Consider the following 56,574-nt stretch of genomic DNA (forward strand, 5'->3'; position numbering starts at 1 on the left):
TCGGTGCGCAGCCGGTCGTCGACCTGCACCCCCCGGTCGACGGTCAGCCCGGCGGCGGTGGCCAGGCCGGTGTCGGGGCGCACCCCGCAGGAGAGCACCAGCAGGTCGGCGTGCAGGGCGGTGCCGTCGGCCAGGTCGAGCCGGACCCCGTCGGGGTCGGCGGCCAGCCCGGTCGCCGGGACGCCCAGCCGGGTGGCGACGCCGAGCCCGGCCAACGTGCCGGCGAGCACCGCGCCGGCGGCCGGGTCGAGCTGCCGTTCCATCAGGTACGGGTGGGGGTGGACCACGGTCACCGCGAGCCCCCGGGCGGCGAGGCCACGGGCCGCCTCCAGGCCGAGCAGCCCCCCGCCGAGCACCAGCGCGGTGCGCGCCGACCGGGCGGTGGCCAGGATCCGGCGGCAGTCGGCCAGGGTACGGAAGACGGCCACCCGGGGCGGCAGGGCGGCCGGGTCGAGGCCGGCCAGCGGGGGCACCACCGCCCGGCTGCCGGTGGCCAGGACCAGGTGGTCGTAGTCGAGGTCGCCGTCGGGGGTGCGCACCGTGCGGGCGGCCCGGTCGATGGCGGTGACGGTCGCGCCGGTCCGCACGTCGGTGCCCTGCCCGGCGACCTCGGCCAGCTCCACGTCGGGCTCGTCGACCTTGCCGGCGAGCAGCGTGGACAGCATGATCCGGTTGTACGCCCGGTGCGGTTCCGCCCCGAGCACGGTGACCTTGCGGTCCCCGTTGCGGGCGTGCAGTTCGGTGGCGAGCCGGGCGCCGGCCATGCCGTACCCGACGATCACGATGTGGCCGGTCATGCCCGCTCCACCCGGACCGCGCAGATCTTGAACTCGGGCATTCCGGAGACCGGGTCGAGGGCGTCGTTGGTGACCGAGTTGGCGCGGGCCGCACCGGGCCAGTGGAACGGGGCGAAGACGGTGTCCGGCCGGATGGTCGGGCTGAGCCGGGCCGGTGCCCGCAGCTCACCGCGGCGGGAGGCGACCCGTACCTCGTCGCCGTCGTCGACGCCGAGCCGGGCGGCCAGGTCGGGGTGCAGCTCGACGAAGCCGTGCGGGGCGGCCCGGCGCAGCGCGTCGACCCGTCGGGTCTGGGTGCCGGACTGGTACTGGGCGAGCACCCGCCCGGTGGTGAAGTGCAGCGGATAGTCGGCGCAGACCGGCTCGGCCGCCGGCCGGTGCCGGACCGCGTGGAACCGGGCCCGGCCGGTCGGGGTGGGGAACGTGTCGGCGAAGAGCCGGGGGGAGTCGGGTCCGTCCGGGTCGGGGCACGGCCAGAAGACCCCGTCGGCGGATTCGATCCGTTCCCAGCTCACCCCGGCGTAGTCGGCGACGCCACCGGCGGAGGCCCGGCGCAGCTCGGCGAAGACCACCCTCGGGTCGGTGGGGAAGCGCTCCGGCGTGGTCACCGGGGCCGGACCGTCCGCCGCCCCGGCCGGACCGGTCCCCGGGCCGGCCGGCACCGGGTCGGTGTCGTCGAGGCGGGCGGCGAGGTCGGCGAGGACCGCCAGGTCGGTACGGACGCCGGGGGGTGGTTCGCGCAGCGCCCGGCGGCGCAGCACCCGACCCTCCAGATTGGTCATCGTGCCGTCCTCCTCGGCCCATTGGGCCACCGGGAGCACCACATCGGCGAGCTCGGCCGTCTCGGAGCGCAGGAAGTCGGCCACCACCAGCAGGTCGAGCCCGCGCAGCCGGGACTCGACCCGGGCGGCGCGGGGGGCGGAGACCACCGGGTTGGAGCCGAAGACCAGCAGCGCGCGGGGGCCGTCGGGGGTGCCGAGCGAATCGAGCAGCTGGTAGGCGGGCACTCCGGGGCCGGGCAGCTCGGCCGGGTCGACGCCCCAGACCCCGGCGACGTGCGCGCGGGCGGCCGGATCGTCGATCTTGCGGTAGCCGGGGAGCTGGTCGGCCTTCTGGCCGTGCTCGCGTCCGCCCTGGCCGTTGCCCTGGCCGGTGAGGCAGCCGTACCCGGAGTGTGGGCGGCCGGGCAGGCCGAGGGCGAGGGCGAGGTTGACGTAGGCGCTGACCGTGTCGACGCCCTTGGCGTGCTGTTCGGCGCCCCGTGCGGTGAGGATGATCGCCGAGGCGGCGGTGCCGAGCGCGCGGGCGGTCGCCTCCAGGTCGGCCACCGGAATCCCGGAGAGCCGTTCCACCTCGGCCGGCCAGTACTCGGCGACGGTACGGCGGACCGCGTCGAAGCCCTCGGTGCGGGCGGCGACGTAGTCCCTGTCGATCAGTCCCTCGGTGAGCGCGATGTGCAGCAGCGCGTTGGCGACCGCGAGGTCGGTGCCGGGCAGCGGTTGCAGGTGCAGGTCGGCCTGGCGGGCGGTGGCGGTGAGCCGGGGGTCGACGACGATCAGCCGGCCGCCCCGGGCCCGCTGGTCGGTCACGTGCCGCATCAGTGGCGGCATGGTCTCGGCCGGGTTCGCCCCGACCAGCAGCAGGGTGTCGGTGCGGCCCAGGTCGGTCAGCGGGAACGGCAGCCCCCGGTCGACGCCGAAGGCGCGCAGCCCGGCCGCCGCGGCGGAGGACATGCACCACCGGCCGTTGTAGTCGATGTACCGGGTGCGCAGCGCCACCCGAGCGAACTTGCCGAGGGCGTACGCCTTCTCGTTGGTGAGCCCGCCGCCGCCGAAGACGGCGACCGCGTCCCGCCCGTGGGTCCGCTGGACGGTGCGCAGCCCGTCGGCGATCCGGTCCAGCGCGACCTGCCAGCTGGCCGGCCGCAGCTCGCCCGACGGGTCACGGACCAGCGGGGTGGTCAACCGGTCGGGGTGGTCGAGCAGGTCGGCGGCGGTCCAGCCCTTCTGGCACAACCCGCCCCGGTTGGTGGGGAACTGTCGGGGCTGGACCTCGGTCCGGCCGTCGTCGGTGTCCCGCAGGACCATGCCGCACTGGAGTGCGCAGTACGGGCAGTGCGTCCCCACTTCCCGGGGTGGGGGCCCCGTTCGTGTCGCGGCGCGTGCACCGTCTGTCATGTCCGCAAAGCGTGCCGCCGGGCGGTTTCCGACTGGGGTCCCTTCTGTTTCGGTCCTGTCAAGAGCGGTTCACACCGCACGGGTGCATCGGACCGGTCGGTGGGGTCTATAATATGAGACAGATTTCCTAATATTTGGGAGGACGGATCATGGACGTGACGGCGGCCTTCGATGCGGTGGCGGGCTCCTACGATCAGGCCCGCCGTCGGCTCGTCCCCTGCTTCGACGACTTCTACGGCACTGCCGTCGAGGTTGCCGCCCCACCGCTGCGGGCCGCGTCCGCCGCCGGCCGTACCCCCGAGGTGCTCGACCTGGGCGCCGGCACCGGGCTGCTCTCGCTGCTGCTCACCGCGGCGCTGCCCGGGGTGCGGGTGACCCTGGTCGACGGGGCCGCCCGGATGCTCGCGGTGGCCGGCGACGGGCTGACCGCCCGGGGGGTGGCGCACCGCACCGTCGTGGCCGACCTGGCCGACCCGCTGCCCGCCGGCCGGTACGACGCGGTGGTCTCCGCGCTGGCCGTGCACCACCTCGACGACGACGGCAAGCGCGCCCTCTACCGGCGGGCGGCCGACGCGCTCGTCCCCGGCGGGGTGTTCGTCAACGCCGAGCAGGTGGCCGGCCCCACCCCGACGCTGGACCGCCGCTACGACGACGTCTGGCTGGCGCAGACCGCCGCCCGCGGGTCGGACGCCGACGAGATCGCCGCCGCCCGGCAGCGGATGCGGCACGACCGCCCGGCGTCGGTGACCGACCAGTGCCGGTGGCTTGTCGACGCCGGCCTGGTCGACGTGGACTGCTTCTACAAGGCGTGGCGGTTCGCCGTCTTCGGCGGACGCCGGCCGGCCTGACCCGACCGTCGGTGCGACGGTCGGGTCATGGGGATGACCTGTGGTCATACCAGGGGTAGGATCGACGGCATGACTGCCAAGGTGACCCTCTCGTTCTCGGACGAGACGATCGAGGAGGCCCGCCGGTTCGCCAAACGGGAGGGCCTGTCCCTCTCCGCCTGGATGGACCAGGCCGCCCGGGAGAAGGCCCTGCGGGAGGTGTTCACCGCGCACGCCGAGGCGGTCGGTCGGGCCGGGCTCGACCTGGAATCCGCCGCCCTCGCCGACGCCCGTGAGGTGGGGATGGTCGCCGACGTGCTCTTCGGTGGTCGCCCGCGTGCTGCGTAGGGGAGAGGTCTGGCGCATCGAGGGCGCCCGGGAACGGCTCGGCCTGGTGATCAGCTCCGACGTCTACAACTCCACCGACGTGCCGATCGTGATCGTCGCCGAGGTGGTCGAGACCGCGCTGCTGCGCGACTCCCCGCTCGCCGTGCCGATGGGTGGCAACGTGGTCATGCCCGACCGGCTGTCCGCGCCGATGAAGAAGTGGTTCACCGAGTGCGTGGACGTCGCCGACACCGAGACCATGCAGCGGGTGACCCGCGCGTTGCGCATCCTCCAGGAGCTCTGACCACCTCACCGCAGGTTTCCGGGCGACGTGCGATTCCCGTTTCCGGAACGACCCAGCCGGGCCACCGCCGGGAAACCGGCACTGCCTACCATCCTCCTCACATCGATGAGGAGGAATCGCCGTGAGCGCGCTCGCCAGCAGCAGCAACCCCGCCGCCGACCCGCCGGGCGTCACCGACGCGCCGCCGGAGGTCGACCCGTCGACAGCCGCCGGCCCGCCGGCCGACCGGGGGGCCGGACGCCGCCACCGGCTCGACGACTGGCGTCCCGAGGACCCCACCTTCTGGCGGACGACCGGAGCTCCGATCGCCCGCCGTAACCTCTGGGTGTCGATCTTCGCCGAGCACGTCGGCTTCTCGGTGTGGAGCCTCTGGTCGGTCACCGTGCTCTTCCTCGGCCCGGCCTACGGCATCGACCCGGCGGGCAAGTTCCTGCTCACCGCCGTACCGGCCGCGCTGGGTGCGGTGCTGCGGCTGCCGTACACCCTGGCCGTGGCCCGCTTCGGCGGGCGGAACTGGACCATCGTCAGCGCGCTGCTGCTGCTCCTGCCGGCGGTGCCGATGACGGTGCTGCTGGAGCCGGGGGTGTCCTATACCACGCTGATGGTGCTGGCCTGCCTCACCGGGGTGGGCGGGGGCAACTTCGCCTCGTCGATGGCGAACATCAACCTGTTCTTCCCCGACCGGCTCAAGGGCCGCGCGCTCGGGCTCAACGCCGGCGGCGGCAACCTCGGCGTACCGGCGGTGCAACTGGTCGGGCTGGCGGTGCTGGCCACCGCCGGGGCCGCGTACCCCCGGCTGGTGCCGGCGGTCTACCTGCCGCTGATCGTGCTGGCCGCGCTCGCCGCCGCCCGCTGGCTGGACAACATCCCGGACGCCCACAACGAGCCCGGCGCGCTGCGCGAGGCCGCCCGCGACCGGCACACCTGGGTGATGTCCCTGCTGTACGTGGGCACCTTCGGCTCGTTCATCGGCTTCGGTTTCGCCTTCGGTCAGGTGCTCCAGCTCCAGTTCGCCGAGCGGTTCCCCACCCCGGTCGACGCGGCCTGGCTGACCTTCCTCGGACCACTGATCGGTTCGCTGATCCGGCCCGTCGGCGGGCAGCTCGCCGACCGGCTCGGCGGGGCCCGGGTGACCTTCTGGAACTTCGTGGCGATGGCCGTCGGCGCCAGCCTGGTGCTCTTCGCCGCCCGGGAGCGGTCGTTCCCGCTCTACCTGACCGGGTTCCTGTCGCTGTTCGTCTTCTCCGGCATCGGCAACGGGTCGACGTACAAGATGATCCCGGCGATCTTCCGGGCCCGCGCGACGGCCGAGGCGGAGCTGACCGGCGACCCGGTCGCCGCCCAGCGTCGGGCCCGGCGGCTCTCCGGGGCCCTGATCGGCATCGCCGGGGCGGTCGGCGCCTCGGGTGGGGTGCTGGTGAACGTGGCCTTCCGGCAGTCCTTCCTCGCCTCGGGCAACGCCGACGCCGCCTATCTGGCCTTCATCGGGTGGTACGCGCTCTGTTTCGTGGTGACCTGGACGGTCTACCTGCGGCCCGGCCCGGGTAGGCTCACCGGGGTGTGACCCTGGTCATGCGGGAAAACCGCAGGCCACGCCGGTCGACCCCCCGTTTTGACCAGCTGACGGGGCGGCGGGTATCGTTGCCTGCTGTTGTACGACATCCAGAGGCGTGCCGCTCAGGTACGCTTGGTCGTTCGTGCGCGCTGGTCCGGCCGGGAAGCCTCTGGTCACCTCGGCGCGCGACCCCAGACCGACGACGAGACAAGGTAGACCTGTGCGTACGTACAGCCCGAAGCCGGGTGAGATCGAGCGTCAGTGGCACGTTATCGACGCCTCTGATGTCGTGCTGGGCCGCCTGGCCACCCACGCCGCCACGCTGCTGCGCGGCAAGCACAAGCCGACTTTCGCGCCGCACGTCGACACGGGCGACTTCGTCGTCATCGTGAACGCGGGCAAGGTGGCGCTGACCGGCAACAAGCGGCAGACCAAGGTCGCCTACCGGCACTCCGGTTACCCGGGCGGCCTCAAGCAGGTCGGCTACGAGGAGCTGCTGACCAAGCGGCCCGAGCGGGCGATCGAGCTGGCCGTGAAGGGCATGCTCCCGCACAACAAGCTGGGCCGTCAGCTGATCAAGAAGCTGAAGGTCTACGCCGGCGCCGAGCACCCGCACCTGGCGCAGCAGCCGGTGCCGTTCGAGATCAAGCAGATCGCGCAGTGAGCGAGGGCGAAGGAAACAGCATGACCGACATCACCGAGACCGAGGTTGCCGCGGAAGCCCCCGAGGCCACCGAGGCGCCCGCGCCCGTCGCCCGCGCGCCGCGTGGTGACCGCCCGATCCAGACCGTCGGCCGCCGCAAGGAGGCCATCGTCCGGGTCCGCATCGTCCCCGGCAGCGGCAAGATCACCTGCAACGGCCGCGACCTTGAGGCCTACTTCCCGAGCAAGGTGCACCAGCAGCTCATCAAGGACCCGCTGGTCACCGCCGAGAAGCCCGAGGCGTTCGACGTCATCGCCAACCTGCGTGGCGGCGGCACCACCGGCCAGGCCGGTGCGCTGCGGCTGGCCATCGCCCGCGCGCTGATCGTCAGCGAGCCGGACGACCGTCCGGCGCTGAAGAAGGCCGGTTTCCTCACCCGGGACGCCCGGGTCAAGGAGAGCAAGAAGTACGGTCTCAAGAAGGCCCGTAAGGCACCCCAGTACTCGAAGCGCTGATCATCGACAGCGCGTTGTACTTCTGACGGACGGCCGGGTCCGCCTCCCCCAGCGGGGAGGTGGCCCGGCCGTTCCGTTTGCTCCACTCATCGCAGTCGCACCGGAGGTTGGCGGGTATGGGTCGGTTGTTCGGCACGGACGGCGTACGCGGGCGGGCGAACGTCGACCTCACCCCGGAACTGGCGCTCGCGGTGGCCGTGGCCGCCGCGCACACGCTGGCCGAGTCGGACCGCAGCCACCCGCCGCTGGCGGTGGTCGGCCGGGACACCCGGGCCAGCGGCGAGATGCTGGAGGCCGCCGTGGTCGCCGGCCTCACCAGCGCCGGGGCCAGCGTGGTCCGGGTCGGCGTGCTGCCCACCCCCGCCGTGGCGTTCCTGACCGCCGAGGCCAAGGCCGACCTGGGCGTGATGCTCTCCGCCTCGCACAACCCGATGCCGGACAACGGGATCAAACTGTTCGCCGCCGGCGGGCACAAACTGCCCGACGAGATCGAGCTGCGGATCGAGGCCGCCGTCGAGGCGAACGCCACCACCGCCTGGGACCGCCCGGTCGGTGCCGGCGTCGGCCGGGTGCACGACCTGCTCGACGGTGCCGACCACTACGTGCAGCACCTCGTCGGCACCGTGCCGCACCGCCTCGACGGGATCAAGGTGGTGGTCGACTGCGCCAACGGCGCCGCCGCCGAGGTCGCCCCGGTGGCCTACCGGGAGGCGGGTGCCGAGGTCATCGCGATCCACGCCGAGCCGGACGGCCTCAACATCAACGACGAGTGCGGTTCCAACCACCTCGACGGCCTGCGGGCCGCCGTGGTCGAGCACGGTGCGCACCTGGGCCTTGCCCACGACGGCGACGCGGACCGCTGCGTCGCCGTCGACGCCGACGGCGCGGAGGTCGACGGCGACGAGCTGATGGCGATCCTCGCGCTGGCCCTGCGCGACGCCGGCGAGCTGACCCGGGACACCCTGGTCGCCACCGTGATGAGCAACCTCGGCCTGCGGCTGGCCATGTCCGCGCAGGGCATCCGGCTGGTCGAGACCAAGGTCGGCGACCGGTACGTGCTGGAGGAACTGCGCGCCTCCGGCCTCGCCCTCGGCGGCGAGCAGAGCGGACACCTCGTCATGCCCGCGCACGCCACCACCGGCGACGGGGTGCTCACCGGCCTGCACCTGATGGCCCGGATGGCCGCCACCGGCCGGTCCCTGGCCGAGCTGGCCTCGGTGGTCACCAAGCTGCCGCAGGTGCTGATCAACGTGCCGGTCGGGGACCGTACCGTCGGTGCCACCGCGCCCGCCGTCGCGGCCGAGGTCGAACGGGCCGAGGCCGAGCTGGGGGAGACCGGTCGGGTGCTGCTGCGCCCGTCAGGCACCGAACCGCTGGTCCGGGTGATGGTGGAGGCCGGCACCGAGGAGACCGCCCGGTCGGTGGCCGAACGGATCGCCGAGCAGGTCCGCAGCGCCAGCCCCGCCAGCTGACCGGTCTCGGCTCCGCCGCCGGCGGGCGCCGGCGGGATCAGCGTGCGGCGGCCAGTCCGCGTAGCCGGGTGACCGCCTCGGTCAGCACCTTGGGGCGCTTGCAGAAGGCGAACCGGACCAGCCGGCGGCCGGCCTCGGCGTCGTCGTAGAAGACCTGGGTGGGCACCGCCACCACGCCGCAGCGTTCCGGCAGGGACCGGCAGAATTCCAGCCCGTCCCGACCGCCGAGGCCGGTGATGTCGGCGGTGACGAAGTACGTCCCCTCCGGGGTGAGCACCTCGAAGCCGGCGTCGGTCAGGCCGCCGATCAGCAGGTCCCGCTGCCGTTGGAGGCTGTCGCGGAAACCGGTGTAGTAGTCGTCGGGCAGGGCCAACGCCACGGCGACCGCCGGTTGCAGCGGTGCGGCGTTGACATAGGTGAGGAACTGCTTGACCCGCAGCACCGCCGAGACCAGCGGGGCGGGCCCACTGACCCAGCCCACCTTCCACCCGGTGCAGGAGAAGGTCTTGCCGGCCGACGAGATGCGCAGGGTGCGTTCCCACATCCCCGGCAGGGTGGCCAGCGGCAGGTGCGTGGCGGCGGCGTCGGTGAAGACGAGGTGCTCGTACACCTCGTCGGTGACCGCGTACACGTCGTGTTCCCGGCAGAGGTCGGCGACCAGGGCCAGCTCCGGTGCGGTGAAGACCTTCCCGGTCGGGTTGTGCGGCGAGTTCAGCAGCACCAGCCGGGTACGCGGCCCGAACGCGGCCCGTAGCTCGTCCGGGTCGAAGGCGTACCGGCCGTCGTCGCCGGGACGCAGCGTCACCGGCCGCCGTACCGCCCCGGCCAGGGCGACCGACGCCGCGTAAGAGTCGTAGTACGGCTCGAAGCAGATCACCTCGTCGCCCGGCTCGCAGAGCGCGAGGATGCTGGCCGCGACCGCCTCGGTGGCCCCGGCGGTGACGACCACCTCGCCGTCCGGGTCGTACGTCAGGCCGTGGAAGCGCAGCTGGTGCTCGGCGACGGCCCGGCGCAGCACGGGCACCCCCGGACCGGGCGGGTACTGGTTGTGCCCGGAGCGCAGCGCCTCGGCGGCGGCGGCGAGCATCTCGGGCGGCCCGTCGGTGTCCGGGAAGCCCTGGCCCAGGTTGACCGCACCGGTCCGGACGGCGAGCGCGGACATCTCCGCGAAGACGGTCGTCCCGAACGGGCGCATCCGGGCCACCAGCGGGTCGACATCGGTAGGCGTCGTCACGCCCGTCAGCCTACGGCCCGCGACCACCCCCGCCACCAGGGCTCGTCACCGCCTTTCCGCCGTTGAGCCGGCTCGCTGCCGCTGGTCCGGTGTGGTCAACGGATCGGGTTGGCGTGGCACTGCACCCGCCAGTCGTCCGGGCCGGCCGCGTCGGTGACCCGGGGCCGGTTGCCGACGGTGGTGGCGCACCGGAATCCGCCCGGGTTGCCGTCGGAGCGGGCGGCGCTGACCAGCACCCGGTTCGGATCGTCGGTACGCAGCTCCATCCGCCAGGGCAGCCGTACGTTCTCCTGCTGGATGAAGTAGCCGTCCCCGTCGTAGAACTGGAGGTCCACCGGGCCGGTGCCGGTCACCTCGTAGGTCACCGGGTACCGGCCGGGGCCGTCGGCCGGCCGGGTGGCGGGTGCGGAGGGTTGGAACGGCTGCGGCGGGCTCCAGCTCGGCTCGGGTTCGTCGTCGTAGTAACCCCGGCCGTAGGGGTCCTCGGTCGCCGTGTCCGGCCCGGTCCTACCCAGCAGGGCACCACCCCCGCAGAAGCAGGCGCAGCCGACGAGGGCGAGCACCACGACCACGGCGACCACGATGCCCACCACCGTGCCGACGCCGGTCCGCCTGCCCGCCTGCGAGTATCCGGGGTGGGCGAACGGCGGCGGATAACCCGGCGGCGGCCAGCCGGGACCGGGTGGCCCGCCGGGCCAGCCGGCTGTGGGCGGGCCGGCGGGGATTCCGGGCCAGCCGGCGGCGGGTGGGCCGGCGGGGATTCCGGGCGGGCCGGCGGGCCAGGCGACGCCGGGCGTACCGGGGGCCGGGCCGGAAGAAGGTGAGCCGAGCGGGCCGGGAGGAGCCGGGCCGGTCGGGTCGGGATAGGCGGCACCGGTCGGATCGGGATAGGCGGCAGCGGAGGGGCCGGGTGCCGATCCGTGGACCCAGGGGCCGGGGGCCGCCCAGGGCTGTGGGACCGCGAACGGGTCCGGCGGGGCCCACGCGGACGGGCCCGGGGCGCCGGCGGGCCCGGGACCCGGGTAGCCGGCTGCCGGAGGCGTCGGGTCACCGGCGGCAGGTGCGGGGTCGCTGGCGGCAGGTGCGGAACTGCCGGCCGCAGGTGCGGAATCGCCGGATGGGGGAGTGGGGTCGCTGGGGGGCGACGTGTCGGACATGGCTGCTCCGGGGACGGAAGGGGAGGAAAGGGGCGTGCGGGCCGTCCCAGGGACGTTCCAGGGTCGCCGAGAGACTGTCGTACCGGCGGGCCTGCCGCAACCCCGTACGGCCGGACGGCCGGGACTGTCGTCCGGTTGCCGCCCGTCACCGCCCGATCGCTCAAATTCGGTGATCGTTTGCCTGGCTTCCGCGCACGCGAGGTGAGCGAAACTGGGTTAGGCTGCGAACCATGTGTGGAATCGTGGGTTACGCCGGCGCGCGCCCGGCGCTCGGCATCGTGCTCGACGGACTGCGGCGGCTGGAATACCGGGGCTACGACTCGGCCGGGGTCGCGATCGTCTGCGACGACGAGCTGCTCACCGAGAAGAAGGCCGGCAAGCTGGCCAACCTGGAGAAGGTCCTCTCCGAGCGGGCCGCCACCAACCCCGACGACTGCGCCGCCAGCCCGGTCGGCATCGGCGACGGCACCACCGGCATCGGCCACACCCGGTGGGCCACCCACGGCGGCCCGACCGACCGCAACGCCCACCCGCACCTGGCCCCCGACGGCCGGGTCGCCGTGATCCACAACGGCATCATCGAGAACTTCGCCAAGCTCCGCGCCGAGCTGGAGGACGACGGCGTCCAGTTCACCAGCGACACCGACACCGAGTGCGCCGCCCACCTGCTCTCCCACGCGCTCGCCGAGTTGCGGGCGGCCGGTGGCACCGACGGCCCGCAGCTGCTCGCCGCCGCGATGCGGGTGGTGTGCCGGCGGTTGGAGGGCGCATTCACCCTGCTCGCCGTCGACGCGGCCATCCCGGGTGCGGTGGTCGGTGCCCGGCGCAACTCGCCGCTGGTGGTCGGCCGGGGTGACGGGGAGAACTACCTGGCCAGTGACGTGGCGGCGTTCATCGAGCACACCCGCGAGGCGGTCGAGCTGGGGCAGGATCAGCTCGTCCTGATCACCGCCGACAGCATCGAGATCACCGACTTCGACGGCCAGCCGGCCACCGGCAAGGACTTCCACATCGACTGGGACTCCTCGGCCGCCGAGAAGGGTGGTTACGACTGGTTCATGCTCAAGGAGATCGAGGAGCAGCCGCAGGCCATCGCGGACACCCTGCTCGGCCGGCTCACCGAGACCGGGGAGATCGCCCTCGACGAGGTCCGCCTCAGCGACCAGGACCTGCGCGACGTCGACAAGATCTTCATCGTGGCCTGCGGCACCGCGTACCACTCGGGCATGGTCGCCAAGTACGCCATCGAGCACTGGACCCGGATCCCCTGCGAGGTGGAACTGGCCAGCGAGTTCCGCTACCGCGACCCGGTGCTCGACCGGTCCACCCTGATCGTGGTGATCTCGCAGTCCGGCGAGACGATGGACACCCTGATGGCGTTGCGGCACGCCAAGGAGCAGAAGGCCCGGGTGTTGGCCATCTGCAACACCAACGGCTCCACCATTCCGCGCGAGTCCGACGCGGTGCTCTACACCCACGGTGGCCCGGAGATCGCCGTCGCCTCGACCAAGGCGTTCCTCACCCAGCTGGTCGCCTGCTACCTGATCGGCCTGCACCTGGCCCAGGTACGCGGGATCAAGTTCGCCGACGAGGTCGGCGCGGTGGTCGCCCAGCTCCAGGAGATGCCGGGCAAGCTGCGGGAGCTGCTGGGTCGGATCGAGCCGGTGCGGGAGCTGGCCCGGGAGCTGAAGTCGGAGCCGACGGTGCTGTTCATCGGCCGGCACGTCGGCTACCCGGTGGCCCTGGAGGGCGCCCTCAAGCTCAAGGAGTTGGCGTACATGCACGCCGAGGGGTTCGCCGCCGGTGAGCTGAAGCACGGGCCGATTGCCTTGATCGACAAGGGCACCCCGGTGATCTGCGTGGTGCCGTCGCCGGTCGGCCGGGGCATGCTGCACGACAAGGTCGTCTCCAACATCCAGGAGGTGCGGGCCCGGGGCGCGCGGACCATCGTGATCGCCGAGGAGGGCGACGAGGCGGTGGTCCGCTACGCCGACCACCTGATCTACGTGCCGCGTACGCCGACCCTGCTCGCTCCGCTGGTCACCACCGTGCCGTTGCAGGTGTTCGCGGCCGAGATCGCCGCCGCCCGGGGGCACGACGTGGACCAGCCGCGCAACCTGGCGAAGTCGGTCACCGTGGAGTAGGTCACCGCTCACCGGCCGAGCACGATCCGGGCCATCCCGTCCAGGGCGGGATTGTCGGGGTCCCAGTAGCCGGTGTGGCCGCCCCGGCCGCTGGGGAAGGTCCGGCCGCCGAAACCCGGATCGCTCGGGTCGTGCCCGAACCACAGCCGGTGGTCGTCCGGGCGGAACAGCGCGGCGGCGCTGGCCAGCGGCGAGGTGGCCAGCACCGCCCGACCGGCCAGCTCCCGGGGTGGCTCGACCAGCCGGATCACGTCGTCGCCGGCGGTGCTCGACCAGACCTGCCCCGGCGGCAGGCCGAGCGCCCCGGCCCGGTCCACCCCCACCCCCGGTGACCCGACGAAGGCCAGCGCGTCGGCGGCCAACCCGTGGTCGCGGGCGGCGCTGCCCACCACCAGCGAGCCGTAACTGTGCCCCAGCACGGTCTGCCGGGCCGGCGGTCCGTCGTGGGTGGCGCGCAGCCCCTCCTGGAAGCGGTGCAGGCCGGGCCCGGCGTCCCGGGCCTGGGCCGGTGAGGACGCTTCGGGCAGGAAGTCGGGGGCGTCGTAGTCCAGCCACAGCACCGCCGCCGTCTCCTCGCCGGGAGCGAGGGCGGTGCACCGGTCCTGCACCCGGGCGGCCCGGCCCAGCTCACCGGGAACGTCGGCGAGGTCGCTCGTCATGCCCGGCACGTAGGTCAGCACCCGGCGGGCCCGGTCGGGGTTGCCCAGCGCCACGATCGCCCGGCCGTCGCCGCGCGGGTCGAGCCCGAGCAGGTACGCCCGGGGTCCCGTCGTCGCGGCGAGTCGTCCGGCGAGCCCGTCCAGGGCGGCCAGCGCCCGGTCGATCCGGCGCAGCCCGGAACGCCCGCCCGACCCGCTGGCCGACAACGCCCGGCGTTCGGCCAGCAGGGCCTCCCGGTGCCCGGCCAGCAGCAGCCGGTTCGCCTGGTCCCGGGCCGCCGCCGGCACCCCGTCGCGGGGGCCGGTCCGGGCCGGTTCGTGCAGCACCAGCCAGCGTCGTTGGGCCGGGGTGAGACCGTCCCACCAGGCGCGGACCGCTGCCGGGGTGGCATCGTCGGCCGGTCGGCCCGGTGGTGGCCGCTGCACCCAGCCAGTGCGGGCGGCCCCGGTCAACTCGGCCAGCCGGCCGGCGGCCTCCTGGTCGGCCACGTCGGCCAGGGCCAGCGCCTCCCGCAGCGCCACCGCCACCTGGGCCACCGCCGCCGGCGATCCCACCCCGCCACCGTTGCCACCACCACCGGTCCCACGGCCACCGGGACCGCCATCAGGCGCGCCCGTGCCGGCGCGGGGGCCGGGGGAGTGGGCCGGGCCGGCACCACCCGCCGGGGCGCGGTGGGCACCAGTCCCGGCCGGCAGCCCGCCCGATTCGGGGCCGCGCCAGGTCGGCGGGACCGCCCGCAGCCCACCGTGCCGGTCCACCGCCACGCCGGTACGGTCGGCCAGCGTCACCGCCTCGGCGAGCCGGGCCTTGGCCACCCGCAGCCGACCGGCGAACTCGGCGAGCACCTGATCGGTCTCGACCAGCGCCGGCAGAATGGTGCCCAGCTCCGCGCGCAGCCCGTCGAGCCGGGCACCGGCCCTGGTGGCCGCCCCGCCCGACCAGCCGGCCCGCAGCGTCGTCGCCTGCTCGGCCAACCCGGACCGCCGTCGGGTGACCGGCGCGTCCAGCCCGCGCCAGGCCACCCCCGCCGCCGCCCAGTCGCCGGGGGAGGCGGCCCAGAGCTGGGCGTACCCGATCATCGGGGTCGACCGGCCAGTCGCCCGGCGGCCCGGTCGTCGGCCGCCGCGTACGCCTCGGCGGCGGCCCGCAGCGCGGTACCGGTCTCGGCGACCCGTACGCCGAGCACCCCGTGCCAGGCGTGCACCGCCGACTCCAGCCCGGCCAGCGCGGCCCCGGCCCGCCAACCCGGCGCGGACAGCACCAACCCGGGGTGACCCGCCAGCCCCCGGGCCAGCGTGTACGCCTCGTCGGCCAGCCCACCGGCCGCGGCGCGCAGCACCGGCAGGTCCACCCGCACCGGCTCGTCCGTCATCGTCCGCCTCCCTGCCTCGGTCGGCCCGCCGCCGTGACCGTGCCGCCGACGCTAGGTGGCCGGGCGGCCCTCCGGCGGGCCCTGTGGACGACGGGCAGGGGTCGTACGTCCGGGTTGTCCACAGGTCTTGCCGGCCGCGACGCCGGTGGCTAATCTGCCGCCTCCACCGCCGGTAGGGTGATCTCGACCACGGCGGACGCGAGCGACCGGGCCGGCGGCGAAGACGGGGGCGGCATGAGATCGGTGTGGCGGGTGTCGGACGTGCGCGCGGCGGAGGCCGGCCTGATGGCCGCCCTCCCGCCCGGGACGCTGATGCAGCGGGCGGCGGCCGGGTTGGCCCGGCGGTGCGCCCTGCTGCTCGCCGACCGGGGCGGGGTGTACGGCGCGCGGGTGCTGCTGCTGGTCGGCAGCGGCGACAACGGCGGCGACGCGTTGTACGCCGGTGAGCGGCTGGCCCGCCGAGGTGCCCAGGTCGCGGTGCTGCCGACCGCCCCCGGGCGGGCGCACGCCGACGGGCTGGCGGCGCTGCGGGCCGCCGGGGGACGGCTGGTCGACGCCCCGCCCGCCACGGTCGACCTGGTGCTCGACGGGATCGTCGGGATCGGCGGCACCGGCGGGCTGCGGGACGCCGCCGACGAACTCGTCGCCGGCCTGCCCGAATTGCGGGGCCGGGACGGCGGCCGGGCCACCGTCGTCGCGGTGGACGTGCCCAGCGGGGTGGCGGTGGACACCGGCGACGTGCCGACGGACGGGGTGGGCCGGCCCCGCGCGGTGCGGGCCGACGTGACGGTGGCGTTCGGCGCGCTCAAGCCGGCCCTGGTGGTCGGCCCGGCGGCCCCGCTGGCCGGGCAGGTCGAACTGGTCGACATCGGGCTCGGGCCGTGGCTGCGCGGCACCCCCGCGCTGCACGTCACCGAGTGGTCCGACGTGCGCGACTGGTGGCCCCGCACCGGCGCGTCCTCGGAGAAGTACCGCCGGGGCGTGGTCGGGGTGGCCACCGGGTCGCGGACCTACCCGGGGGCGGCGGTGCTCTCGGTGGGTGGCGCGCTGGCCGGCCCCACCGGGCTGGTCCGGTACGCCGGCGGCGCCCGCGACGAGGTGGTCCGCCGGCACCCGTCGGTGATCGCCACCGACCGGGTCGCCGGGGCCGGCCGGGTGCAGGCCTGGGTCTGCGGCTCCGGTCTGGGCACCGACGAGCAGGCCGGCGCGGAGCTGCGCGCGGTGCTGGCCGCGCCGGTGCCGGTGGTGCTCGACGCGGACGCGTTGACCCTGCTGGTGGACGGTTCGCTCGCCGGTCGGCTGCGGGACCGGGACGCCCCGATCGTGGTCACCCCGCACGACCGGGAGTTCGCCAGGCTGTGCGGCGAGGAGCCGGGGGCCGACCGGGTCGCCGCCGCGCTGCGGCTGGCCGCCTGGATGAACGCGACGGTGCTGCTCAAGGGGGACCGCACGGTGGTCGGCACGCCGGACGGCCGGGCGTACGTCAACCCGACCGGCAGTCCCGCGCTGGCCACCGGGGGCACCGGCGACGTGCTCGCCGGGCTGCTCGGGTCGCTGCTCGCCGCCGGGTTGGCCCCGGAGCGGGCGGCGGTCGTCGCGGCGTACCTGCACGGGTTGGCCGGGCGGGAGGCGGCCCGGGGCGGCCCGGTGACCGCGCCGGACGTGGTCACCGCGCTGCGTACGGTGGCGGCCCCGCTGCTCTGACCGGCGGTCGGGTCGGCGTCCACCGACCCGGTGATCACCGACGCCAGTAGGCTGGGCGTATGTGGCAGGCCGAGGTGCGCGTCGATCTGGACGCGATCCGTGCAAACGTGGCCCGGCTCCGGTCGGGCACCAGCGCCGAGTTGATGGCGGTGGTGAAGGCCGACGGGTACGGCCACGGCATGGTCCCGTCGGCGCGGGCCGCGCTCGACGCGGGGGCGGACTGGCTGGGGGTGTGCACCCTCGACGAGGCGTTGACGCTGCGCCGGGCCGGGATCACCGTGCCGGTGCTGGCGTGGCTGCTCGACCCGGGGCTGCCCCTGCACGAGGGGGTGGCGGCGGGGGTGGACCTGGCCGCCGCGAGCCTGTCCCAGCTCGACGAGATGGTCGCGGCGGGGCGGGCCGCCGACCGGCCGGCCCGGCTGCACCTCAAGATCGACACCGGGCTGTCCCGGGGCGGCGCGACCGTCGCCGACTGGCCGACCCTGCTGGAGGCCGCCGCGAAGGCCCAGGCCGACGGCCTGGTCGAGGTGGTCGGCGTGTGGAGCCACTTCGTGTACGCGGACTCGCCCGGCCACCCCACCACCGACCGGCAGTTGGCGGTCTTCCACGAGGGGCTGGCCATGGTCGAGCGGGCCGGCCTGCGTCCGCGCTACCGGCACCTGGCCAACTCGGCGGCCACCCTGACCCGCCCCGACACCCACTTCGACCTGGTCCGACCCGGGATCGCCGTCTACGGGCTGTCGCCGATCGCCGGGCAGCAGTTCGGGCTGCGTCGGGCGATGACCGCGCGGGCCCGGGTGATGCTCGCCAAGCGGGTCCCCGCCGGCACCGGCGTGTCGTACGGGCACACCTACACCACGACCGAGGAGGCGAACCTGGCCGTGGTGCCGCTCGGCTACGCCGACGGGGTGCCCCGGCACGCCTCCAACGTGGGCCCGGTGCAGCTCGGCGGGAAGCGGCGGACCATCTCCGGCCGGGTCTGCATGGACCAGTTCGTGCTCGACTGCGGCGCGGACGAGGTGGCCGCCGGTGACGTGGCGACCCTGTTCGGCAGCGGCGACGACGGCATGCCCACCGCCGACGACTGGGCGGAGGCGGTCGGCACGATCAACTACGAGATCGTCACCCGGTTCGGCGGGGTCCGGGTGCCCCGGGTCTACGACGGGACGCGCCCGTGAGCGCGGTCAGCCGGTTCCGGGTGCCCCGACCGAGGACCGCCGCCGGACGGGTCGCCGGTGTGGTCGGGGCCGCGGTGGGGGTGGCCGCCGCCGGGCTGGCCGCCGGGGTGGCCACCGAACGGGCCCTGGTCCGCCGGCTCAAGGCCGACCCCGCCGACCCGTACGCCGGGGAGGACTTCGGCGCGCAGCGGTACGACGAGGCGTACCGGCTGGAGTTGCCGGACGGCACCGACATCCACGTCGAGGTGGTCGAGCCGACCCGGCCGGTGCCGGGGCGTCCGACGGTGGTGCTGGTGCACGGCTTCTGCCTGGACATGGGGACGTTCCACTTCCAGCGTCAACTGCTGGCCGAGCGGGGCGACTACCGGGTCGTCGCGTACGACCAGCCGGGGCACGGCCGGTCGGGGCGGTTGGAGACCGGCGAGTACGACCTCGCCGCACTCGGCCACACCCTGCGCCGGGTGATCGACGCGACCGCCCCGGAGGGGCCGCTGGTGCTGGTCGGGCACTCGATGGGTGGGATGACCATCATGGCGTTCGCCGAGGCGTACCCGGAGTTGTTCGGTGACCGGGTGGTCGGCACGGTGCTGATGGCCACGTCGGGCGGGTTGCTGGCCGAGACGAAGCTGGTCGCGCCGGCCCTGCTCGGCCGGGTCGGCTCGCCGGTGCTGTTCATGATGAGCAACGCCACCAGGTACGGCGGGCTCGTCATCGACCGGGCCCGGAAGTCCACCTCGAACGTGGCCTGGCTGCTGACCCGCCGGTACGGCTTCGGCACCCCGAAGCCGAGCCCGGCCCTGGTGTCGTACGTGGAGCGGATGAACTCCCGGACGTCGGCCGACACGGTGACCCGCTACCTGCGGACCCTGGCCACCCACTCCCGGTTCCCGGCGTTGGCCGCGCTGAGCGGCACTCCGGTGCTGGTGGTGGTGGGCGACAAGGACATGATCACGCCGGTGGTCCACTCGGACGAGATCGTCCGTCGGCTGCCGCACGCCGAATACGTCAAGATCCGGGACAGTGGGCACGTGGTGATGCTGGAACACGCCGACGAGGTCAACGCCGCGCTGGAACGTTTCCTGGAGGCGTTGTGAGCGTGCGCGTCACGTTGCCCACGGCCGAGGACACGCACGCCTTCGGCCGTCGGCTCGCCGGGGTGCTGCGCGCCGGTGACCTGCTGCTGCTCACCGGCCCGCTGGGGGCCGGCAAGACCGCCCTCACCCGGGGCCTCGGCGTCGGCCTGGGGGTACGCGGCGACGTCACCTCGCCGACCTTCGTGATCGCCCGGGTGCACCGGCCGGATCCGGCGCGCGGCGGCACGGTGGCCCTGGTGCACGCCGACGCGTACCGGCTGGGTGACGCCGCCGACCCGCGCGCCGAGATCGACGACCTGGACCTGGACGCCTCGGTGGACGACTCGGTGACCGTGGTCGAGTGGGGCGAGGGGCTGGTCGAGCAGCTCGCCGAGACCCACCTGCGGGTACGCATCGACCGGCGCGACGACGACTCCCGGGTGGTCGAGTTGGAGCCGGTGGGCGGGGACTGGGCGGACCGCCTGACCGCGCTGGGCTGACCCGGCCCTGGGGCGCGGGGTGTCGTACCCGCTGCCTAGAGTGCCGGGGACTTCGTTTGTGAAAGGTTGCCGATGCCCGACGACACCCCCACCCTCGACCTGCTGGAGCTGCTGCCGCAGGAGTGGCGTGCCGTGCTCACCCCGCACCTGGACCCGGCCCGGACGGCGGCGCTCGCCGAATTCGTCGCCCGCGAGTACGCCACCCAGACCGTCTTCCCGCCGCAGGAGGACCTCTTCTCCGCCTACCGGCTGTGCGGCCCGCAGCAGTGCCGGGTGCTGATCCTCGGCCAGGACCCGTACCACAAGGCGGGGCAGGCGCACGGGCTGAGCTTCAGCGTCCGCGAGGGGGTGTCGGTGCCGCCGTCGCTGCGCAACGTCTTCAAGGAGCTGAGCGAGGACCTCGGGGTGCCCAAGCCGCGCAGCGGCAACCTGGACGGGTGGGCGGCGCAGGGTGTGCTGCTGCTCAACGCGGTGCTGACCGTCCGCCAGGCCAGCCCCGGTTCGCACGGCAACTCCGGGTGGGAGGAGTTCACCGACGCGACCATCCGCGCCCTGGACGCCCGGGACGAGCCGGTGGTCTTCCTGCTCTGGGGTGGCTACGCCCGCAAGAAGGCGGCCCTGGTCACCAACTCCCGGCACGTGGTGCTGGAGGCCGGTCACCCGAGCCCGATGAACCCGCGTGGGTTCCTGGGCAGCCGCCCGTTCAGCGCCACCAACAAGGCACTCGCCGACGCCGGGCTGCCCCCGATCGACTGGGAGCGCTCGGCCGGCTGACCTGCGCGGCCGCCGTCCCCACCGCGTGGTGGTGCGCCGCATCGCGGCGTGGTGGGGACACGGCGCTGCGTTTCGTCGGCGCGGTGCTCACCGCCCGGTCCGGTCGGCCGGGCCTACGTCCGGGGCACGGCCGTCGGCGGCGCGTTGCCGGTGCCGGCGCAGCAGTGCGGCGGCCCGCGGGTCGGTCAGCTCCACGGCGACCAGCGGGACCACCCGGTAGCCGCGCTCCCCGTGCCGTACCTCGATCGCCGCCGGGAACTCGTCGCACATCTGCGCGCGGATCTCGCCGTACCGGGTCATCCAGAGGTGCTCGCCGGGTTCCTCCGGTTCCAGGTGCAGGCCACCGAACTCACCCCACCTGGCGTTCCAGCGCTGGCCATAGGCGGCCGTCAGCCAGGCGGTGAACCGGGCGGAGTCGCACCACCGGACGGCGATCTCGACCGCGTCGACGGGTACGGGCGCACCCTGCAGCAGCGCGGCGGTGCTGCCGGTCAGCAGGTGGGGCAGGTCGCCCAGCCGGTCGAGCAGCCGGTCCAGCCCCAGCTCGTCGATCCGGTCGGTGGTCGACCGCCCGGCCAGCGCGTCCATCTCGGCGTCGAGGTGGTTGTCGAGGGGCTCGGTGGTGACGGCGAGTTGCCGGCCGAGGGCGGCGAAGAGGCGCTCGACCAGGTCGAGGCTCGGCACCCGACCACCGCGCTCGACGCGGGCCACCGCGCTCTGACTCGTCCCGGCCCGATCCGCCAGTTGCTGCTGGGTGAGCCGTCCGACGCTGCGTTCCCGACGAAGCAGGGCGGCGATCTCTGTGGCGAGCCGACTACTTTCAGGCATCCCCGGATGATGATGTGCCGGCAGTGAGCGGTATGCCTGTGAGTCATACTTATGACTCACAGGCATACCGCTCTACGTCGGATGGCACTCCCCGCCCTGGCCGGTTCCCCATCCGGTGGTCCGTCGACGGGGCCAGGAGCCAGGGGGTGAGGAGCAGTCGGGGCGGGGACAGGGGGGTGGCCCGAGAGCGAGGCGTGGACCTGAGGGCGGAGCCGAAGGGCTGTTCCGAGGCAGCAGCGCGGGGCCGGGACCGGGACGATTCCGAGGTCGAGGAGCAGGACGAGCGCCCAGGATGAGAGCCCGGGCGGGGGCGAGGGCGCGGGATGAGAGGGCGGGCGGGGTGTGACCGGGCGGCGCGGGTGGCCGGCTAGGCTGGCTTACCGTGCTCGTACTGGTGGTGGACTCCTCGACCCCCGCGGTCACCGCGGCGCTGGCCGAGGTCACGGCGGACGGCGTCGCGCTGCGGGCGCACCGGTGCACGGTCGACGCCCGCGCCCACGGTGAACTGCTCGCCCCGCAGGTCGAGGCGGTGCTCGCCGACGTCCACGCCCGACCGGCCGATCTCGACGCGATCGTCGCCGGGCTCGGCCCCGGACCTTTCACCGGGCTGCGGGTCGGGCTGGTCACCGCCGCCACCATGGGCCAGGTGCTCGGCGTCCCCACGTACGGCGTCTGCTCGCTCGACGGCATCGGCCACGCCCCGATGCCTGACAACGCCGGCACCGCCGCGCCCGCCGCCGTCGGCGACGGCACGGTCCGGGAGCAGCGGGTGCTGGTCGCCGCCGACGCCCGGCGCAAGGAGGTCTACTGGGCGGTCTACGGCGACGGCCGGCGGATCGTCGGGCCGGAGGTGGACGCCCCGGCCGTCGCCGTCGCCCGCGCCCGCGAGCTGGCCGTCACCGTCGCGGTCGGCGACGGCGCCCACCGGTACGCCGACGTGCTCGGCCTGCCGCTGCGCGCCGAACCCCGCTACCCGGACGCCGCCACACTTGTCGCCCTGGCCGCCGAGCGGGTCCGGGCCGGGGCCGCCGGCGAGACGCTCACCCCGTTGTACCTGCGCCGCCCGGACGCGGTCGCGGCGACCAGCCGTAAGTCGGTGCTGCCGTGACCGTCCGCATCGAGCGGTTCCGCTGGTGGCACGTCGCCGAGGTGCTGCCGATCGAGGCTGACCTGTTCGGTGCCGAGCAGTGGTCGCCGGCGATGTTCTGGAACGAGCTGGCCAGCGGCCACCACTACCGGGTCGCCCTGGACACCGACGGGTCGCTGCTGGGCTACGCGGGTCTGACCGTCGATCCGGACGGCGAGTCGTGGGTGCAGAACATCGCGGTCCGCCGGGACGCCCAGCGGCGCGGGATCGGCCGGGCGCTGCTTGCGGACCTGCTCGCCGAGGCGGCCCGGCGCGGGATCGACAGTGTCCTGCTGGAGGTGGCCGTCGACAACGCCCCCGCCCAGCGGCTCTACGCGACGTACGGGTTCGAGCCGATCGGCGTACGACGGGGCTACTACCAACCGAGCAACACCGACGCGCTGGTCATGCGGCGCGACGCGGAACCGGGTGCGGACGGGACGGACCATGGCTGACGAACCGCTGATCCTCGGGATCGAGACCTCCTGCGACGAGACCGGGGTGGGCATCGTGCGCGGGCACACGCTGCTCGCCGACGCGTTGGCCTCCAGCGTGGACGAACACGCCCGGTTCGGCGGGGTGGTGCCCGAGGTGGCCAGCCGGGCGCACCTGGAGGCCATCGTGCCGACCATGGACCGGGCGCTGCGCGACGCGGGGGTGACCCTCGCCGACATCGACGCGATCGCGGTCACCTCCGGCCCCGGCCTGGCCGGGGCCCTGCTGGTCGGGGTGGCCGCCGCGAAGGGTTACGCGCTGGCCGCCGAGAAGCCGGTGTACGGGGTGAACCACCTGGCCGCCCACGTCGCGGTGGACACCCTGGAGCACGGTCCGCTGCCCGCGCCGGCGATCGCCATGCTGGTCTCCGGTGGACACTCCTCGCTGCTGCGCGTCGACGACCTGGCCCGGGGGGTGACCCCGCTGGGCGCGACCATCGACGACGCGGCAGGTGAGGCGTTCGACAAGGTGGCCCGGCTGCTCGGCCTGCCGTTCCCGGGTGGCCCGTACATCGACCGGGAGGCGCGCTCCGGTGACCCGGCGTCGATCGCCTTCCCGCGTGGCCTGACCGCCGCGAAGGATCTCGTCGCCCACCGCTACGACTTCTCCTTCTCCGGATTGAAGACGGCGGTGGCCCGCTGGGTGGAGGCGCGGCGGCGGGCCGGTGAGCCGGTGCCGGTGGCCGACGTGGCGGCCGCCTTCCAGGAGGCGGTCTGCGACGTGCTCACCGGCAAGGCGTTGGCCGCCTGCCGGGAACACGGGATCGACACCCTGGTCATCGGCGGGGGCGTGGCGGCGAACTCGCGGCTGCGGGCGATGGCCGAGCAGCGGGCGCAGCGGTACGGCATCCGGGTCCGCACGCCCCGGCCGGGGCTGTGCACCGACAACGGCGCGATGGTCGCCGCGCTCGGGTCGCATCTGGTGGCCGCCGGGGTACGTCCGAGCCGGCTGGACCTGCCCGCCGACTCGGCGTTGCCACTGACCACGGTCAGCGTGTGAGGGGAGGGACCGACGTGATCGTACGGATGTGGGAGGCGCGGGCCGAGTCGTACGGCTTCGCCGACCTGATCACCTGGGTGTGCGAGACGGCGCTGCCGGAGTTCGAGCACGATCCGCTGCACGTGTCCAGTGAGGTCTTCTCCTCCACCGACCACCGGGTGGTGGTCGTCTCGAAGTGGCGCAGCAGCCCCCGGTCGCTGCCCGAGCCGCCGGCCACCCTGCTCGCCCGCCCCCCGCACTCCTGGGACTTCACCCAGGTCGACCGCTGACCGGCCGCCCGGTGCCGGGCCCGGACAGCCGGACGGCCCGCCGGCGGTGGTGCCGCCTGCGGGCCGTCGGGTCAGTCGCGCCGGGTCAACTGCGGCGGGTGATCCGCCAGGTCGCGTAGCCGCCCGCGCCGAGCGCGAGCAGGAAGACCGCCCAGACCACCGTGGTGCTCACCCCGACCGACGGGCCGGAGGCGGCCCCGGCCTGCGCGGCGGCGACCAGCGAGTCGTTCTGCGCGGCCGGGATCGCGGCCGGCGGCATCTGCTGCCAGCGGACCAGCCCGGTGCTCTCCAGCATGGCCATGTGGTCGCCCACGAACTTGTTGGCCTCGTCGGCGAGCTTGCGGACGGTGTTGTCCCGGGTGCTGGCCCGGACCGCGCCGATCACCGGGAAGATCTTGCCGTGGGCCAGCCGGAGCCGGGTCACGAAGATCTGGTCGAACTGAGCACCGGAGGCGTTCTGCATCTCGGTCAGCCACCCCTTCTGCTCCGTGGTGGGATCGGTGGGCAGCGTCGCGCCCAGCTTGTTGGCGGCCTGCACCACCAACTCGTCGAGGACGCCGTGCTGCCGGGCGATCTCCGCGCCGACCTCCCGCACCCGCGCGGACTGGCCCTTCTCGGCGGCCATCGTGCCCGCCGGCATCTCCCACAGGCCGGCCAACCGGACGCCGTTGAGCAGCGTCATGTCGGCGGCGTTCAACTGGACGCCGGGTGCGGCGACCGCCATGCCGGGTAGCACGACCAGCCCGGCCAGGAAGGTGACGAGCAGCACCGCCACCCGGTGGGTCCGGTGCCCTCGCCGACGACGTACGGAATCCAGCGGTGCCATGCTGCGGTGCCTCCTCGATCCGGCCGACCTGTCCTGCCGGGCAGCGACCCCCGGCTGCCCGTCCGCCCACTGGTACGGACTGTCGGGCCGATCAGTTCACCGGGCGGCGCACGAGTCGGAAGGGGACCGTTCAGGCGGCGTCGAGCGGGTCGGCGAGGAGCCGTTCGAAGGCCAGCTCGGCGGCGCCGATCAGGGCCGCGTCGTCGCCGAGTTTCGGGGTCCGCAGCCTGACGTGTTCCAGGCAGGCGGGCAGCCCGGTTTCGTTGAGCCGGCTGCGGACCTGGGCGGCGGCGGCCAGGTAGAGGTCCCGCATGGTGCCGCCGAAGATGACCATCTCCGGGTTGAAGATGTTGACCAGGTTCGCCACCCCGAACCCGAGCCAGTCCCCGGCGTGCCGTACGGCGGTCTGGGCGCGGGCGTCCCCCCGGTCGGCGGCGTCGAAGACGGCCAGCAGCGCGTCCCGGCCCCGGGCGTCGGACCGGCCGGCGGCCCGCAGCAGCCCGTACTCGCCGATCTGGGTCTCCCAGCAACCCCGGGAACCGCACTCGCAGGGGGTTCCGTCGCGGACCACCACCATGTGGCCGACCTCGCCGCCGTACCCGCCGTGGCCGGTCAGCCGGCGGCCACCGGCGATGATGCCGGCGCCGACGCCGACGTCCCCGTACAGGTAGATGACGTTGTCGCAGCCGGCGGCGACGCCCCGGGCGTGCTCGGCGAAGGCGGCGACGTCGGCCACGTTGCCCACCGTGACGGGCAGCTCGACGCCGAGTTCGACGGCGAGGGCGGCCCCGATCGGCTCGTCCACCCAGCCGGTGGTGGGACCGAGCCGAACCAGCCCGTCGGCCTTGCGGACCATGCCGCAGACCGCGACGCCGGCACCCACGCAGATCGACTCCGGCGGCACCCGTTCCCGCATCTGCTTGAGGGCGCCGGCCAGCATCGGGACGGTCTCCCCGGCGTCGAGGTCACGTGGCCTGTCGAGTTCCCGGCGGTCGAGCACCTCGCCGCCGAGACCGACCCGCGCGGCCCGCAGCCGGTCCACCTCGATCGAGTACGCGTACGCGTAGACCCGGGCCGACTCGGGCCGGACGACCAGCGACGGTCGCCCGGCCCGGCCGGTCTCCTTCGGTGTGCCCTCGCTGACCAGGCCGGCCCCGGCCAGGTCGGCGGTGAGCGCGCCGATGGTGCTGCGGTTGAGCCCGAGGGCGGTGGTGAGTTCCGCGCGGGAGGTGGCGCCGTGCACGTGGACGTGTCGGAGCAGCGCCCCGAGGTTCTGCCGTCGGATCTCGTCCTGGCTCGGTCCTACCCGCATCGTTGGTGACACCCCGTGTTCCGCCGCTGGCGTACGCGGATCAGCGGGTGCCGGAGGCGGAGGCGCGGCGGCGCGACAGCGCGTCCACGCTGGCCGCGAGGAGCAGCACCACACCGGTGACGACGTACTTCACCCCGGCGCTGTAGCCCATCAGGCCCATGCCGTTGTCGATGACGGCGACCACCGCGCCACCGAGCACGGCGTCGAGGACCCGGCCCTTGCCGCCGAAGAGGCTGGTGCCGCCGATCACCGCCGCGCCGACGGCGTAGAGCAGCACGTTGCTGCCGCCGGTGTTGGGGTCGACCGAGTTGGCCCGGCTGGCCGCGACGATGCCGCCGACCGCCGCCATGGACGAGCAGATCACGAAGACCGAGATCCGGATCCGGTCGACGTTGATGCCGGCCCGACGGGCGGCCTCCTTGTTGCCGCCGACGGCGTAGACGTGCCGGCCGTAGCTGGTGCGCTGGAGTACGAAGGTCCAGACGATCAGCAGCACCGCGATGACCGGCACCACGATCGGCACGCCCTTGAGCGAGTTGATCAGGACGTTGCGGCTGCGCTCCTGGTTGAGGATGTAGACCGCGATGCCGAGGATCAGGGTCAGGCCGCCGATGCGGGCGAGCACCACCGCCATCGGGTCGGCGGTCAGTCCCCGGGACAGCCGCTTGCGGTACCGCAGCAGCTGCACGGCGGCGTACCCGCCGATGGCGAGGGCGGCCAGCGCCCAGCCGACGGCCGGGGGCAGGTTGCGGTTGGCGATCGCCACCAGCACCTCGTCGTTGACCGAGATGTTGGCGCCACCGCTGATCAGCATCAGCACGATGCCCTGGAAGGCGAGGAAGCCGGCCAGGGTGACCACGAACGACGGGATGCCGATCTTGGCGACCAGGAAGCCGAGCACGGTGCCGATGACCACACCGGTGAGGATCGCCGCGAGCACGGCCACGTACCAGGGGTAGCCGGCCTTGGTGGCGACGTTGGCCAGGATGGCCGCGCAGACCCCGCTGGCGAAGCCGGCGGACAGGTCGATCTCGCCGAGCAGCAGGACGAAGACCAGCCCCATGGCGATCAGGGTGACCGCCGCGCCCTGGGTGAACAGGTTGGCGAAGTTGCCGGCGGTGAGGAACGACGGCCGCATGATCGAGAAGACCGTGCAGAGCACGATCAGTCCGAGGACGGCGGGCAGCGCGCCGATGTCGCCGCCGCGTACCCGGCCCCAGTAGCCGCGCAGGTGGCTGCCGACGGTGGGCGGCGGCGTGACCGCCGCCGGGCCTTCCTTGCGCACGGCGGTGGTGGTCATCGAACGCCTCCTGGAGTGGTGTCGGCGGGTCCCGCGCCGGTGCCGTTGCCGGCGGTGACCGGTTCGCCGGTGAGACCGAGGTTGCCGGAACGACCGGCGGTGATCAACTCGACGACCTGCGAGTGGGTGATGTCGGTGGTCTTCACCTGGGCGACCATCTGCCCGAGGTAGAGCGCGGCGACCCGGTCGGAGACCGCGAAGACGTCGTTCATGTTGTGCGAGATCAGCACCACGGCCAGCCCGTTGTCGGCCAGCCGGCGGACCAGTTCGAGGACCTGGGCGGTCTGTGCCACGCCCAGTGCGGCGGTCGGCTCGTCGAGGATGACCAGCTTGCTGTTCCAGAGCACCGCCTTGGCGATGGCGACGGTCTGCCGCTGCCCGCCGGAGAGGCTGGAGACGTGTTGGCGAAGCGACTTCACCGTCCGTACGGAGAGCCCGGCGAGGGTTTCCGCCGCCATCTGTTCCATGGTCGGCTCGTCGAGCACCAGCCCGCTGTGCTTCTCCCGGCCGAGGAACATGTTCTGCACGATGTCGAGGTTGTCGCAGAGCGCGAGGTCCTGGTAGACGACCTCGATGCCGAGCGTGGCGGCGTCCCGGGGGCTGTTGATGGTCACCGGTCGGCCGTCGAAGAGGAACTCGCCGGCGTCGGCCGGGTAGATGCCGCTGATGCACTTGACCAGGGTGGACTTGCCGGCGCCGTTGTCGCCGACCAGTGCGGTCACCTCTCCGGCGTGGGCGGCGAGGGCGACGTCGCGCAGGACCTGGACGGGACCGAAGCTCTTGTCGATCCCGCGCAGTTCCAGCAGGGGGGTCGCGGACACGGGGGTCTCCTTCGGACGGAGGGAAGATCTCGGAGCCCGTCCGGCGGCGAGCGCCGCCCGGCACGGGGTTCCGTGCCGGGCGGCGTCGCGTCGACGGGGTACGACGCTCGTCGTACGGTCAGCTGATGCCGTTGGCGGTGCAGAGCGCGGCGTACGCGCCGGTGCAGAGCTTCGCCTTGTCGACGTAGCCGTCGGCCACGACGTCCTTGACGGTCGCCTTGTCGATCGCCTTCGGCTCCAGCAGCACGGACGGGACGTCCCGGCCGCTCTCCGGGTCCTTGACCGTCTGCCCGGTCTCCTTGCGCTCGCCCTTGGCCACGGCGATGGCCAGCTCGGCGGCCGCGTCGGCCTCCTTCTTGACGGCCTTGTAGACGGTCATGCACTGGTCACCGGCGAGGATGTTCTGCAGGCCGGTCACGTCGGCGTCCTGGCCGGTGACCGGGACCTTGCCGTTGAGCTTGTTCTTCTTCAGCACCGAGATGGCCGCGTTGCCGAGGCCGTCGTTGGCGGAGAGCACACCGTCGATCTTGCCGCCGGTCTGGGTGAGCATCTGCTCGAAGATCGTGGCTGCCTGCGCCGGGTCCCAGTCCGGCACCGACTGGTCCGGGCCCTTGGTGTATTCCTTCGACTCGAACTTCGGCTTGAGCACCGAGTCGTAGCCGTTCTTGAACAGGGTGGCGTTGTTGTCGGTCGGCGAGCCGTTGAGGTAGGCGACCGTCGGGTTCTTGACGCCCTTCTCGGTCAGGCACTTGACCAGCCCCTCGCCCTGGAGCTTGCCGACGGCCTCGTTGTCGAAGCTGACGTAGTACTGGGCGGAGCCGCCCAGGGTGAGCCGGTCGTAGTCGATCGTCGCGACGCCCTGCGACTTCGCCTTGTCCAGCACGGCCTTGCCGGTGCCGGAGTCCAGGTTGACGATCATCAGGGTGGTGACCCCGCTGGTGATCATCTGGTCGGCGATGGTCTGGAAGGCGTTCTTGTCGTTCTGGGCGTTCTGGATGTCCGACTCGACACCGGCGGCGTCGAAGGCGGCCTTGAGGAACCTGCGGTCGGCGGTCTCCCAGCGGGCGGAGGACTTGCTGTCCGGCAGGATGACGCCGATCTTCGGCTTCTTGGCGGCGTCGCCGCCGGCGTCGTTGCTGCTGGAGTCGTCGCCGCAGGCGGCCATGCTGCCGGTGGCCAGCAGGCCGACGGCGGCGAAGGTGAGGAAGCCCTTGCGCATCTGCACGGGTCCTTTCGAGGGTGGGGGAGGAGTGGTCGGTGTTTTGTTGTGTCCGGCAACGTATTCCCGCTCACAACGCGGGCGCAAGACTGCCGAGGTCAGAAGTTTGTTGGCGGCGGTAACAATTCAGCAACGCGGTTGTCACCCGCAGGACACCCGCCCCGTAATCACGCTGCGTGTCCGGTCTGCGGCCGGCTGCCGACCGCCAGCCGGGGTCAGCCGGCGGCGATCCGCGCGGTGCCGGCGTCGGTGAGGGCGACCAGGTCCGCCGGGGCGAGTTGGAGCTGCAACCCCCGCCGGCCGGCCGACACGTAGACGGTGTCGTGGTCCAGCGCCGAGACGTCGACCACCGTCGGCAGCCGCCGTCGCTGGCCCAGCGGGCTGATCCCGCCCCGCACGTAACCGGTGCTCCGCTCGGCGGCGGCCCGGTCGGCCAGCGCGGCCCGCTTGCCGCCCAGCGCCGTGGCCAGGGCCTTGAGGTTCAGCTCGCCGGTGACCGGGACGACCGCCACCGCCAGCGCCCCGTCCACCTCGGCGACGAGCGTCTTGAACACCCGCCCCGGCGGCACCCCGAGCGCCGCCGCGACCAGCGCGCCGTAGTTCGGCGCGTCCGGCGCGACGTCGTACGGGTGGGTGCGGTGGGCGATCTTCCGCTTGGTCAGCAGTGCCGTCGCCGCAGTGGCCTGTCCCGCCATGCCGGTCACGCTAGCCCGGCGGGCCGCCGTCCGCGACCGGTCGGCCGATCAGCACCGTCGGCGCCCCGGCCACCCGGGTCAGCACCAGGCTGGCCGGATTCTCCCCGGCCAGTCGCAGGTCCCGCCGCAGCTGCTCGGGCGACAACGCCGAGCCCCGCTTGAGGATCTCGACCCGGCCGACCCGGCGTTCCCGCAGCAGCGCGCGCAGCCGTTTCAGCGAGAACGGCAGCACGTCGACGATCTCCAGGCACCTGCCGAACGGGGTGGGACGCGGGGTGTCCGCGTAGAGGTAGGCGATGCTCGGGTCGGCAAGCGTCGCGTCGAGGGTGTCGGCCAGTTCGGCGACCAGGTGCGACCGGACCACCGCCGGGTCCGGGTCGTACAGGTAGCGCCGGACCGGGCCGACCGGGGCCTCGGCCGTACCGGTGCCGGTCAACCGGTGGACGGCGACCGGCTCGCGGTCGGCGGGATGGTCGGCGGGCGAACCGTCCGCCGGCCGCCGCCGGTCGGCGGGCCCCGACCGCAGGACGGTCGCCCGGCGGGGCACCCCGGCGAGCGCGCCGCACCACAGGGCCGCCTCGACCAGGTCCCCGTCGACGCTCACCCACTCCGCCTCGGCGTCGGCCGGGATCAACGCGTGGTCGATGCCGGGGGCCACCTTCACCACCGTGTGCGGCACCCGCGCCGCCAGCCCGGTGACGAAGTCCCACGGCGGCGAGTAGGCGTCCGGGTCGAAGATCCGCCGGCCGGTGCCGGTCCGCCGCCGGGCCGGATCGCAGAAGACCGCGTCGACCCGGGTCACGTCGAAGGCCGTCGCGTCGCCGCACTCCACGGTGAACATCCCGGCCAGCCCGGCGGCCCCGGCGTTCGCGGCGGCCAACGCGGCGGTGACGGGGTCGGCCTCCACGCCGTACACCCGGATGCCGGCGCGGGCGGCGGCGAGCGCGTCGGCACCGAGGCCGCAACCCAGGTCGGCGAGGGTGCGCACCCCGGCGGCGGCGAGCCGGGCGGCCCGCCGGTCGGCGACCACCCGGCGGGTGGCCTGCTCCAGGCCGGGGCGGGTGAGGAACATCCCGGCCGCCTCCGGGCCGAACTTGCCGACCGCCCGGCGGCGCAGCTCGGCCTGGGTCAGCGCGGCGGCGGCCAGCCCGGGCGGCACCCCGCGCGAGCGCAGCGCCGCCGCCGCGACCAGCGGGTCGCCGCCGGCCACCCCGGCCGCCGCGGCGAGCACGGCCGACCCCTCGGCGGTACGCAGCGCGGCGAACTGGTCGAGATCCACCCGCCCATTGTCCGGCCCGGCCGGTGGATCGATCCAGTCGGGCCGACGGTGCGGTGTCCGGCCGGTGTCGTCACCGCACCATGGCCACCATTGAGTTGATCATCGCCGGGCGGGGCCGGGGCGCGCGACGGGAGCCGACACGGAGGGTGGCAGATTGGCACTCTCCTTGACGGAGTGCTAGCCGAGGAATAACCTGCGATTAGCACTCTCACCCCGAGGGTGCCAGCGTCCGGGCCATCCGGTCCGGGTGCTGAACGCCAGGCGGACCGGCACCCGCGACGACGGCCCCGCCCGGTGGCATGTGGCAGATTGACGCTGGTCGGACTCTCGGCCGGCAACGAAACCAAGTACCCCAGGAGGGTATGCCCGTGACTACCGCGACCAAGGTTGCGATCAAGCCGCTCGAGGACCGGATCGTGGTCCAGGCGAACGAGGCTGAGACCACCACGGCGTCGGGCATCGTGATCCCCGACACCGCCAAGGAGAAGCCGCAGGAGGGCACCGTCCTCGCCGTCGGCCCCGGCCGGATCGACGACAAGGGCAACCGCGTGCCGCTCGACGTCAAGGTCGGCGACACCGTCCTCTACTCGAAGTACGGCGGCACCGAGATCAAGTACGCCGGCGAGGAGTACCTGGTGCTCTCCGCCCGCGACGTTCTCGCGGTCATCGAGAAGTAACCAACCGATTCCCGTGTCGTCGCCCCGGTCCGGCTCGCCGGGCCGGGGCGACGACGCTTCGAAGGGACATTCATGGCGAAGATCCTGAGCTTCTCGGACGACGCCCGGCACCTGCTGGAGCACGGTGTCAACGCCCTCGCGGACGCGGTCAAGGTCACCCTCGGCCCGCGCGGGCGCAACGTCGTCCTGGACAAGAAATTCGGTGCGCCGACGATCACCAACGATGGTGTGACCATCGCCAAGGAGATCGAGCTCACCAACCCGTACGAGAACCTCGGCGCGCAGCTGGTCAAGGAGGTGGCGACGAAGACCAACGACGTCGCCGGCGACGGGACCACCACCGCGACCGTGCTGGCCCAGGCGATGGTCCGCGAGGGCCTGCGCAACGTGGCCGCCGGGGCCAACCCGACCGGCCTCAAGCGGGGCGTCGACGCGGCGGCCACCAAGGTCTCCGAGGCGCTGCTCGGCCGGGCCGTCGAGGTGGCCGACAAGAAGTCGATCGCGCACGTCGCGACGATCTCGGCGCAGGACGCCACCATCGGTGAGCTGATCGCCGAGGCGATGGAGCGGGTCGGCCGCGACGGTGTCATCACCGTCGAGGAGGGCTCCACCCTGACCACCGAGCTGGAGGTGACCGAGGGTCTCCAGTTCGACAAGGGCTTCATCTCGCCGAACTTCGTCACCGACTCGGAGTCGCAGGAGTCGGTGCTGGAGGACCCGTACATCCTCATCACCACCCAGAAGATCTCGGCGATCGAGGAGCTGCTGCCGCTGCTGGAGAAGGTCCTCCAGAACAGCAAGCCGCTGCTGATCGTCGCCGAGGACGTCGAGGGTCAGGCGCTGTCCACCCTGGTGGTCAACGCGATCCGCAAGACCATCAAGGTCTGCGCGGTCAAGGCCCCCGGCTTCGGTGACCGCCGCAAGGCGATGCTCCAGGACATGGCGATCCTGACCGGCGCCGAGCTGGTCGCCCCGGAGCTGGGCTACCGGCTCGACCAGGTCGGCCTGGAGGCGCTCGGCACCGCCCGGCGCGTCGTGGTCGACAAGGAGAACACCACCGTCGTCGACGGCGGCGGCAGGTCCGCCGAGGTCGCCGACCGGGTCGCCCAGATCCGCAAGGAGATCGAGGCGTCCGACTCCGACTGGGACCGGGAGAAGCTGGCCGAGCGGCTGGCGAAGCTTTCCGGTGGCATCGCGGTCATCAAGGCGGGCGCGGCGACCGAGGTCGAGATGAAGGAGCGCAAGCACCGCATCGAGGACGCGATCGCCGCCACCAAGGCCGCGGTCGAGGAGGGGACGGTTCCCGGCGGCGGTGCCGCGCTGGCCCAGATCCGCTCGGTGCTCGACGACGACCTCGGCCTGACCGGTGACGAGAAGGTCGGTGTCTCGATCGTGCGCAAGGCGCTGGTCGAGCCGCTGCGCTGGATCGCCCAGAACGCCGGCCACGACGGCTACGTGGTGGTGGAGAAGGTCGCCGGGCAGGACTGGGGCCAGGGCCTCGACGCCGCCCAGGGCGAGTGGGTCGACCTGGTGAAGTCCGGCATCATCGACCCGGTGAAGGTGACCCGTAACGCGGTCACCAACGCCGCGTCGATCGCCGGTCTCCTGCTGACCACCGAGAGCCTGGTGGTCGAGAAGCCGGAGCAGCCGGAGCCGGCCGCCGCCGGTGGGCACGGCCACGGCCACGGTCACGGCCACCAGCACGGCCCGGGTTTCTGACCCGGTAGCACGCCAGCTCAGGGCGCACCGTCGATCTCGGCGGTGCGCCCTGACGCGTACGGTGACGGCTGCTTACGGAACGGTGACGTGGTTGGCGGCCGGCCCGGTCGATCGACGACACTGGCCCGATGAGCACCACCCCCCGTGGCTTCGCCGCGCTGGCCGGGGTCACCGCCGCCGTGGTGGCCATCGGTGTCGCCGAGCCGGTCGCCGTCCTCACCGGTCCCCGCTCCGCCCCGCTGATCGCGGTCGGCGGGGTGGTCGTCGACACGGTCCCCGAGCCGCTCAAGCAGTTCGCCATCGACGTCTTCGGCAGGTACGACAAGATCGCCCTGCTGGTCGGTACGGCGGTGCTGCTGGCGGCGTTCGCCGCCGGGATCGGGGTGCTGGCCGCGCGCCGGCTGGCGGTGGGGCTGGTGGGCATCGCGGCGTTCACCGGCCTCGGTGTCGCCGCCGCGCTCACCCGGGCCGGCGCGGATGCCGCCGACGCGCTCCCCGCACTGGTCGGCGGGGGGTTGGGCGGACTGGTGCTCTGGGCGTTCGTGGCCGGCCCCTGGCAGCTCGACCCGTGGCCCTGGCAGCCGCCCACCCCGCTGTCCGCCACCCCGCCGGCCTCTCCGGGGCCGACCCCCACCGGTCCGGGCAGCGGTCCGCCGTCCGGGTGGGAGCCGTTGGAGTCGACCGACCCGGAGTCCCGGCGGCGGTTCCTGCGTGGTGCGGGCCTGCTCGCGGGCGCGGCGACCGTGGTGGGGCTGGGCGGGCACTGGCTCGCCGGGCGGCGGGGGGTCTCGGCGGCCCGGGAGGCGGTCGCGTTGCCCACCCCGTCGGCGGTGGCGCCGACGGTGCCGGCCGGTGCGGACCTGTCCCTGGCCCAGCTCGCCCCCTACACCACGCCGAACGGCGGCTTCTACCGGATCGACACGGCGCTGGTGGTGCCGCAGGTCGACCCGGAGACCTGGCGGTTGCGCATCCACGGTCGGGTGCGCAACCCGATCGAGCTGACCTTCGCCGAGCTGCTCGCCCGGCCGATGGTGGAGCGGTACGTGACCCTGGCCTGCGTCTCCAACGAGGTGGGTGGGGACCTGATCGGCAACGCCCGGTGGCTGGGCGTACCGATCAAGGAGCTGCTCGACGAGGCGGAGCCGGAGGAGGGGGCCGACCAGGTGGTCGGCCGGTCGGTCGACGGCTGGACCTGCGGCACCCCGACGGCGGCGCTGCGCGACGGGCGGGACGCCCTGCTGGCGGTGGGGATGAACGGTGAGCCGCTGCCCGTCGAGCACGGGTTCCCGGTGCGAATGGTGGTGCCGGGCCTCTACGGGTACGTGTCGGCCTGCAAGTGGGTGACCGAGCTGGAGTTGACCAGCTTCGCCGACTTCGACGCGTACTGGGTGCCGCGTGGCTGGTCGGCGCAGGGGCCGGTGAAGACGCAGTCGCGGATCGACACCCCGCGCGCGCGTAACCGGCTCACCGCGGGCGAGGTGACGGTGGCCGGGGTGGCCTGGGCGCAGCACCGGGGGATCAGCCGGGTCGAGGTACGCGTCGACGGCGGCGCGTGGCAGGAGGCGACCCTCGCCCCGACGGTGTCGGTGGACACCTGGGTGCAGTGGTCGTGGCGGTGGCCGGCGACCCCGGGTGAGCACACCCTCCAGGTGCGGGCGACCGACCGGGACGGCGAGACGCAGACCCCGTTGACCGCGCCGGTCGCCCCGGACGGAGCGACCGGCTGGCACAGCGTCACAGTCACCGTGCGCTGATTCCCCATCAGCGTTAAGTCATCAAGAGTGATCAATGTACGGATAGCCAAAAATTCCTCGGTGATGTCGAGGGTTGAGGCTATGGGAGCGCTCCCGTAACATACCTGACGCGACTGTTAACGTTAACCTAACAACGGCCACCACCAATGTGCAGGTCGCCATCCCGTCAGGAGGGTGTTTTATGTCCAGATCCAGATCGGCCAATGTCGGCCTGGTCTCGGCCGGTGTCGCGTTGCTGGCGTCGGCCACGGTAGTCACCGCGCTGCCCGCAGGCGCGGCGGCGGCGGGATGCTCGGTGAACTACACCGTCTCCTCGGAGTGGGGCGGTGGCTTCGGGGCCAACGTCGCCATCACCAACCTGGGCGACGCGCTGAGCAGTTGGACGCTTACCTGGTCCTTTGCCTCCGGGCAGTCGGTGACCCAGGCGTGGAACGCGACAGTGACGCAGAGCGGCTCGGCGGTGACCGCCAAGAACGTGAGTTACAACGGCGCGATCCCCACCAACGGCTCGGTGTCGTTCGGTTTCAACGGCGCGTGGACGTCGAGCAACCCGGTCCCGACGAGCTTCGCGCTCAACGGGGTGGCCTGCAACGGCGGCACGACGCCGACCAACCCGCCCACCACGCCGCCGACGACCGCGCCGCCGACCACCCCGCCCCCCACCACCCCGCCGCCGACCACGCCCCCGCCGACCACCCCGCCGCCGACGGGCAACTGCGCCCTGCCGACGTCCTACCGCTGGTCGTCGACCGGCCCGCTGGCGCAGCCGAAGGCCGGCTGGGCGTCACTCAAGGACTTCACCATCGCCCCCTACCAGGGCAAGCAGTTGGTGTACGCCACCACCCACAGCAGCAGCGCCACCGGTGGTTGGGGTTCGATGAACTTCGGCCTGGTCGACAACCTCAACCAGCTCAGCACGGCCCCCCAGAACACCATGAGCCAGAGCACCGTCGCGCCGTCGCTGTTCTACTTCGCGCCGAAGAACATCTGGATCCTCGCCCACCAGTGGGGTCCGACGTCGTTCTCGTACCGCACGTCGACCAACCCGGCCAACGCCAATGGCTGGTCGGCCGCGCAGACCCTGTCGACCGCGAAGATCACTGACTCCGGCACCGGCGTGATCGACCAGACGATCATCGGCGACGACCAGAACATGTACCTGTTCTTCGCCGGCGACAACGGCAAGATCTACCGCCAGATCATGCCGATCGGGAACTTCCCGGGCAGCTTCGGCTCCAACTACACCACCATCATGAGCGACACCTCGGAGAACATCTTCGAGGCGCCGCAGGTCTACAAGGTCGCGGGCCGCAACCAGTACCTGATGATCATCGAGGCCCGGACCAGCGGCTGGGAGCGCTACTTCCGCTCGTTCACGGCGACCAGCCTGGGCGGCACCTGGACGCCGAACGCGACGACCTACAACAACCCGTTCGCGGGCAAGGCCAACAGCGGTGCCACCTGGACCAACGACATCAGCCACGGCGAGCTGCTGCGCACCAGCGCGGACCAGACGAACACGATCGACCCGTGCAACCTGCAGCTGCTGTACCAGGGCCGCGCCACGAACTCGGGCGGTGACTACGGCCTCCTGCCGTACCGGCCGGGTCTGCTGACCCTGCAGCGCTGACGGCGTGACGCAGGTGCGGCCCCGCTGTTCCTGACTCCCGCGACCGGCGGCGAACGCCGCACCGGGTGAGCCGCACGACGGCTCGGAGCAGGATCGGGTGCAATGAAGGGGCGGGTCCGGCTGTGCCGGGCCCGCCCCGCTTGTCGTACCTGTCGGCCCGGCGTCGGACCATGGGCCGGGACACGACGAGGCCGCGCTCCGGAGATCGGAGTGCGGCCTCGTCGAGGTGTGCCGGGTCGGTCAGGCGATCTTGCGCTGGGCCGGTACGGCGGTCTTGTGCGAAGCGCCGAGCCGGGCCTCCATGCGGGCGATGTCCACCCGGGTCTGCCGGCGGTCGGCCAGGTCCTCCCAGCCGAGGGCGAGCAGCCGCAGCCGCTCGGACTCGCTGAGGCCACCCCAGACGCCGTACGGTTCCCGCACGGACAGGGCGTGCGCCGCGCACTCGGCCCGCACGGGGCAGGCCTGGCAGACGGACTTGGCACCGGACTCCCGGCGTAGCCGGGACGAACCGCGCTCGCCGTCCGGGTGGAAGAACTGCGCGCTGTCCCGGCCCCGACAGGCGCCGAGACGCTGCCAGTCCCACAGGTCGACGATGGGTCCGGGCAGTCTACGTACGTTCGACATCAGCACCCCTCCTCCCGCGCGGCACCGCGGAGATCCTCGTTGAACCGGCGTCCGGGCTGTGGTCCGCGCTGGCGTACCCCGTTTCCGGCGTGGAGCCTCGGTACCCGAACCCTCGCCGACTCACACGTGTTGAGATCGAAAACCCGAAGCCTTCTGTGTCATATGACCTAAATGTCGGAAAAGTTCAGAGGATTGCCCGGAACCTCCTCCCCGGTGGACCCCGTCATGGTCTGCTCATGTCCGGAGAGGAGACCACCGTGCGTACCGTTCTCGTATGCGTTCGGACACCGATCGCCGCGCAGCAGTTGACCAACGCGGCGGCGCGACTTGGCCTGGCCTCGGTCGTCCGGACAGCCGTCTCCGATCCCGAGGCGATGCTGCGGCTCGCCGAGCGCCCGGTCGACGTGGTGCTCGCCGACACGGCGCTCACCCGCCCGGACAGCGCCGGCTTCGTCCGCCGGGTGCTCGCCCGCGCCCCGCAGGCCGCGGTGCTGCTGCTCGGCACCGAGGAGTCGGAGGCGGCGGCGGCCACCATCAACGCCGGTGCGCGGGGCCTGATCCAGGGCGCCGACCACGACCTGACCAGCGCGGTGGCGAAGGCGCTGCTGCTGCTCGCCGCGCCCGGCCGGCCCGCCCGGCACCGGGTCGCCGACCCCGCCCGGGACACCGCCGCGGTCGGCGCGCCCCCGCGCCCCGGTCGCCCGCCCGCCCCGGGCTGGTCGCCGACGCCGGCCGACGGTACGCCCGGAGCGCCGTCGGTGGTGCCCGTGCAGCGCGGCGACGACGAGGTCGAGGACCCGGAGGGCACCCCGGCCGAGCCGGCCCCGGCCGCCGGGTTGCCCCGCCCGACCCCCGGCACGCGTGCCGGCCGGACCTCGGTCGGGCTGACCGAGCGTGAACTCCAGGTGCTGCTCGGGATGGCCGAGGGCAAGAGCAACGCGGAGATCGGCCGGGAGTTGTTCGTCTCGGAGGACACCGTCAAGACGCACGCCCGGCGGCTGTTCCGCAAACTCGGCGCGCGGGACCGGGCGCACGCGGTGGCCGCCGGCTTCCGCGCCGGCCTGGTCGCCTGACCGCTCCCGTCCCGGACCCGGTCGGTCAGACGGCGGCGAGCCGGGTCGTGCCGGGCGTCAGTCGTCCGGGTCGGTGTCGTCGTCCGCGGACTCGGTGAGCGTGTCGTGCACCCCGTCGGCGTAGCCCCGGGCGTAGTCCCAGGTGACGTAGTGGTCCGGGTCGGGATCGTAGGCCGGCTCGTGCACCCGGGGCCGGCCCGAGCTGAGCAGGTGCCGCAGGTTGCCCCGGAGCAGGTCCCAGTCGAAGTAGTGCGGCTCGCGGCAGTCCTCGCACTCGATGACCAGCCCGCGCACCCCGATCGGGGACAGCAGGGCCTGGTAGATCTCCAGGTCGGCGAGGTCTTCCAGCACGTCCTGCCGCTCGACCTCGGTCAGCGGGTCGAGCGGGGCGTCGTCGCCCGGATCGTCCAGCCCCGCAGCCGGATCGGCCGGGTCGCCGTTGAACGGGTCGATGGGCTCGTCGTGCACCCCCTCACCGTAGACCCAACCCTCGCCGCACGCGCCCCCCGGCGGTCGCTGTGGCATCGCCGACCTCGGCCGGTCACCGGCGAGGGCCGCCCTGCTCAGTGGGTACGATGAGACGACTCGCCGTCACCCCGGCGTGCGCCGGTTGCCGTGCGCGCCGCCTCGCTGAATCCCGTTCGAGCAGCTCAGGGGAGCAATCGTGGAGAATTCGCCCAGCACCGATCTTCCGGCCGGCACCGATCTTCCGGCCGGTGTCGACAGCGGCGAGTGGGGCGGCCATCTGCCGGAGTTGCCGGCCGGGTCGGCGCGGGTGGTGCCGCTCGGTCTGACCTTCGACGACGTGCTGCTCCAGCCCGGCGAGTCGGACGTGGTGCCCAGCCGGGTGAACACCCGTACCCGGCTCACCCGCAACGTGGAGCTGTCCATTCCGCTGCTGTCCAGCGCGATGGACACCGTCACCGAGGCCCGGATGGCGATCGCGATGGCCCGCCAGGGCGGCATCGGCGTGCTGCACCGCAACCTGTCGCTGGAGGACCAGGCGCTCCAGGTCGACCTGGTCAAGCGCTCCGAGTCCGGCATGATCACCAATCCGGTGACGGCCAGCCCCGAGGACACCCTGCGTGAGGTCGACGAGCTGTGCGGCCGTTACCGCATCTCCGGCGTCCCGGTGGTCGACGGCGAGGGCCAGCTGGTAGGCATCGTCACCAACCGGGACATGCGGTTCGTCTCCGACCCGGCCACCCCGGTCCACGCGATCATGACCCGGACGCCGCTGGTCACCGCCCCGGTGGGGGTGAGCAAGGACGACGCGCTCTCCCTGCTGCGTCAGCACAAGGTCGAGAAGCTGCCGATCGTGGACGACTCCGGGCGGCTGCGCGGGCTGATCACCGTCAAGGACTTCACCAAGAGCGAGCAGTACCCGGACGCCACCAAGGACGACGCCGGCCGGCTGCGGGTCGCCGCCGCCATCGGGGTCGGCGAGGACGCCTACAAGCGGGCCCGCACCCTGGTCGACGCCGGTGTCGACGTGCTGATCGTGGACACCGCGCACGGCCACCAGCGGGCCGTGCTGGACATGGTCCGCCGGCTCAAGGCCGACGTCGCGATCGACATCGTGGGCGGCAACGTGGCCACCTACGCCGGGGCGAAGGCCCTGGTCGACGCCGGCGCCGACGGTGTCAAGGTGGGCGTCGGCCCGGGTGCGATCTGCACCACCCGGATCGTCGCCGGGGTCGGGGTGCCGCAGGTGACCGCGATCATGGAGGCGGCCCGCGCGGCCCGTCCGGCCGGCGTCCCGGTGATCGGCGACGGCGGCATCCAGTACTCCGGCGACATCGCCAAGGCCCTGGTGGCCGGCGCCGACACGGTGATGCTCGGCAGCCTGCTGGCCGGCTGCGAGGAGAGCCCCGGTGAGCTGATCTTCGTCAACGGCAAGCAGTTCAAGGCGTACCGGGGGATGGGGTCGCTGGGCGCGATGCAGTCCCGGGGGCAGGCCAAGTCGTACAGCAAGGACCGCTACTTCCAGCAGGACGTGCTCAGCGACGACAAGCTGGTGCCGGAGGGCGTGGAGGGCCAGGTGCCCTACCGGGGGCCGCTGTCCCGGGTGGCCCACCAGCTCGTCGGCGGGCTGCGGCTGGCGATGGGGTACGCCGGGGCGGAGAACATCACCGACCTGCACCACCGGGGCCAGCTCATCCGGATCACCGCGGCCGGGCTCAAGGAGAGCCACCCGCACGACATCCAGATGACCGTCGAGGCCCCCAACTACCACACCCGCTGACCCACCACCCCAAACCACCTGGAGTCCCTCATGCGTGACGTGGTCGAGATCGGGCTGGGCAAGACCGCGCAGCGCGGCTACCACCTGGACGACATCGCCATCGTGCCCAGCCGGCGGACCAGGGACGTCGACGACGTCTCCACCGGCTGGCAGCTCGACGCCTACCAGTTCGACATCCCCTGCGTCGGCCATCCGTCGGACGCCACCATGAGCCCCGCCTCGGCGGTCCGGCTCGGGCAGCTCGGCGGCCTGGGCGTGCTCAACGTCGAGGGCCTGTGGACCCGCTACGAGAACCCGACCAAGGTGCTGGAGGAGCTGGCCGGGCTGGGCGAGGACGCCCGCGCGACCAAGCGGCTCCAGGAGGTCTACGCCGAGCCGATCCGCCCCGACCTGATCGCCGAGCGGGTCCGCGAGCTGCGGGCCGGCGGCAGCACGGTGGCGGTGCGGGTGTCCCCGCAGCACACCCTCGCGCTGGCCCCGGTGATCCTGGACGCGGGCGTCGACATCCTGGTCATCCAGGGCACCATCGTCTCGGCCGAGCACGTCTCGACCACCGATGAGCCGTTGAACCTCAAGGAGTTCATCGCCGACCTCGACCTACCGGTGGTCGTCGGCGGCTGCACCGACTACAAGACGGCGCTGCACCTGATGCGTACCGGCGCCGCCGGGGTGATCGTCGGCATCGGCGGTGACGACTGGTCGACGAGCGAGTCGGTGCTCGGTATCCGGGTGCCGATGGCCACCGCGATCGCGGACGCCGCCGCGGCCCGCCGTGACTACCTCGACGAGACCGGTGGACGCTACGTGCACCTCATCGCCGACGGCGACATCCAGACCTCGGGCGACATCGCCAAGGCGCTCGGCTGCGGCGCGGACGCGGTGATGCTCGGCGAGCCGCTGTCGCTGTGCGAGGAGGCCCCGGCCGGCGGTGCCTGGTGGCACTCGGCGGCCAGCCACCCGTCGCTGCCGCGCGGCGCGTTCGAGGTGGCCGGCGAGCCGCTCGGTTCGATGGAACGGCTGCTGTTCGGCCCGGCCGACGAGCCGGACGGCCAGCTCAACCTGTTCGGTGGGCTGCGTCGCGCGATGGCCAAGTGCGGCTACCGCGACCTCAAGGAGTTCCAGCGGGTCGGGCTGGTCCTCGACCGCTGACCCGGGTCCGTCCCGGCCGGCCGGTCCCGTGGTGGGCCGGCCGGCCGTACCGTCGTCAGGCGTTGCGGCCACGCGGGGTCGGCCGGCTCGGTAGGCTGCGCGGACGGCGGCGGTGAACGGGGGACGAAGGTGGCCATCAGCCGGAACCGGCGCGGGCTCGCGCTGCTCGTCACCGGGGCGCTCGCCCTGGCCGGCTGCACCGCCGACCCGGCACCCCGGCGGGAATCCCGGTCGACCCCGACGCCCGGGGCGACCCCGAGCGTGACCCCCGGCCCGGCGGGCGTGGGCGACCCGTACTTCCCGACCGCCGGCAACAGCGGGTACGACGTCGAGCGGTACACCCTCAAGGTCCGCTACGACCCGGCCAGCGACGAGTTGCGCGGCGACGCCACCGTCCGGGCCACCGCGGGGGCCGACCTGCCGCTGTTCCACCTCGACCTGGCCGGGCTGACGGTGCGTCGGGTGACCGTGGACGGCGTCCCGGCCCGGCACACCCGCGAGGGGACCGAGCTGGTGGTCACCCCGGCCGCGCCGGTCCGCGCCGGGGCGGCCTTCACCGTCCAGGTCGGGTACGACGGCCGGCCGGAGCCGCTGCGCAACGAGACGATCGGCGAGGGCGGCTGGCTGCACACCGCCGACGGCGCGGTCGCGCTCGGCCAACCCGAGTCGGCGAGCACCTGGTTCCCGGTCAACGACCACCCCTCGGACAAGGCCGCCTACGACTTCGAGATCACCGTGCCCAAGGGGCTGGTCGCGGTCGCCAACGGGGTGCCCGGGGGGCAACGTCCGGCGGCCGGTGGTTTCACCACGTGGCGCTGGTCGGAGGCCGCCCCGATGGCCAGCTACCTGAGTACGGTGGTGATCGGGAAATACCGCACCAGCACCGGCGAGCACCAGGGCCGGCCGGTGTTCAGCGCGGTCGCCAGCAGCCTGCCCCGGGGGGCCGCCGACGACTCGATCGCCCGCACCGTGGCGGTCGCCGACTACCTGGAGAGCGTCTTCGGGCCGTACCCGTTCGCGGCGTACGGCGGGGTGGTGGTCGACGAGCCCCGGATCAGGTACGCGTTGGAGACGCAGAGCCGGCCGGTCTACTCGGCCAACTTCTTCCGGGGCGGTGAGAACACCGGGGTGGTCGCGCACGAGCTGGCCCACCAGTGGTTCGGCGACAGCGTGTCGGTGGCCCGCTGGGCGGACATCTGGCTCAACGAGGGGCTGGCCACGTACGCCGAGTGGCTGTGGGCCGAGCACGAGGGCCGGGACACCGCGCAGGCCACCTTCGACCAGGAGTACACCACCGCCGACGACGCGGTGTGGCGGGTGCCGCCGGCCGCGCCCGGGGCGGCCAACCTGTTCAGCGAGTCGGTCTACCAGCGGGGCGCGATGGCGGTGCACGCGCTGCGGGTGACGGTCGGCGACGACGCGTTCTTCCGCCTGCTGAAGACGTGGGCGGCGGAGAAGCGCAACGGCAACGCCACCACCGCCGAGTTCGTGGCTACCGCCGAGCGGGTCTGCGGGCAGCAGCTCGACGGCCTCTTCGCCGCCTGGTTGTACGGCACCGAGCGGCCCGCCCCGCCCACCCGCCGCTGACCGCCGACGCCTGCGGTCAGTTCTTCACCCGCAGCTCGGGGTGGGCGTCGAGGTACTTCTCGGCGTCGCCGGCCTTGAGCGCGGGCAGGAAGCCCTTGCCGACGCCGGTCAGCTGCTCGCCGCGGTAGCTGCTGCCCTTGCCCACCCCGTCGCCGGGCAGCCCGACCAGGGTGATCCGGTCGGCGCTCAGCCCACCCAGGGCGTACGCCAGGTCGACGATGCGGGGGCCGCCGGCGTAGACCAGGGTGTCGCCGAGCGCCGACACCACCTGCTCCACCCGGTCGGGCTGGCGGGCCAGGTTCTCGTTGAGGATCTTGGCGGCCAACGCCCGGAGGAGCTGCTGCTGGTGGCGCTGCCGGGCGTAGTCGCCGCCGGTGATGTAGCGCTGCCTGGCGTAGTCCAGCGCCTGCCAGCCGTTGAGGTGCCGCTCGCCCTTTTCGTAGACCATCTGCGGGCCGGTGTACCCGCCGCCGCCCGGGGCCGGTTCGCGGTATCTGCCGTCCGGCCGGCGGTGCAGCGAGGGAACCCGCTGGTCGACGTAGAGGTCGACCCCGCCGAGGCTGTCGACCAGCCGGTCGAAGCCGTTGAAGGTGACCACCGCGCCGGCGTCGAAGCGCAGCCCGGTGTACCCGCTGACCGTGCTGCGCAGCAGCTCGTACCCCTGGGCGGCGCTGGGGTTCTTGGGTTTGCCCGGCACCCGGCTGCCGTAGCTCATCGCGTGGGTGAGCTTCGTCCGGCCGCCCCGGTAACCCGACTTCGGGAACGCCGGGATGTCGACCACCAGGTCGCGGGGGAGCGAGAAGAGATATGCCCGGTCCAGTCCGGCCGGCACGTGCAGGATCAGCACCGCGTCGCCGTGCGGTTCCCAGCCGGGCACGCTGACCCGGGTGTCCACCCCGACCAGGAGCAGGTTGAGCGGGCCGGTGATCGAGGCCCCGGGGGGCGGGGTCGGGCTGGGGGTGGGGCTCGGCGTCGGCGTCGGGCCGGCGGTCGTGGCGGCCGGCCCGGCCGTACGCCGTGGCCCGTCGTCGCGGACCACCCGGGTCACCACCAGGGCGGCCACCCCCACCAGGACGACCACGGCCAGGGCGGCCAGCCCCCACACCCAGCGTGGTCGTCCCGTTCCGGTTTCCTGAGTCATCGCTCGCCACCCCCGTCTGCACAACGCTTCGACCGGGCCTCCGGGTTGCGGGCGTCGATCGGCGACGGTGAGCATGATCGCGCGAAATCCCGTACTGGCGCGATGGCTACCCGCGGGTAATGATGCGTTGATGCGGTACGACGTGCTCGTCATCGGCTCCGGCTTCGGCGGTAGCGTCAGCGCGCTGCGGCTGGCCGAGAAGGGCTACACCGTCGGGGTGCTGGAGGCGGGCCGGCGGTTCGCCGACGACGAGTTCCCGCAGACCTCCTGGCGGCTGCGCCGGTTCCTCTGGGCCCCCCGGCTGGGCTGTTACGGGCTGCAACGGATCACCCTGCTCCGCCCGGCCGACCGGAGGACCGGCGGCGGGGTGCTGGTGCTCTCCGGCGCCGGCGTCGGCGGCGGCTCCCTGGTCTACGCGAACACCCTCTACCGGCCACCGGACGCCTTCTACACCGATCCGCAGTGGCGCGACGTCACCGACTGGCGGGCCGAACTCGCCAGCCACTACGACCAGGCCGGCCGGATGCTCGGGGTCACCACGTACCCCCGGCACACCGGCGCGGACCGGGCGATGCGGGCGGTGGCCGAGCGGATGGGGGTCGGGCACACCTTCGTGCCGACCCCGGTGGGGGTGCACCTCGGCCGGCCCGGGCAGCGGGTGGCGGACCCGTACTTCGGCGGGGCCGGCCCGGAGCGCACCGGCTGCACGCACTGCGGGTCGTGCCTGACCGGCTGCCGGCACGGTGCCAAGAACACCCTGGTCAAGAACTACCTGTGGCTGGCCGAACGGCTCGGCGTGCGGGTCCACCCGCTGACCACGGTCACCGCCGTGCGGCCGGCCGACGGCGGCGGCTACCTGGTGCACACCGTACGGACCGGGGCCTGGCTGCGGCGGCGACGCCAGGTGTTCCACGCCGACCAGGTGGTTTTCGCGGCCGGGGCGCTCGGCACCCAGCGGCTGCTGCACGCGATGAAGCAGACCGGCGCGCTGCCCCACCTGTCGGACCGCCTCGGCGCGCTGACCCGCACCAACTCGGAGGCGATCCTCGGCGCGTCGGTCGACCGGCGGCAGGCCCGGCGGCGGGGGCTGGACTTCACCGACGGGGTGGCGATCACCAGCTCGTTCCATCCCGACCCGCAGACCCACGTCGAGCCGGTCCGCTACGGCCGGGGCGCGAACGCGATGGGGCTGCTCCAGTCGCTGCTGGTCGACGGCGGCCCGCACCGGGTCCGGCGCTGGCTGGCCGGCCTGGCCCGGCACCCGGGGCAGGCCGCCCGGATGCTGTCGGTGCGGCACTGGTCCGAGCGGACGGTCATCGCGTTGGTGATGCAGTCGGTCGACAACTCGCTGACCACCCGGTGGCGGCGGGGGTGGCTGGGCCGGCGGCGGCTGGTCTCCGGGCCGGGGCACGGCACACCGAACCCGACCTGGATTCCGGCCGGCAACCGGGCCGCCCGACTGCTCGCCGAGGAGGTCGGCGGCACCCCGGGCGGGGCGTTGACCGAACCGTTCGACATCCCGCTGACCGCGCACCTGCTCGGCGGGGCGGTGATCGGCGGGACCCCGGCCGACGGGGTGATCGACCCCTGGCACCGGGTGTACGGCCATCCGGGGCTGCACGTGGTCGACGGGGCGGCGGTCTCGGCCAACCTCGGGGTGAACCCGTCGCTGACGATCACCGCGCAGGCGGAGCGGGCGATGTCGTACTGGCCGAACAAGGGCGAAGCGGACCCCCGGCCGCCGCTCGGGTCGGCGTACACCCGGGTGGCGGCGGTGGTGCCCCGGCACCCGGCGGTCCCGGCGGACGCCCCCGGCGCGCTGCGCACCGACCGGTGCTGACCGGGCCCGGCGCGCCCGGGGGCGGCCCGTGCCCGGGGCGGGTGTGACTGTCGGTAGGCTTTGCCCACATGAGCACGCCTCGCCCCGTCCTCGTGGTGGACTTCGGAGCCCAGTACGCCCAGCTCATCGCGCGCCGAGTGCGCGAGGCGAAGGTCTATTCGGAGATCGTCCCGCACTCCATGCCGGTCGCCGAGATGCTGGCGAAGGACCCGGCCGCGATCATCCTGTCCGGCGGCCCGTCCAGCGTCTACGCCCCGGACGCCCCACAGATCGACGCCGGCCTGTTCGACGCGGGCGTGCCGGTCTTCGGCATCTGCTACGGCTTCCAGGCGATGGCCCAGGCGCTCGGCGGCACGGTCGCCCGGACCGGCAACCGGGAGTACGGCGGCACCCCGCTGCGTCCCCGGCTGCTCGACCCGGGGGTGCTGCTGCGGGATCTGCCGGCGGACCTGCCGGTCTGGATGAGTCACGGCGACGCGGTGACCGAGGCCCCCGCCGGGTTCACGGTGACCGCCGAGTCGGCGGGTGCCCCGGTCGCCGCCTTCGAGGACCTGGCCGGCCGCCGGGCCGGTGTGCAGTTCCACCCCGAGGTGGGGCACACCGCGCAGGGGCAGGAGATGCTCCGCCGCTTCCTCTACGACATCGCCGGCATCGAGCCCACCTGGACGCCGCAGAACATCATCGACGAGCAGGTGGCCCGGATCCGGGCCCAGGTCGGCGACAAGGAGGTCATCTGCGGCCTGTCCGGCGGGGTCGACTCGGCGGTCGCCGCCGCGCTGGTTCACGAGGCGGTCGGTGACCAGCTCACCTGCGTCTTCGTCGACCACGGCCTGCTGCGCGCCGGCGAGGCCGAGCAGGTGGAGAAGGACTACGTCGCGGCCACCGGCATCAAGCTGAAGGTGGTCGACGCGGCCGACCGGTTCCTCGGCGCGCTGGCCGGGGTGACCGACCCCGAGCAGAAGCGCAAGATCATCGGTCGGGAGTTCATCCGGGTCTTCGAGGCCGCCGCCCGCGAGGTCGCCGCGCACGGTGACGTCGAGTTCCTGGTGCAGGGCACCCTCTACCCGGACGTGGTCGAGTCCGGCGGCGGCACCGGCACCGCCAACATCAAGAGCCACCACAACGTCGGCGGCCTCCCGGACGACCTGAAGTTCGCCCTGGTCGAGCCGCTGCGCACGCTGTTCAAGGACGAGGTCCGCGCGCTCGGGCTCCAGCTGGGCCTGCCCGAGGCGATGGTCTGGCGGCACCCGTTCCCCGGGCCGGGGCTGGCCATCCGGATCATCGGCGCGGTCGACCGGGAGCGGCTGGCGCTGCTGCGCCAGGCCGACCTGATCGCCCGGGAGGAGCTGACGGCCGCCGGCCTGGACCGGGGCGTCTGGCAGTTCCCGGTGGTGCTCCTGGCCGACGTGCGCAGCGTCGGGGTGCAGGGTGACGGGCGCAGCTACGGGCATCCCGTGGTGCTGCGCCCGGTCTCCAGCGAGGACGCGATGACCGCCGACTGGTCCCGGCTGCCCTACGAGGTGGTGGCCCGGATCTCCACCCGGATCACCAACGAGGTCGCCGAGGTCAACCGGGTGGTCCTGGACGTGACCAGCAAGCCGCCGGGCACCATCGAGTGGGAGTGAGCCGGGCTCAGCCGGCCGTCGGCGGGGTCGTCGGCGGCTGCGGCTGCGGCCAGGTGGTGGGAGCGGTCGCCGCCGGGTCCGTCGGGTGCGGCCAGGCCGGCGCGCCGGCCGGCTCTTCGGGCATCAGGAACCACATGATCGGGTACGCCAGCGCGGCGAGACCGCCGGTGACCAGGGTCGCCACCGCGAACAGCACCCGGACCAGGGTGGGGTCGACGGCGAAGTAGCGACCGAGGCCGCTGGCAACGCCGGCCACCATCCGGTCGGTGGTCGGCCTGCGGAGTTGCTTGTACGGGGCGTGGGGGGTGCTCGTCGAGGTCATGTCTCCACGGTCCGCGCCGGACGCCCCGTCGACCTCGGTGACCGCCCGGAGGCATACCCTGATCGATCCCTGAGTAGCCAGCCCTGAGTCAGGAATCCGACTCTTTTCCGCGTCGGTAACGCTACCCGGGGAGAATTTGGCCCCGTGACCACCTTGCTGGAGCCGCTCCGCAGGATCGCGGCATATGCAGTCTGTGCTGATTCAGTCGGCCGAGTGTTGCTGGTCCGCGCATCGGAGCGCTCCGGCACCCCCGGCGTATGGTCCCTGCCCGGTGGGGCGGTCGACCACGGCGAGGACCCGAACCACACGGTCGTCCGGGAGACCGCCGCCGAGACGGGCCTCTCCGTCGCCGTCGCCGGCCTGGCCGACGTCCTGGCCGACATGCGCGCCCTGCCCGAGCGGGGCATCACCATCCACACCGACCGCCTGATCTACCAGGTGTCGGTACGCGGCGGCACCCTCACCGACCGGGTGGACCGCTCCACCGACCTGGCCCGTTGGTACACCCTCGACGAGGCGCGGGAGCTGCCGCTACGGGCCTTCACCGCCCGCGCGCTGGGGCTGCCGGCGTCCTCGGCCGACGTGGTTCCCGACGAGGCCCCCGAGTTCCCCTCCTTCTACGCCGTGCCCGGCCCGGACGGGCTGCACCGGGCACAGCGTTTCGCCGCGTACGCGGTGGCCACCGACCCGGAGGGCCGGGTGCTGCTGACCCGGGTCTCCGACGGCTACCCGGGCGCGGGCTGCTGGCACCTGCCCGGCGGGGGCACCGACTACGGCGAGCAGCCGGGCGCGGCGCTGATCCGGGAACTGGTCGAGGAGACCGGGCAGACCGGCCGGCTGGTCGAGCTGCTCGGGGTGGCCAGCCACCGCGACGCCGCCTCGCTCGGCCCGGAGGGCTATCCGATCGACTGGCACGGCGTGCGGGCCTTCTACCGGGTGATGGTCGACCAGCCCGCCCCGCCGACCGTCACCGACGTGGGCGGCTCCACCTGCGAGGCCCGCTGGTTCGCCCGGGACGAGTTGGGTGCCCTGCCCACCGACCGGCTCACCGAGGTCACCGCCGAGGCCGTCCAGGCCGCCCGGCTCACCGCCTGACCTGCCCCGCCCGCCGGCGGCGTCGGCCCGGCACGACGGCGCCCGCCCCGCCCGGACTACCGCTAGCCTCATGATCGACGGCGGAGCGCGGGCGGGGGAGGGTGACGTGCAGGGGCGACGACGGATCGCGGCGTACGGCTGGTGTGCGGACGAATCCGGCCGGGTGCTGCTGGTACGCGGTGCCGGCGACGGCAGCGGTGCGGCGGCGTCCGATCCGGCGGCGGTGCTCTGGCGGCTGCCCGGGGGTGCCGTGCGGCACGCGGAGCATCCGGCCGACACCGTGGTCCGCGCGTACGCCGGGCAGGTCGGGTTGATCGTGGTGGTGGCCGGGATACGTGCCGCCGTCGCCGACCTGACCGCTGCGGACCCGGCGGACGCCGCAGGGCCGGTGCACACCGACCGGTTGGTGTTCGACGTCACGATCCCGGGTGACCTGCCGGTGGCCGGGGCGACGCCACCGCCGGGGGTCGGCGGGGGCGACGGCCCTGGTGAGCTGGTCTGGTGCACCCCGCAGGAGGCGGCGACGCTGCCGCTGGCGTCGTTCACCGCCGATCTGCTCGGCCTGCCCGGCCCGCAGCCTCCGGTCGGCCCGGAACCCGGTGCGCCGGTCGCGCCGGCGGTGGTGGAGTCGACTGACCGGCGGCAGCGGTTCGCCGCGTACGGGCTGGTCAACGATCCTGACGGGCGGGTGCTGCTCACGCTGATCGCGCCCGGCTATCCGGGTGCCGGACTCTGGCATCTGCCGGGCGGCGGGACCGATCACGGTGAGCAACCGGTCGACGGTCTGTTACGGGAACTGGTGGAGGAATCGGGTCAGCGGGGCCGGGTCGACAGGCTGATCCTGGCCGACAATCTACACAATCCGGGTGCGGTGGGCCCTGAGGGTCGGCCGTTGGACTGGCACGGCGTGCGGGTGATCTACCGGGTGCTGGTCGACGAGCCGACCGGGCCGGTGGTGACCGAACAGGCCGGAGGATCGACAGCCGACGCTGCCTGGTTCACGTATGCCCAGCTCAGCGGCCTGAAGATGACCGACGTCGCGATGTTGGCCACCAGGTGGCCGGTCGGCTGGCGGACGCTCGACGAGCCGACCGGGTGGTGCTCCGGTAAAGTCGGCCCTGCGGTTGGCGAAGAAAATGGGCGATGAAGCCCGAAAAACGGACCCGAAAGTCCGAGATGGGAACAAGGCAGCGGTTTGCGCGGTTAACGAGGTTATAAGTACCGCCGGCAGCTATCGCCAACCACCACGCCGCTGTGCAATGGTGTACTCCGCTTGAACGGCTGCCGGGCCAGAAGCGGTCCGGCACGAGACAGCCGGACACCCGCCCGCACGGGCGGCCAGCCGATCCGGTGATGGAGGAAACGTGCCGAGAGCCCCATGGCGCCGGCGTCGTACGACTGACAGTCCGCGCCCCGCAGGGCGTCGCTGGGCGGGCCGGTTGCGCCGCAGCAGCACATTCGCCCGCCAGGTACTGCTGGTTCGGGTGGGTCGCCGGGACGGTGACCAGCTCAACGGCACCGACCTGGTTCTTCCCGAGCACCGCGTCGACCGCCAGCGTCGCCGGTACGGCTTCGACCGTCGCGGCATCACCCTCGACCGCGCCGAGATCGAGGCGGTCGCCCCGGTCAGCCCGGCCCTGGGCCCCACCACATCGGTCGACGACTCGCCGGCGATGGCGATCCCGCTGCTTCCCGGCGCGCGTACCCCCGCCCGGCGGATGAAGTTCGCGCTGGTCAACGCCTGCACCCTGGCCAGCCTGGTGCTCGGCATCAACGCCATCTTCGTCGCCATGAACGGCCAGCCCCGGCTCGCGGCCCTGCTGCTGATCGCCTGTGTCGTCTTCGACGGCCTCGACGGCGCGCTCGCCCGCAAGTTCGGCGTGGCCAGCCCGTTCGGCGCGCAGATGGACTCGCTCGCCGACATGTGCTCCTTCGGCCTGGCCGCCCCGGTGGTGGTCTACGCCTCGCTGGCCGGATCGGCCCCCGCACCTGCGGCGGCGGTCGCGGCAGCGCTCGTGGCGTCCTGCGCCGCGATCCGGCTCGCCCGGTTCAACGTCTCGCCCAAGGACGGCCGGTTCTTCTGCGGTGTGCCCACCACGATGGCGGCGGCGGTGCTCGCGCTCGGTGTGGCCATCGGGCTGCCGCTGCCGGCGATCGTGCAGATCGGCGGGGTGGCGCTGCTCGCCTTCGCGATGGTCTCCAGCTTCCCGTACGCCAAGCTGGCCCGGCTGGTCAAGCTGCCGCCGTGGCTCTGGCTGGCCCCGGCCGTCGGCGCACTGGTCGACATCCGGCTCACCTTCGCCCTCGTGGTGGTGGGCTACCTGGTCAGCGGGCCGCTGCTCTGGCTGCACCAGCGCCGCACCGCCTGACCCGTCCGCAGTCACACGACAGGGGCGCCGCGACCGCGGCGCCCCTGTTTCGTACCGGTGCCGGCTCAGCTCCAGCGGGCGATGACCGAGGAACCGCCGACCACCTTGTCGCCGGGGCCGACCAGCGGCGTGGCGGCGTCGGCCGGCAGGTAGACGTCGGTACGGGAACCGAAACGGATCAGCCCGAACCGCTCCCCCCGGGCCAGCAGCGCCCCCACCGGCGCCCGCTGCACGATCCGACGGGCGATCAACCCGGTCCGCTGCGCCACCACCACCGTGCCGTGTTCGGTGTCCAGCACCGTGTACGCCGCGACGTTGTGCTCCGCGTCCGGCTTCATCGCGTTGACGAAGCCGCCGTCGGCGACGAAGTAGTCGACCACCTTGCCGGCCACCGGCGAACGGTTGACGTGCACGTCGAGCACCGACAGGAAGACCGCGATCCGCAGCCACTCGCCGTCGCCGAACCGCTCGTCGTGCAGCCGTTGCACCGACAGCACCTGACCGTCGGCGGCGGCGACCACCGCGGACGGGTCCTCCGGCACGTCCCGCTGCGGGTCCCTGAAGAACGCGGCCACCGGGGCGGCGGCCAGCGCCGGCACCAGCCACAGCTTCGACTTCGGCCGGGCGACCCGGGCGACGGCAGCCAGGCCGAGCGCGATACCTGCCGCGGCGACCCCGTTCGAGTCGATGTGCATGCTTCGGGTCAGCGGCACGCTCGACGGCCGGTACGCCGGGGCGAGCCGGGCGGCCGACGCGGCACCGGCCGGGGTGAACCGCAGGTGGTGCACCCGTACCGGCGGGGAGTTGCGCACCACCAGGTCGGTCCGGACGCCGTGCAGCACGCCGTACCGGTCCAGCTCGGCGGCGGCCCCCCCGGTACGGAACACCGGCGCGGCGACGCTGAGCACCGCGCCGTCGGTCAGGTACTTGGTGAGGCCGTCGACGGCGTCGCGGGTCTGCTCACCGGTACCGGTGAACGGCTCGGCGGCGATGACCAGCTCGGCGGCGTCCGCCTCGGCCAGCGAGTCGACCACCCGTACCCGGTCGGCGACCCAGCGGCCCTGGGCCGTCACGTGGTCGCGCAGCGTGGCGGCGTCGGTCGTCGCGGCCGGCACGACGGTCAGCGTGTCGCCCGGCAGCAGCGCGTCGATCGCCGCGGCGAGGACCGTGGCCCCGGGGGCCGCGCCCACCAGCAGGGCGGCCTTCGGGTCGTTGCGGCGGGCGAGTTCGGCGACGAGGGTACGGGCGGCACGCTCGCCGATGCGGACCGGACCGGACGGACCGGAGGGGCGCACGGCGGGGGACTGGGTCATGTCGGGCGGGCTCCTGACGGGGTAGGCGGACGTCGCGGCGGGACCGCCTCGGGTGCCCGACGAGGCGCACCCGGGCCGGTGCCGGGCCGCCTCTCGCGCGCGGCCACCGGCGGGGCTCGGCCGACGGAGGCGGGATCTCCCCGGCCAGCATACGAGCCGGCGGCGGCCGTCCGCACCGGCGCGGTCAGCTCGGCGGCGGTGGTGGGGTGCCGGGTGGCCCGGTGACCGGGTCGTCGGCCGGCCACCGCCGGGTGCCCCCGTCGCCGATCCGGGCCGGCTCGTCCGGTCGACGCTCCACCGTGTCCGGCCGCCCCGGCTCGTCCGCCGGGTCGCCGACCTGCCCGCCCACCGGGTCGACCGGGGCCGGCGTGGGGGTCGCGGCGCTGTCGGCGGCCGGGGACCCGGCGTCGACGGTCCGCGCCGACCGCACCGCGCCGACCAGGCCGAGCAGCCCGATCAGCACCAGCGCGCCGGCCAGGAACCAGCCCACGGCCGGCAGGGCCAACCCGAGGATCTGGGCCAGCAGCCACCACAGGGCAAGGCCGACGAAGAGCAGCCCGAAGACGAACGACACCAGGTCGGTGCGGTGGGCCTTCACCGGGTCACCTCCAGGTTGCCGGCGTTGACCTGGACGGTGAGCCGTAGCGTGCCACCGCCGGTCCCGTCCGGACCCAGGTCGGTGACCTGCCGTGCCTGTCCCTCGAATCCGGCGCTACGTCGCCCGAACACGGTCGCCTCCCCGGCCTTGACGTTGGTCACCACGGTGACGTCCACGTTCGGCGGGACCACGATGGTGGCCTCCCCGAAGTTGACCACCACGGTGAGGTCGGTGTCCTGCTTGTCGAAGTCCACCGCGCGCAGGTCCAGGGTGGTGTCGCCGAAGCTGTTCTCGTAGCGGTCGGCCAGTTCCCGGTAACTGGCCGGTGCCCAGGTGACCGCCCCGTCGACGCCCCTGACCCGGTCGTAGGACTCGGCGACGGTGGCGACGGCGAGAGCGGCGGCGGCGACCAGACCGAGGGCGATCAGCCAGCGGGCCCGGCCGAACCAGGTGCCCACCAGCAGGCCGAGCCCGATCGTGGCGAGCACCGCCGCGAAGTAGCCGGCCGCGCCGATCGGAAAGACGTCCAGCAGGTCCAGGATGGCCACCACGCCGAGGACCAGGAAGATCAGCGAGAAGGTGGCGGCACCCAGGGCCGAGCGTTCCTTCGGCTTCTTCGGCGGCTTGACCCGGGGTGCGGGCGGCGGCGGCGGGCCCGACCCGGCGTACGGGCCGTGCGGGGCGAACGGCGGCCGGTAGCCCGTACCGGGTGGTGGCGGGACGGCCACCGGTGTGCCGGCCGATCGGCCGGGCACCGGTGGGCGCGGCGGCCAGCCCGGCGCTTCCGCCCGGGTCGCGGTGACCTCCATCGGCCGGGCGGGTGGCCAGGGCGGCAGCGCAGCGGTGGGGCCCTGCGCCGGCCAGCCCACCGCGCCGCCCGCCCGGGCGGCCGTCGGGGCACCGGCCGGGAACGGCACGGCGGGTGCGGGCGGGGTGAACGGCGTGGGTGCCGGGTAACCGACCGGGGGCACCGGTCCGGGCGGTCCGGCCGGCGCGGGTGCCGGACCGGCGGTGGCGAAGCCGGACCGGCCGTCCCGGTTGAGCAGCAGCGCGCCGCCGATCAGGATCGCCGCGCCCAGCAGCACCGCCCGGAACGCGTCGGTGACGATGTAGCCGAAGCTGACCGCGACCAGGATGGTCAGCACGATCACGGTGATCGGGGACATGCTCGACCGGCCCCGCCCGAGCATCGACTCCAGCGGGGAGGCGCTGTCGCCCTCGCCCGGGATGATCAACCAGGCGGCCACGTAGACCAGGATGCCGACCCCGCCGAAGAACCCGAGCACGGCGAGCAGCACCCGCCACAGCACCGGGTCGGTGTTGGTGGCCCGGCCGATCGCCGCGCAGACGCCGGCGAGGTAGCGGCCGTCGCGGGGCCGGACCAGGCCGTACCGGGAGGTGAAGCTGGCCCCGCCGGACGGCGGGGGATAGCCACCGGGCGGTGGTGGCGCGTCGTCGCCCCCCGTGGGCGACGCGGGCGCCGTGGGGTCCGGCCCGGCGGCGGGACCGGGCGGCGGCGTACCACCCGGTGTGGCCACCGGAGGGTACGGCGGCAGGGCGGGGTCCTCGGTCATGACTCGATCCTGCGCCGCAGTCGGGCCGGGTCACCTCCGGAACCGACCCTGACCCCACCCTGAGATCCCGGGAGGCGGATGTCGGGGGCGTCCCCGTGGTCGGCGGCGTCCCGGGCGTGTGACGATCGGAGCGGCACCGTACCGCCAGGTGTCCGTCCGCCACCCACCGTGATCAGGGGAGCCTCCCATCAGCGTCGTGACCCCGCCGCCACCCCGCCTCTACCGGGCGCCGGAGCACCGGTTGGCCGCCGGGGTGGCCGCCGGCATCGCCGACCACCTCGGCATCTCGGTGCTGCGGGTCCGGGTCGCGTTCATGGTGCTGCTCGGGCTCAGCGGCCTGGGCCTGCTGCTGTACGCGGCGTTCTGGGCGGTGGTGCCGCTGCGGCCGGGTGACACCGCCGTGCCGCCCCGGCGGGACCCCGGGCAGCTGCTGCCGTTCGTGGCGATCGGCCTCGGTGTGCTGCTGGTCCAGGTGCTGGTCTTCGACTCGGTCGGCGCGGCGGGCACCGCCGGCTGGCTGGTGGCGATCATCGCGGTCGGTGCCGGGGTGATCTGGCACCAGGCCGCGCCGGAGCGTCGTCGGCAGTGGAGCGGTTCGATGCCGGTGCCGTGGCTCGGCGCGGTGGTGGAGGAGACCGACAGGCGGGCACTCGTGCT

General features: G+C 73.7%; 51 protein-coding genes and 1 pseudogene (2 of these 52 running past the window's edge). 31 read left to right on the plus strand and 21 right to left on the minus strand.

Translation table 11 applies throughout. The features are described 5' to 3' along the window. Both ACN267_RS28900 and ACN267_RS28905 read right to left on the minus strand, forming a co-directional pair. On the minus strand, positions 1–797 hold the 5' portion of the coding sequence (locus ACN267_RS28900) for an FAD-dependent oxidoreductase (protein WP_204957727.1). Its footprint begins 637 nt before the window's first position; the window shows 797 of its 1,434 coding nt (coding positions 1–797); the start codon lies at positions 795–797; its stop codon lies off the left edge, out of view. Next, positions 794–2,974, minus strand: coding sequence for a molybdopterin oxidoreductase family protein (locus ACN267_RS28905; RefSeq protein WP_421490071.1), 2,181 nt, complete (start codon positions 2,972–2,974; stop codon positions 794–796). Before ACN267_RS28905 ends, ACN267_RS28900 begins: the two co-directional genes overlap by 4 nt. A 149-nt stretch (positions 2,975–3,123) precedes the next feature. On the opposite strand from ACN267_RS28905, the gene ACN267_RS28910 reads away from it, so the two are divergent. The 7 genes from ACN267_RS28910 to glmM all read left to right on the plus strand — a co-directional run bounded on the left by ACN267_RS28910 (position 3,124) and on the right by glmM (position 8,617). Further along, positions 3,124–3,822: a class I SAM-dependent methyltransferase gene (locus tag ACN267_RS28910; RefSeq protein WP_204957729.1), complete on the plus strand. Its 699-nt coding sequence runs from the start codon at positions 3,124–3,126 to the stop codon at positions 3,820–3,822. 69 nt (positions 3,823–3,891) lie between these two features. After that, positions 3,892–4,149 (plus strand): DUF6364 family protein, encoded by a 258-nt coding sequence (locus ACN267_RS28915; RefSeq protein ID WP_091241872.1) that lies wholly within the window; start codon positions 3,892–3,894, stop codon positions 4,147–4,149. Beyond that, positions 4,127–4,432, plus strand: a complete 306-nt coding sequence (locus tag ACN267_RS28920; RefSeq protein WP_204957730.1) for a type II toxin-antitoxin system PemK/MazF family toxin — start codon at positions 4,127–4,129, stop codon at positions 4,430–4,432. The genes ACN267_RS28915 and ACN267_RS28920 overlap by 23 nt, the downstream gene beginning before the upstream one ends. A 121-nt stretch (positions 4,433–4,553) precedes the next feature. Further along, positions 4,554–5,996 (plus strand): MFS transporter, encoded by a 1,443-nt coding sequence (locus ACN267_RS28925; protein WP_281902795.1) that lies wholly within the window; start codon positions 4,554–4,556, stop codon positions 5,994–5,996. Positions 5,997–6,207: 211 nt separating this feature from the next. After that, a complete protein-coding gene (gene rplM / locus ACN267_RS28930; RefSeq protein ID WP_088647410.1) occupies positions 6,208–6,651 on the plus strand; it encodes a 50S ribosomal protein L13 in 444 nt (147 codons plus the stop codon). Between the two features lie 20 nt (positions 6,652–6,671). Then, on the plus strand, positions 6,672–7,145 hold the full coding sequence (rpsI, locus tag ACN267_RS28935) for a 30S ribosomal protein S9 (protein ID WP_204957731.1): 474 nt from the start codon (positions 6,672–6,674) through the stop codon (positions 7,143–7,145). 116 nt (positions 7,146–7,261) lie between these two features. Further along, positions 7,262–8,617, plus strand: coding sequence for a phosphoglucosamine mutase (gene glmM, locus ACN267_RS28940; RefSeq protein WP_204957732.1), 1,356 nt, complete (start codon positions 7,262–7,264; stop codon positions 8,615–8,617). 37 nt (positions 8,618–8,654) lie between these two features. Here the strand turns inward: glmM and ACN267_RS28945 are convergent, their stop codons facing one another. Next, entirely contained in the window at positions 8,655–9,851 is a 1,197-nt protein-coding gene (locus ACN267_RS28945) for a pyridoxal phosphate-dependent aminotransferase (protein WP_421490072.1), read from the minus strand. 95 nt (positions 9,852–9,946) lie between these two features. Then, positions 9,947–10,444 carry an MmpS family transport accessory protein gene (locus ACN267_RS28950; protein WP_421490073.1) on the minus strand — a complete coding sequence of 166 codons (498 nt, stop codon included), beginning with the start codon at positions 10,442–10,444 and terminating at the stop codon, positions 9,947–9,949. Positions 10,445–11,238: 794 nt separating this feature from the next. On the opposite strand from ACN267_RS28950, the gene glmS reads away from it, so the two are divergent. Beyond that, positions 11,239–13,152 (plus strand): glutamine--fructose-6-phosphate transaminase (isomerizing), encoded by a 1,914-nt coding sequence (glmS, locus tag ACN267_RS28955; RefSeq protein ID WP_204957735.1) that lies wholly within the window; start codon positions 11,239–11,241, stop codon positions 13,150–13,152. A gap of 8 nt (positions 13,153–13,160) precedes the next feature. Here glmS and ACN267_RS28960 read toward each other — a convergent pair whose 3' ends face one another. Further along, entirely contained in the window at positions 13,161–14,891 is a 1,731-nt protein-coding gene (locus ACN267_RS28960; RefSeq protein WP_421490074.1) for an alpha/beta hydrolase, read from the minus strand. Next, entirely contained in the window at positions 14,888–15,184 is a 297-nt protein-coding gene (locus ACN267_RS28965) for a hypothetical protein (RefSeq protein ID WP_421490075.1), read from the minus strand. The genes ACN267_RS28960 and ACN267_RS28965 overlap by 4 nt, the downstream gene beginning before the upstream one ends. A 234-nt stretch (positions 15,185–15,418) precedes the next feature. Here ACN267_RS28965 and ACN267_RS28970 point away from each other — a divergent pair, with 234 nt between their 5' ends. From ACN267_RS28970 to ung, 5 genes are all read left to right on the plus strand, one after another. After that, complete coding sequence (locus ACN267_RS28970) at positions 15,419–16,888, plus strand: NAD(P)H-hydrate dehydratase (RefSeq protein ID WP_421490076.1); 1,470 nt, start codon at positions 15,419–15,421, stop codon at positions 16,886–16,888. 59 nt (positions 16,889–16,947) lie between these two features. After that, positions 16,948–18,066, plus strand: a complete 1,119-nt coding sequence (alr, locus tag ACN267_RS28975; protein ID WP_204957739.1) for an alanine racemase — start codon at positions 16,948–16,950, stop codon at positions 18,064–18,066. After that, the gene (locus tag ACN267_RS28980) at positions 18,063–19,160 is read left to right on the plus strand and encodes an alpha/beta fold hydrolase (RefSeq protein WP_204957740.1); all 1,098 of its coding nucleotides are present in this window, start codon (positions 18,063–18,065) and stop codon (positions 19,158–19,160) included. The genes alr and ACN267_RS28980 overlap by 4 nt, the downstream gene beginning before the upstream one ends. Further along, positions 19,157–19,639 carry a tRNA (adenosine(37)-N6)-threonylcarbamoyltransferase complex ATPase subunit type 1 TsaE gene (gene tsaE / locus ACN267_RS28985; protein WP_204957741.1) on the plus strand — a complete coding sequence of 161 codons (483 nt, stop codon included), beginning with the start codon at positions 19,157–19,159 and terminating at the stop codon, positions 19,637–19,639. Before ACN267_RS28980 ends, tsaE begins: the two co-directional genes overlap by 4 nt. 72 nt (positions 19,640–19,711) lie before the next feature. Continuing rightward, a complete protein-coding gene (gene ung, locus ACN267_RS28990; RefSeq protein ID WP_204957742.1) occupies positions 19,712–20,413 on the plus strand; it encodes a uracil-DNA glycosylase in 702 nt (233 codons plus the stop codon). Between the two features lie 87 nt (positions 20,414–20,500). On the opposite strand, the gene ACN267_RS28995 is transcribed toward ung, so the two are convergent. Further along, a complete protein-coding gene (locus ACN267_RS28995) occupies positions 20,501–21,241 on the minus strand; it encodes a helix-turn-helix domain-containing protein (protein ID WP_204957743.1) in 741 nt (246 codons plus the stop codon). Positions 21,242–21,623: 382 nt separating this feature from the next. Here ACN267_RS28995 and tsaB point away from each other — a divergent pair, with 382 nt between their 5' ends. Genes tsaB through ACN267_RS29015 form a run of 4 tightly spaced genes read left to right on the plus strand, consistent with a single transcriptional unit; the run spans position 21,624 to position 24,130 of the window. Continuing rightward, positions 21,624–22,349 (plus strand): tRNA (adenosine(37)-N6)-threonylcarbamoyltransferase complex dimerization subunit type 1 TsaB, encoded by a 726-nt coding sequence (tsaB, locus tag ACN267_RS29000; RefSeq protein WP_204957744.1) that lies wholly within the window; start codon positions 21,624–21,626, stop codon positions 22,347–22,349. Further along, the gene (gene rimI, locus ACN267_RS29005; RefSeq protein ID WP_204957745.1) at positions 22,346–22,822 is read left to right on the plus strand and encodes a ribosomal protein S18-alanine N-acetyltransferase; all 477 of its coding nucleotides are present in this window, start codon (positions 22,346–22,348) and stop codon (positions 22,820–22,822) included. Before tsaB ends, rimI begins: the two co-directional genes overlap by 4 nt. After that, positions 22,815–23,861, plus strand: coding sequence for a tRNA (adenosine(37)-N6)-threonylcarbamoyltransferase complex transferase subunit TsaD (tsaD, locus tag ACN267_RS29010; protein WP_204957746.1), 1,047 nt, complete (start codon positions 22,815–22,817; stop codon positions 23,859–23,861). The genes rimI and tsaD overlap by 8 nt, the downstream gene beginning before the upstream one ends. A gap of 14 nt (positions 23,862–23,875) precedes the next feature. Then, entirely contained in the window at positions 23,876–24,130 is a 255-nt protein-coding gene (locus ACN267_RS29015; protein ID WP_204957747.1) for a hypothetical protein, read from the plus strand. An 85-nt stretch (positions 24,131–24,215) separates the two neighbouring features. On the opposite strand, the gene ACN267_RS29020 is transcribed toward ACN267_RS29015, so the two are convergent. The 7 genes from ACN267_RS29020 to ACN267_RS29050 all read right to left on the minus strand — a co-directional run bounded on the left by ACN267_RS29020 (position 24,216) and on the right by ACN267_RS29050 (position 31,582). Next, a complete protein-coding gene (locus ACN267_RS29020; protein ID WP_204957748.1) occupies positions 24,216–24,956 on the minus strand; it encodes a DUF4142 domain-containing protein in 741 nt (246 codons plus the stop codon). A 130-nt stretch (positions 24,957–25,086) separates the two neighbouring features. Then, the gene (locus ACN267_RS29025) at positions 25,087–26,268 is read right to left on the minus strand and encodes an ROK family protein (protein ID WP_204957749.1); all 1,182 of its coding nucleotides are present in this window, start codon (positions 26,266–26,268) and stop codon (positions 25,087–25,089) included. A gap of 40 nt (positions 26,269–26,308) precedes the next feature. Continuing rightward, the gene (locus ACN267_RS29030) at positions 26,309–27,568 is read right to left on the minus strand and encodes a sugar ABC transporter permease (protein ID WP_204957750.1); all 1,260 of its coding nucleotides are present in this window, start codon (positions 27,566–27,568) and stop codon (positions 26,309–26,311) included. Next, positions 27,565–28,389 (minus strand): ATP-binding cassette domain-containing protein, encoded by an 825-nt coding sequence (locus ACN267_RS29035; protein WP_421490077.1) that lies wholly within the window; start codon positions 28,387–28,389, stop codon positions 27,565–27,567. Before ACN267_RS29035 ends, ACN267_RS29030 begins: the two co-directional genes overlap by 4 nt. Before the next feature lie 118 nt (positions 28,390–28,507). Beyond that, positions 28,508–29,608: a sugar ABC transporter substrate-binding protein gene (locus ACN267_RS29040; RefSeq protein ID WP_204957751.1), complete on the minus strand. Its 1,101-nt coding sequence runs from the start codon at positions 29,606–29,608 to the stop codon at positions 28,508–28,510. A 215-nt stretch (positions 29,609–29,823) separates the two neighbouring features. Continuing rightward, positions 29,824–30,303 carry a Cys-tRNA(Pro) deacylase gene (ybaK, locus tag ACN267_RS29045; protein ID WP_204957752.1) on the minus strand — a complete coding sequence of 160 codons (480 nt, stop codon included), beginning with the start codon at positions 30,301–30,303 and terminating at the stop codon, positions 29,824–29,826. A gap of 10 nt (positions 30,304–30,313) precedes the next feature. Then, positions 30,314–31,582, minus strand: a complete 1,269-nt coding sequence (locus ACN267_RS29050) for a THUMP-like domain-containing protein (RefSeq protein ID WP_421490078.1) — start codon at positions 31,580–31,582, stop codon at positions 30,314–30,316. A 362-nt stretch (positions 31,583–31,944) separates the two neighbouring features. On the opposite strand from ACN267_RS29050, the gene groES reads away from it, so the two are divergent. The 4 genes from groES to ACN267_RS29070 all read left to right on the plus strand — a co-directional run bounded on the left by groES (position 31,945) and on the right by ACN267_RS29070 (position 37,362). Then, positions 31,945–32,259 (plus strand): co-chaperone GroES, encoded by a 315-nt coding sequence (groES, locus tag ACN267_RS29055; protein ID WP_084261531.1) that lies wholly within the window; start codon positions 31,945–31,947, stop codon positions 32,257–32,259. A 72-nt stretch (positions 32,260–32,331) separates the two neighbouring features. Next, the gene (gene groL, locus ACN267_RS29060; protein WP_421490079.1) at positions 32,332–33,978 is read left to right on the plus strand and encodes a chaperonin GroEL; all 1,647 of its coding nucleotides are present in this window, start codon (positions 32,332–32,334) and stop codon (positions 33,976–33,978) included. Positions 33,979–34,106: 128 nt separating this feature from the next. Next, complete coding sequence (locus ACN267_RS29065; RefSeq protein ID WP_421490080.1) at positions 34,107–35,732, plus strand: molybdopterin-dependent oxidoreductase; 1,626 nt, start codon at positions 34,107–34,109, stop codon at positions 35,730–35,732. 181 nt (positions 35,733–35,913) lie between these two features. After that, positions 35,914–37,362 (plus strand): non-reducing end alpha-L-arabinofuranosidase family hydrolase, encoded by a 1,449-nt coding sequence (locus tag ACN267_RS29070; protein WP_204957756.1) that lies wholly within the window; start codon positions 35,914–35,916, stop codon positions 37,360–37,362. Between the two features lie 240 nt (positions 37,363–37,602). On the opposite strand, the gene ACN267_RS29075 is transcribed toward ACN267_RS29070, so the two are convergent. Further along, positions 37,603–37,986, minus strand: coding sequence for a WhiB family transcriptional regulator (locus ACN267_RS29075; protein WP_088645816.1), 384 nt, complete (start codon positions 37,984–37,986; stop codon positions 37,603–37,605). 257 nt (positions 37,987–38,243) lie between these two features. Between ACN267_RS29075 and ACN267_RS29080 the strand changes: the two genes are divergently transcribed. Then, entirely contained in the window at positions 38,244–39,059 is an 816-nt protein-coding gene (locus ACN267_RS29080; protein ID WP_204957757.1) for a helix-turn-helix domain-containing protein, read from the plus strand. Between the two features lie 57 nt (positions 39,060–39,116). Here the strand turns inward: ACN267_RS29080 and ACN267_RS29085 are convergent, their stop codons facing one another. Next, the gene (locus tag ACN267_RS29085; RefSeq protein WP_204957758.1) at positions 39,117–39,527 is read right to left on the minus strand and encodes a DUF5319 domain-containing protein; all 411 of its coding nucleotides are present in this window, start codon (positions 39,525–39,527) and stop codon (positions 39,117–39,119) included. A 196-nt stretch (positions 39,528–39,723) separates the two neighbouring features. Between ACN267_RS29085 and guaB the strand changes: the two genes are divergently transcribed. The 3 genes from guaB (at position 39,724) to ACN267_RS29100 (ending at position 44,040) form a co-directional block, all read left to right on the plus strand. Further along, positions 39,724–41,304: an IMP dehydrogenase gene (gene guaB / locus ACN267_RS29090; protein ID WP_204957759.1), complete on the plus strand. Its 1,581-nt coding sequence runs from the start codon at positions 39,724–39,726 to the stop codon at positions 41,302–41,304. Between the two features lie 30 nt (positions 41,305–41,334). Next, the gene (locus ACN267_RS29095; RefSeq protein WP_088645785.1) at positions 41,335–42,453 is read left to right on the plus strand and encodes a GuaB3 family IMP dehydrogenase-related protein; all 1,119 of its coding nucleotides are present in this window, start codon (positions 41,335–41,337) and stop codon (positions 42,451–42,453) included. A gap of 135 nt (positions 42,454–42,588) precedes the next feature. Then, entirely contained in the window at positions 42,589–44,040 is a 1,452-nt protein-coding gene (locus ACN267_RS29100) for a M1 family metallopeptidase (RefSeq protein ID WP_421490519.1), read from the plus strand. Positions 44,041–44,056: 16 nt separating this feature from the next. Here ACN267_RS29100 and ACN267_RS29105 read toward each other — a convergent pair whose 3' ends face one another. Further along, on the minus strand, positions 44,057–45,181 hold the full coding sequence (locus ACN267_RS29105; protein WP_204957760.1) for an LCP family protein: 1,125 nt from the start codon (positions 45,179–45,181) through the stop codon (positions 44,057–44,059). Between the two features lie 130 nt (positions 45,182–45,311). On the opposite strand from ACN267_RS29105, the gene ACN267_RS29110 reads away from it, so the two are divergent. Together ACN267_RS29110 and guaA are read left to right on the plus strand one after the other, a co-directional pair. Then, on the plus strand, positions 45,312–47,021 hold the full coding sequence (locus ACN267_RS29110; RefSeq protein WP_421490081.1) for an FAD-dependent oxidoreductase: 1,710 nt from the start codon (positions 45,312–45,314) through the stop codon (positions 47,019–47,021). Between the two features lie 68 nt (positions 47,022–47,089). After that, complete coding sequence (gene guaA / locus ACN267_RS29115) at positions 47,090–48,646, plus strand: glutamine-hydrolyzing GMP synthase (protein WP_204957762.1); 1,557 nt, start codon at positions 47,090–47,092, stop codon at positions 48,644–48,646. A 7-nt stretch (positions 48,647–48,653) separates the two neighbouring features. Here the strand turns inward: guaA and ACN267_RS29120 are convergent, their stop codons facing one another. After that, positions 48,654–48,968: a PspC domain-containing protein gene (locus ACN267_RS29120; protein ID WP_281902850.1), complete on the minus strand. Its 315-nt coding sequence runs from the start codon at positions 48,966–48,968 to the stop codon at positions 48,654–48,656. Positions 48,969–49,112: 144 nt separating this feature from the next. On the opposite strand from ACN267_RS29120, the gene ACN267_RS29125 reads away from it, so the two are divergent. The 3 genes from ACN267_RS29125 to ACN267_RS29135 all read left to right on the plus strand — a co-directional run bounded on the left by ACN267_RS29125 (position 49,113) and on the right by ACN267_RS29135 (position 52,432). Beyond that, positions 49,113–50,063 carry an NUDIX hydrolase gene (locus tag ACN267_RS29125; RefSeq protein ID WP_088645791.1) on the plus strand — a complete coding sequence of 317 codons (951 nt, stop codon included), beginning with the start codon at positions 49,113–49,115 and terminating at the stop codon, positions 50,061–50,063. A 70-nt stretch (positions 50,064–50,133) separates the two neighbouring features. After that, complete coding sequence (locus ACN267_RS29130; RefSeq protein WP_421490082.1) at positions 50,134–51,210, plus strand: NUDIX domain-containing protein; 1,077 nt, start codon at positions 50,134–50,136, stop codon at positions 51,208–51,210. A 292-nt stretch (positions 51,211–51,502) separates the two neighbouring features. Then, positions 51,503–52,432, plus strand: coding sequence for a CDP-alcohol phosphatidyltransferase family protein (locus ACN267_RS29135; RefSeq protein WP_281902851.1), 930 nt, complete (start codon positions 51,503–51,505; stop codon positions 52,430–52,432). A gap of 65 nt (positions 52,433–52,497) precedes the next feature. On the opposite strand, the gene ACN267_RS29140 is transcribed toward ACN267_RS29135, so the two are convergent. The 3 genes and pseudogenes from ACN267_RS29140 to ACN267_RS29150 form a co-directional block, all read right to left on the minus strand. After that, on the minus strand, positions 52,498–53,745 hold the full coding sequence (locus tag ACN267_RS29140) for a phosphatidylserine decarboxylase (protein WP_281902853.1): 1,248 nt from the start codon (positions 53,743–53,745) through the stop codon (positions 52,498–52,500). Positions 53,746–54,156: 411 nt separating this feature from the next. Beyond that, positions 54,157–54,343 (minus strand): annotated as a pseudogene (locus ACN267_RS29145) (hypothetical protein); the annotation flags it as partial. Further along, the gene (locus ACN267_RS29150; protein ID WP_421490083.1) at positions 54,340–55,917 is read right to left on the minus strand and encodes a PspC domain-containing protein; all 1,578 of its coding nucleotides are present in this window, start codon (positions 55,915–55,917) and stop codon (positions 54,340–54,342) included. The pseudogene ACN267_RS29145 and the gene ACN267_RS29150, both read right to left, overlap by 4 nt. A 196-nt stretch (positions 55,918–56,113) precedes the next feature. Between ACN267_RS29150 and ACN267_RS29155 the strand changes: the two genes are divergently transcribed. Then, positions 56,114–56,574 carry the 5' portion of an ATP-binding protein gene (locus ACN267_RS29155; RefSeq protein WP_281902857.1) on the plus strand. The gene runs 781 nt beyond the window's last position, so the window shows 461 of its 1,242 coding nt (coding positions 1–461); it begins with the start codon at positions 56,114–56,116; its stop codon lies beyond the right edge, outside the window.

Source organism: Micromonospora sp. WMMD734, assembly GCF_049178975.1.
GTDB classification, from domain to species: Bacteria; Actinomycetota; Actinomycetes; order Mycobacteriales; family Micromonosporaceae; genus Micromonospora; species Micromonospora wenchangensis.

What these genes read in the sequence shown, in the direction of transcription:
- ACN267_RS28905 (WP_421490071.1), bottom strand. Translation starts at nt 2,974, where the DNA reads ATGACAGACGGTGCACGCGCCGCGACACGAACGGGGCCCCCACCCCGG.
- ACN267_RS28910 (WP_204957729.1), top strand. Translation starts at nt 3,124, where the DNA reads ATGGACGTGACGGCGGCCTTCGATGCGGTGGCGGGCTCCTACGATCAG.
- ACN267_RS28915 (WP_091241872.1), top strand. Translation starts at nt 3,892, where the DNA reads ATGACTGCCAAGGTGACCCTCTCGTTCTCGGACGAGACGATCGAGGAG.
- rpsI (WP_204957731.1), top strand. Translation starts at nt 6,672, where the DNA reads ATGACCGACATCACCGAGACCGAGGTTGCCGCGGAAGCCCCCGAGGCC.
- glmM (WP_204957732.1), top strand. Translation starts at nt 7,262, where the DNA reads ATGGGTCGGTTGTTCGGCACGGACGGCGTACGCGGGCGGGCGAACGTC.
- glmS (WP_204957735.1), top strand. Translation starts at nt 11,239, where the DNA reads ATGTGTGGAATCGTGGGTTACGCCGGCGCGCGCCCGGCGCTCGGCATC.
- ACN267_RS28960 (WP_421490074.1), bottom strand. Translation starts at nt 14,891, where the DNA reads ATGATCGGGTACGCCCAGCTCTGGGCCGCCTCCCCCGGCGACTGGGCG.
- ACN267_RS28965 (WP_421490075.1), bottom strand. Translation starts at nt 15,184, where the DNA reads ATGACGGACGAGCCGGTGCGGGTGGACCTGCCGGTGCTGCGCGCCGCG.
- ACN267_RS28970 (WP_421490076.1), top strand. Translation starts at nt 15,419, where the DNA reads ATGAGATCGGTGTGGCGGGTGTCGGACGTGCGCGCGGCGGAGGCCGGC.
- alr (WP_204957739.1), top strand. Translation starts at nt 16,948, where the DNA reads ATGTGGCAGGCCGAGGTGCGCGTCGATCTGGACGCGATCCGTGCAAAC.
- ung (WP_204957742.1), top strand. Translation starts at nt 19,712, where the DNA reads ATGCCCGACGACACCCCCACCCTCGACCTGCTGGAGCTGCTGCCGCAG.
- ACN267_RS28995 (WP_204957743.1), bottom strand. Translation starts at nt 21,241, where the DNA reads ATGCCTGAAAGTAGTCGGCTCGCCACAGAGATCGCCGCCCTGCTTCGT.
- tsaD (WP_204957746.1), top strand. Translation starts at nt 22,815, where the DNA reads ATGGCTGACGAACCGCTGATCCTCGGGATCGAGACCTCCTGCGACGAG.
- ACN267_RS29020 (WP_204957748.1), bottom strand. Translation starts at nt 24,956, where the DNA reads ATGGCACCGCTGGATTCCGTACGTCGTCGGCGAGGGCACCGGACCCAC.
- ACN267_RS29025 (WP_204957749.1), bottom strand. Translation starts at nt 26,268, where the DNA reads ATGCGGGTAGGACCGAGCCAGGACGAGATCCGACGGCAGAACCTCGGG.
- ACN267_RS29030 (WP_204957750.1), bottom strand. Translation starts at nt 27,568, where the DNA reads ATGACCACCACCGCCGTGCGCAAGGAAGGCCCGGCGGCGGTCACGCCG.
- ACN267_RS29040 (WP_204957751.1), bottom strand. Translation starts at nt 29,608, where the DNA reads ATGCGCAAGGGCTTCCTCACCTTCGCCGCCGTCGGCCTGCTGGCCACC.
- ybaK (WP_204957752.1), bottom strand. Translation starts at nt 30,303, where the DNA reads ATGGCGGGACAGGCCACTGCGGCGACGGCACTGCTGACCAAGCGGAAG.
- groES (WP_084261531.1), top strand. Translation starts at nt 31,945, where the DNA reads ATGCCCGTGACTACCGCGACCAAGGTTGCGATCAAGCCGCTCGAGGAC.
- groL (WP_421490079.1), top strand. Translation starts at nt 32,332, where the DNA reads ATGGCGAAGATCCTGAGCTTCTCGGACGACGCCCGGCACCTGCTGGAG.
- ACN267_RS29065 (WP_421490080.1), top strand. Translation starts at nt 34,107, where the DNA reads ATGAGCACCACCCCCCGTGGCTTCGCCGCGCTGGCCGGGGTCACCGCC.
- ACN267_RS29070 (WP_204957756.1), top strand. Translation starts at nt 35,914, where the DNA reads ATGTCCAGATCCAGATCGGCCAATGTCGGCCTGGTCTCGGCCGGTGTC.
- ACN267_RS29075 (WP_088645816.1), bottom strand. Translation starts at nt 37,986, where the DNA reads ATGTCGAACGTACGTAGACTGCCCGGACCCATCGTCGACCTGTGGGAC.
- ACN267_RS29095 (WP_088645785.1), top strand. Translation starts at nt 41,335, where the DNA reads ATGCGTGACGTGGTCGAGATCGGGCTGGGCAAGACCGCGCAGCGCGGC.
- ACN267_RS29105 (WP_204957760.1), bottom strand. Translation starts at nt 45,181, where the DNA reads ATGACTCAGGAAACCGGAACGGGACGACCACGCTGGGTGTGGGGGCTG.
- ACN267_RS29110 (WP_421490081.1), top strand. Translation starts at nt 45,312, where the DNA reads ATGCGGTACGACGTGCTCGTCATCGGCTCCGGCTTCGGCGGTAGCGTC.
- guaA (WP_204957762.1), top strand. Translation starts at nt 47,090, where the DNA reads ATGAGCACGCCTCGCCCCGTCCTCGTGGTGGACTTCGGAGCCCAGTAC.
- ACN267_RS29120 (WP_281902850.1), bottom strand. Translation starts at nt 48,968, where the DNA reads ATGACCTCGACGAGCACCCCCCACGCCCCGTACAAGCAACTCCGCAGG.
- ACN267_RS29130 (WP_421490082.1), top strand. Translation starts at nt 50,134, where the DNA reads ATGATCGACGGCGGAGCGCGGGCGGGGGAGGGTGACGTGCAGGGGCGA.
- ACN267_RS29140 (WP_281902853.1), bottom strand. Translation starts at nt 53,745, where the DNA reads ATGACCCAGTCCCCCGCCGTGCGCCCCTCCGGTCCGTCCGGTCCGGTC.
- ACN267_RS29150 (WP_421490083.1), bottom strand. Translation starts at nt 55,917, where the DNA reads ATGACCGAGGACCCCGCCCTGCCGCCGTACCCTCCGGTGGCCACACCG.